Annotated in this window: 52 protein-coding genes (2 of these 52 running past the window's edge); 19 read left to right on the top strand and 33 right to left on the bottom strand. The window is 57.2% G+C overall.

Annotated elements, in window-relative coordinates:
• The 6 genes from rpsR to Absy_RS01925 form a co-directional block, all read right to left on the bottom strand.
• Positions 1-247, bottom strand: partial view of a 30S ribosomal protein S18 gene (rpsR, locus tag Absy_RS01950; protein WP_025827191.1) — the 5' portion only. Its footprint begins 29 nt before the window's first position; 247 of the gene's 276 nt are visible here — the first part of the coding sequence; its start codon is at positions 245-247; the stop codon falls past the left edge of the window.
• Between the two features lie 5 nt (positions 248-252).
• Positions 253-708 carry a 30S ribosomal protein S6 gene (rpsF, locus tag Absy_RS01945; RefSeq protein ID WP_048853024.1) on the bottom strand — a complete coding sequence of 152 codons (456 nt, stop codon included), beginning with the start codon at positions 706-708 and terminating at the stop codon, positions 253-255.
• 157 nt (positions 709-865) lie between these two features.
• Complete coding sequence (locus tag Absy_RS01940) at positions 866-1,444, bottom strand: GNAT family N-acetyltransferase (protein ID WP_048853023.1); 579 nt, start codon at positions 1,442-1,444, stop codon at positions 866-868.
• Positions 1,434-3,413, bottom strand: a complete 1,980-nt coding sequence (gene rpoD / locus Absy_RS01935) for an RNA polymerase sigma factor RpoD (protein WP_048853022.1) — start codon at positions 3,411-3,413, stop codon at positions 1,434-1,436. The genes Absy_RS01940 and rpoD overlap by 11 nt, the downstream gene beginning before the upstream one ends.
• A 153-nt stretch (positions 3,414-3,566) precedes the next feature.
• Positions 3,567-5,393, bottom strand: a complete 1,827-nt coding sequence (gene dnaG / locus Absy_RS01930) for a DNA primase (protein WP_048853021.1) — start codon at positions 5,391-5,393, stop codon at positions 3,567-3,569.
• A 24-nt stretch (positions 5,394-5,417) separates the two neighbouring features.
• Positions 5,418-5,873 (bottom strand): GatB/YqeY domain-containing protein, encoded by a 456-nt coding sequence (locus Absy_RS01925; protein ID WP_048853020.1) that lies wholly within the window; start codon positions 5,871-5,873, stop codon positions 5,418-5,420.
• A 226-nt stretch (positions 5,874-6,099) separates the two neighbouring features.
• Here Absy_RS01925 and carA point away from each other — a divergent pair, with 226 nt between their 5' ends.
• From carA to Absy_RS01880, 9 genes are all read left to right on the top strand, one after another.
• Positions 6,100-7,506, top strand: coding sequence for a glutamine-hydrolyzing carbamoyl-phosphate synthase small subunit (gene carA, locus Absy_RS01920; protein ID WP_048853019.1), 1,407 nt, complete (start codon positions 6,100-6,102; stop codon positions 7,504-7,506).
• 16 nt (positions 7,507-7,522) lie between these two features.
• The gene (gene carB, locus Absy_RS01915) at positions 7,523-10,777 is read left to right on the top strand and encodes a carbamoyl-phosphate synthase large subunit (protein WP_048853018.1); all 3,255 of its coding nucleotides are present in this window, start codon (positions 7,523-7,525) and stop codon (positions 10,775-10,777) included.
• Between the two features lie 146 nt (positions 10,778-10,923).
• On the top strand, positions 10,924-11,397 hold the full coding sequence (gene greA / locus Absy_RS01910; RefSeq protein WP_048853017.1) for a transcription elongation factor GreA: 474 nt from the start codon (positions 10,924-10,926) through the stop codon (positions 11,395-11,397).
• Between the two features lies 1 nt (position 11,398).
• On the top strand, positions 11,399-12,595 hold the full coding sequence (locus Absy_RS01905) for a threonine ammonia-lyase (protein ID WP_048853016.1): 1,197 nt from the start codon (positions 11,399-11,401) through the stop codon (positions 12,593-12,595).
• A gap of 167 nt (positions 12,596-12,762) precedes the next feature.
• Complete coding sequence (gene gpmI / locus Absy_RS01900; protein WP_048853072.1) at positions 12,763-14,301, top strand: 2,3-bisphosphoglycerate-independent phosphoglycerate mutase; 1,539 nt, start codon at positions 12,763-12,765, stop codon at positions 14,299-14,301.
• Entirely contained in the window at positions 14,302-15,741 is a 1,440-nt protein-coding gene (locus Absy_RS01895) for a murein hydrolase activator EnvC family protein (protein WP_052945679.1), read from the top strand.
• A 181-nt stretch (positions 15,742-15,922) separates the two neighbouring features.
• Positions 15,923-17,371: a S41 family peptidase gene (locus Absy_RS01890; RefSeq protein WP_048853015.1), complete on the top strand. Its 1,449-nt coding sequence runs from the start codon at positions 15,923-15,925 to the stop codon at positions 17,369-17,371.
• A 26-nt stretch (positions 17,372-17,397) separates the two neighbouring features.
• Positions 17,398-18,495, top strand: a complete 1,098-nt coding sequence (locus Absy_RS01885) for a divergent polysaccharide deacetylase family protein (RefSeq protein WP_048853014.1) — start codon at positions 17,398-17,400, stop codon at positions 18,493-18,495.
• Positions 18,495-19,001 (top strand): RNA pyrophosphohydrolase, encoded by a 507-nt coding sequence (locus Absy_RS01880; RefSeq protein ID WP_048853013.1) that lies wholly within the window; start codon positions 18,495-18,497, stop codon positions 18,999-19,001. The genes Absy_RS01885 and Absy_RS01880 overlap by 1 nt, the downstream gene beginning before the upstream one ends.
• A gap of 110 nt (positions 19,002-19,111) precedes the next feature.
• Here Absy_RS01880 and Absy_RS01875 read toward each other — a convergent pair whose 3' ends face one another.
• The 5 genes from Absy_RS01875 to Absy_RS01855 form a co-directional block, all read right to left on the bottom strand.
• Positions 19,112-20,689 carry a DHA2 family efflux MFS transporter permease subunit gene (locus tag Absy_RS01875; protein ID WP_048853012.1) on the bottom strand — a complete coding sequence of 526 codons (1,578 nt, stop codon included), beginning with the start codon at positions 20,687-20,689 and terminating at the stop codon, positions 19,112-19,114.
• Positions 20,686-21,879, bottom strand: a complete 1,194-nt coding sequence (locus Absy_RS01870) for an HlyD family secretion protein (protein WP_048853011.1) — start codon at positions 21,877-21,879, stop codon at positions 20,686-20,688. Before Absy_RS01870 ends, Absy_RS01875 begins: the two co-directional genes overlap by 4 nt.
• Positions 21,880-22,045: 166 nt before the next feature.
• Positions 22,046-23,830, bottom strand: coding sequence for an ABC transporter ATP-binding protein (locus tag Absy_RS01865; RefSeq protein WP_048853070.1), 1,785 nt, complete (start codon positions 23,828-23,830; stop codon positions 22,046-22,048).
• A gap of 47 nt (positions 23,831-23,877) precedes the next feature.
• Entirely contained in the window at positions 23,878-25,017 is a 1,140-nt protein-coding gene (locus Absy_RS01860) for a CCA tRNA nucleotidyltransferase (RefSeq protein ID WP_084596803.1), read from the bottom strand.
• An 82-nt stretch (positions 25,018-25,099) separates the two neighbouring features.
• Positions 25,100-25,597 carry a DUF1285 domain-containing protein gene (locus Absy_RS01855; protein WP_048853068.1) on the bottom strand — a complete coding sequence of 166 codons (498 nt, stop codon included), beginning with the start codon at positions 25,595-25,597 and terminating at the stop codon, positions 25,100-25,102.
• Positions 25,598-25,788: 191 nt separating this feature from the next.
• Between Absy_RS01855 and Absy_RS01850 the strand changes: the two genes are divergently transcribed.
• The 5 genes from Absy_RS01850 (at position 25,789) to Absy_RS01830 (ending at position 33,398) form a co-directional block, all read left to right on the top strand.
• A complete protein-coding gene (locus Absy_RS01850) occupies positions 25,789-26,808 on the top strand; it encodes an AAA family ATPase (RefSeq protein ID WP_048853010.1) in 1,020 nt (339 codons plus the stop codon).
• Between the two features lie 4 nt (positions 26,809-26,812).
• Complete coding sequence (locus Absy_RS01845; protein ID WP_048853009.1) at positions 26,813-27,811, top strand: DUF58 domain-containing protein; 999 nt, start codon at positions 26,813-26,815, stop codon at positions 27,809-27,811.
• Positions 27,808-30,576: a DUF4159 domain-containing protein gene (locus Absy_RS01840; protein WP_048853008.1), complete on the top strand. Its 2,769-nt coding sequence runs from the start codon at positions 27,808-27,810 to the stop codon at positions 30,574-30,576. Before Absy_RS01845 ends, Absy_RS01840 begins: the two co-directional genes overlap by 4 nt.
• On the top strand, positions 30,573-32,732 hold the full coding sequence (locus Absy_RS01835) for a hypothetical protein (protein ID WP_048853007.1): 2,160 nt from the start codon (positions 30,573-30,575) through the stop codon (positions 32,730-32,732). The genes Absy_RS01840 and Absy_RS01835 overlap by 4 nt, the downstream gene beginning before the upstream one ends.
• Before the next feature lie 69 nt (positions 32,733-32,801).
• Entirely contained in the window at positions 32,802-33,398 is a 597-nt protein-coding gene (locus Absy_RS01830; protein ID WP_371263674.1) for an ankyrin repeat domain-containing protein, read from the top strand.
• A gap of 57 nt (positions 33,399-33,455) precedes the next feature.
• Here the strand turns inward: Absy_RS01830 and Absy_RS01825 are convergent, their stop codons facing one another.
• The 3 genes from Absy_RS01825 to Absy_RS01815 form a co-directional block, all read right to left on the bottom strand.
• Positions 33,456-34,559 (bottom strand): site-specific DNA-methyltransferase, encoded by a 1,104-nt coding sequence (locus Absy_RS01825; RefSeq protein WP_048853006.1) that lies wholly within the window; start codon positions 34,557-34,559, stop codon positions 33,456-33,458.
• Positions 34,556-35,185, bottom strand: coding sequence for a ribonuclease HII (locus tag Absy_RS01820; RefSeq protein ID WP_048853005.1), 630 nt, complete (start codon positions 35,183-35,185; stop codon positions 34,556-34,558). Before Absy_RS01820 ends, Absy_RS01825 begins: the two co-directional genes overlap by 4 nt.
• 126 nt (positions 35,186-35,311) lie before the next feature.
• The gene (locus Absy_RS01815) at positions 35,312-35,617 is read right to left on the bottom strand and encodes a CsbD family protein (RefSeq protein WP_048853004.1); all 306 of its coding nucleotides are present in this window, start codon (positions 35,615-35,617) and stop codon (positions 35,312-35,314) included.
• A gap of 112 nt (positions 35,618-35,729) precedes the next feature.
• Here Absy_RS01815 and Absy_RS01810 point away from each other — a divergent pair, with 112 nt between their 5' ends.
• The 5 genes from Absy_RS01810 to Absy_RS01790 all read left to right on the top strand — a co-directional run bounded on the left by Absy_RS01810 (position 35,730) and on the right by Absy_RS01790 (position 46,543).
• Positions 35,730-37,124, top strand: a complete 1,395-nt coding sequence (locus Absy_RS01810) for an MFS transporter (RefSeq protein ID WP_048853003.1) — start codon at positions 35,730-35,732, stop codon at positions 37,122-37,124.
• Between the two features lie 181 nt (positions 37,125-37,305).
• Positions 37,306-38,514, top strand: coding sequence for an efflux RND transporter periplasmic adaptor subunit (locus Absy_RS01805; protein WP_048853002.1), 1,209 nt, complete (start codon positions 37,306-37,308; stop codon positions 38,512-38,514).
• Positions 38,511-41,690 carry an efflux RND transporter permease subunit gene (locus Absy_RS01800; RefSeq protein ID WP_048853001.1) on the top strand — a complete coding sequence of 1,060 codons (3,180 nt, stop codon included), beginning with the start codon at positions 38,511-38,513 and terminating at the stop codon, positions 41,688-41,690. Before Absy_RS01805 ends, Absy_RS01800 begins: the two co-directional genes overlap by 4 nt.
• Positions 41,687-44,989 carry an efflux RND transporter permease subunit gene (locus Absy_RS01795; RefSeq protein WP_048853000.1) on the top strand — a complete coding sequence of 1,101 codons (3,303 nt, stop codon included), beginning with the start codon at positions 41,687-41,689 and terminating at the stop codon, positions 44,987-44,989. The genes Absy_RS01800 and Absy_RS01795 overlap by 4 nt, the downstream gene beginning before the upstream one ends.
• Entirely contained in the window at positions 44,990-46,543 is a 1,554-nt protein-coding gene (locus Absy_RS01790) for an efflux transporter outer membrane subunit (protein ID WP_048852999.1), read from the top strand.
• A 90-nt stretch (positions 46,544-46,633) separates the two neighbouring features.
• Here Absy_RS01790 and Absy_RS01785 read toward each other — a convergent pair whose 3' ends face one another.
• The 19 genes from Absy_RS01785 to rplE all read right to left on the bottom strand — a co-directional run.
• Entirely contained in the window at positions 46,634-46,810 is a 177-nt protein-coding gene (locus Absy_RS01785) for a DUF1328 domain-containing protein (protein WP_048852998.1), read from the bottom strand.
• 54 nt (positions 46,811-46,864) lie between these two features.
• Positions 46,865-47,098 carry a hypothetical protein gene (locus tag Absy_RS01780; RefSeq protein WP_048852997.1) on the bottom strand — a complete coding sequence of 78 codons (234 nt, stop codon included), beginning with the start codon at positions 47,096-47,098 and terminating at the stop codon, positions 46,865-46,867.
• An 85-nt stretch (positions 47,099-47,183) separates the two neighbouring features.
• Complete coding sequence (locus tag Absy_RS01775) at positions 47,184-48,014, bottom strand: ABC transporter ATP-binding protein (protein ID WP_245614664.1); 831 nt, start codon at positions 48,012-48,014, stop codon at positions 47,184-47,186.
• Positions 47,990-48,724 (bottom strand): ABC transporter permease, encoded by a 735-nt coding sequence (locus tag Absy_RS01770; protein ID WP_048853066.1) that lies wholly within the window; start codon positions 48,722-48,724, stop codon positions 47,990-47,992. Before Absy_RS01770 ends, Absy_RS01775 begins: the two co-directional genes overlap by 25 nt.
• Positions 48,725-48,750: 26 nt before the next feature.
• Complete coding sequence (locus Absy_RS01765; RefSeq protein ID WP_052945677.1) at positions 48,751-49,791, bottom strand: ABC transporter substrate-binding protein; 1,041 nt, start codon at positions 49,789-49,791, stop codon at positions 48,751-48,753.
• Between the two features lie 196 nt (positions 49,792-49,987).
• Positions 49,988-50,413: a 50S ribosomal protein L17 gene (gene rplQ, locus Absy_RS01760; protein WP_025826922.1), complete on the bottom strand. Its 426-nt coding sequence runs from the start codon at positions 50,411-50,413 to the stop codon at positions 49,988-49,990.
• A gap of 31 nt (positions 50,414-50,444) precedes the next feature.
• Complete coding sequence (locus Absy_RS01755; RefSeq protein ID WP_025826924.1) at positions 50,445-51,464, bottom strand: DNA-directed RNA polymerase subunit alpha; 1,020 nt, start codon at positions 51,462-51,464, stop codon at positions 50,445-50,447.
• Between the two features lie 112 nt (positions 51,465-51,576).
• Positions 51,577-51,969: a 30S ribosomal protein S11 gene (rpsK, locus tag Absy_RS01750; RefSeq protein ID WP_025826926.1), complete on the bottom strand. Its 393-nt coding sequence runs from the start codon at positions 51,967-51,969 to the stop codon at positions 51,577-51,579.
• A gap of 65 nt (positions 51,970-52,034) precedes the next feature.
• Positions 52,035-52,412 (bottom strand): 30S ribosomal protein S13, encoded by a 378-nt coding sequence (gene rpsM, locus Absy_RS01745; RefSeq protein ID WP_048852995.1) that lies wholly within the window; start codon positions 52,410-52,412, stop codon positions 52,035-52,037.
• A 121-nt stretch (positions 52,413-52,533) separates the two neighbouring features.
• On the bottom strand, positions 52,534-53,202 hold the full coding sequence (locus tag Absy_RS01740; RefSeq protein WP_048852994.1) for an adenylate kinase: 669 nt from the start codon (positions 53,200-53,202) through the stop codon (positions 52,534-52,536).
• Positions 53,199-54,551, bottom strand: a complete 1,353-nt coding sequence (gene secY / locus Absy_RS01735) for a preprotein translocase subunit SecY (protein WP_048852993.1) — start codon at positions 54,549-54,551, stop codon at positions 53,199-53,201. Before secY ends, Absy_RS01740 begins: the two co-directional genes overlap by 4 nt.
• 137 nt (positions 54,552-54,688) lie before the next feature.
• Complete coding sequence (rplO, locus tag Absy_RS01730; RefSeq protein WP_048852992.1) at positions 54,689-55,177, bottom strand: 50S ribosomal protein L15; 489 nt, start codon at positions 55,175-55,177, stop codon at positions 54,689-54,691.
• Between the two features lies 1 nt (position 55,178).
• Positions 55,179-55,364 (bottom strand): 50S ribosomal protein L30, encoded by a 186-nt coding sequence (rpmD, locus tag Absy_RS01725; RefSeq protein ID WP_048852991.1) that lies wholly within the window; start codon positions 55,362-55,364, stop codon positions 55,179-55,181.
• Positions 55,357-55,932, bottom strand: coding sequence for a 30S ribosomal protein S5 (rpsE, locus tag Absy_RS01720; RefSeq protein ID WP_048852990.1), 576 nt, complete (start codon positions 55,930-55,932; stop codon positions 55,357-55,359). The genes rpmD and rpsE overlap by 8 nt, the downstream gene beginning before the upstream one ends.
• A gap of 15 nt (positions 55,933-55,947) precedes the next feature.
• The gene (gene rplR / locus Absy_RS01715) at positions 55,948-56,310 is read right to left on the bottom strand and encodes a 50S ribosomal protein L18 (protein ID WP_048852989.1); all 363 of its coding nucleotides are present in this window, start codon (positions 56,308-56,310) and stop codon (positions 55,948-55,950) included.
• Positions 56,310-56,843, bottom strand: coding sequence for a 50S ribosomal protein L6 (rplF, locus tag Absy_RS01710; RefSeq protein WP_048852988.1), 534 nt, complete (start codon positions 56,841-56,843; stop codon positions 56,310-56,312). Before rplF ends, rplR begins: the two co-directional genes overlap by 1 nt.
• 10 nt (positions 56,844-56,853) lie before the next feature.
• Complete coding sequence (gene rpsH / locus Absy_RS01705) at positions 56,854-57,252, bottom strand: 30S ribosomal protein S8 (protein ID WP_025826943.1); 399 nt, start codon at positions 57,250-57,252, stop codon at positions 56,854-56,856.
• A gap of 9 nt (positions 57,253-57,261) precedes the next feature.
• Positions 57,262-57,567 (bottom strand): 30S ribosomal protein S14, encoded by a 306-nt coding sequence (rpsN, locus tag Absy_RS01700; RefSeq protein ID WP_025826945.1) that lies wholly within the window; start codon positions 57,565-57,567, stop codon positions 57,262-57,264.
• A gap of 71 nt (positions 57,568-57,638) precedes the next feature.
• A protein-coding gene (gene rplE / locus Absy_RS01695) for a 50S ribosomal protein L5 (protein ID WP_048852987.1) crosses the window boundary here: on the bottom strand, positions 57,639-57,671 show its end. Its footprint extends 537 nt past the window's final position; 33 of the gene's 570 nt are visible here — the last part of the coding sequence; its start codon lies off the right edge, out of view; it ends in the stop codon at positions 57,639-57,641.

The following is a 57,671-nucleotide window of genomic DNA, read 5'->3' as shown; positions in this document are numbered from 1 at the left end:
GGAAGCGAGCACGCTTGATAGCCTGCGCCAGCTCACGCTGCTTTTTTGCGGAAACCGCCGTAATGCGGCTCGGTACGATCTTTCCACGTTCGGAAAGGAAGCGGCTGAGCAGACGGACGTCCTTGTAGTCGATCTTCGGCGCATTGGGGCCGGAGAACGGGCAGGACTTGCGACGGCGGTAGAACGGACGGCGAGCGCCAACAGCCGGACGACGGGCGGCGGGATTGATTTCTGTTGTTTCAGACATCTGGATTACTCCGCTGCGTTTTCGGACTGGTCAACACCACGGTCGTCGCCACCGCGACGGCCACCGCGACCGCTTTCAAAACGACCACCGGCTGGCTTGGCGCCACCACGGAAGCTGCCGCGTTCGCCACGGTCATCACCCTTGCGGGACAGAACGGGAGAAGGCGCTTCGTCAATTTCATCCACCCGCAGCGTCAACAGACGCAGGATGTCTTCATTGAGGGACAGCTGACGTTCAATTTCCTTGAGCAGCTCGGAACGCACTTCCAGACCCAGAAGAGCGTAATGGCCCTTACGGTTCTTTTTAATGCGGTAAGCAAGGCTGCGCAGACCCCAATATTCACGCTTGCGAACGGCACCGCCGTCTGCTTCAACCTGAGCGGCAATGCCGTCCAGAATGGCGTCCACCTGCTGCTGAGAAATATCATTACGTGCGATCAGCACGCTTTCATAAAGTGGCATGTTTGCTCCCTTCGGATACAATCAACCCAGCCGTGCCGAACCCTTCCGGCAGCGGTGCTTCTGAACAGGCCAGAAGCCAAGGGTATAGCCGGACCAATGCCTGAGCCCGGCAGGGAAAGGGAGTGTCAACCACACCCCACCCAGAATTGCAAGAAAATTAGCAGCGCAAATGTTCGGGAATAGTCAGGCCAAGGCGGTCTGGCACATCCCATTCCTCCTCCACGCGCCGAACAACGGTAAACCCCATCTGCTTATAAAGAGGTAACGCACGCGGATGGTCAGCCGTACAGGTGTTGACCCGAACAGTCTGCGGTCCGTAAGACCATGCCCGGCGCACTACGCCGTCCAGAAAAGACCGGCCAACCCCCTGCCCTATTGCCTCAGGCAAAAGACCAAAATATGCGATATTGATACTCTGCGGATCAGTCAGATTCAGTTCGTAAAATCCGCGGACCTGCCCCTGCTCGCGTAAAAGGCCAACTTTTATGGGAGCCGTTGCCAGCAGGCGCTCCAATGCCTTGTCGGGCAGAACCTGCCGCATCCACCAGCAACACGAGCGCCCAACACCAAAATGCAGGGTGCGGTACTGGGCAACAGAAAGCTGAACATCATCCTCAAGCACCCATCCGGGTGGCAAGGCCAGCGGTGCGTTTACGGGAGGATGGTCCATACGCATGAAGGTGACAGTCACCTTCATGCGCGTTACTGGCTGAAGAAAATTCAGATCAGTTATCATCCAGGAAGGAACGCAGCTTGCGGCTCCGGCTTGGGTGCTTGAGCTTACGCAGCGCCTTGGCTTCGATCTGACGAATACGCTCGCGGGTCACATTAAACTGCTGCCCCACTTCTTCCAGCGTATGGTCGGTATTCATACCAATACCAAACCGCATACGCAGCACACGCTCCTCACGCGGGGTCAGGGATGCCAGAACCCGTGTTGTGGCCTCGCGCAGATTGGTCTGGATTGCGGCATCCAGCGGAATAACAGCCGACTTGTCTTCAATAAAGTCACCAAGATGGCTGTCTTCCTCATCCCCGATGGGGGTTTCAAGAGAAATCGGCTCTTTGGCGATTTTGAGTACTTTGCGCACTTTTTCAAGCGGCATACCCAGTTTTTCGGCCAGTTCTTCCGGTGCCGGTTCCCGCCCGATCTCATGCAACATCTGGCGGGACGTGCGCACCAGTTTGTTGATGGTCTCGATCATATGCACAGGAATACGAATGGTGCGCGCCTGATCCGCAATAGAGCGGGTAATAGCCTGCCGGATCCACCATGTGGCATAAGTGGAGAACTTGTAGCCACGACGGTATTCAAACTTATCCACGGCCTTCATCAGGCCAATATTGCCTTCCTGAATAAGGTCGAGGAACTGAAGACCGCGGTTGGTATATTTTTTGGCAATGGAAATAACCAGCCGCAGATTGGCTTCGATCATTTCCTTTTTGGCACGGGCGGAATCACGCTCGCCGCGGGCAACGGTTGCATACACGCGCCGGAATTCCCCAATAGGCAAACCCGTTTCCTGCGCCAGAGCTGCTACGTTATTACGCAGGTCCACAACGGTCGTGGCGTGCTTGGCCACAAAATTCTTCCACGACCGGCCTGGCAGGGCAGAGGCCATATCCATCCAGCCCGGATCCAGCTCTCGACCACGGTATTTGAGCAAAAAGTCATCACGAGAGACGCGGCAGCTTTCCGCCAGACGCAGCATCCGGCCTTCCAGCACGTTCAGCCGCTGGAACATCTGCTTGAGCTGGGCAACCAGATCTTCAATCCGGTTGTTGTGCAGGTGCACCTGCTCAACCTTGCTGACCAACTGGTCACGGAGCGAGATGTAGGCGTCCTCAAACGCGCCATCCACATCCTCGCCAGAGGTCAGGGCTTCAATCCGCTGGACCTGCAATTTGCGCAGGGCTTCGTACAGCGGTTCAATCTCAGCAAAATGGGCAAGGATTTCTGGCTTCAGCTTTTCTTCCAGCGCAGAAAGGGACAGGCCACTGCCTTCTCCTTCCATATCACCTTCGGATTCGGAATCGGGCTCTTCCGTTTCTTCCGTCTCGGATTCGGCAAAGCCTTCGCCTTCGCTGCCTTCAGCCCCTTCTTCCATGGGGCCGCCGCTCTGCATGGCTTCCAGATCCACAATGTCACGCAGCAGCATTTCATTGTTACGGATTTTTTCGTGCCAGGAGATAATGGCGCGGAAGGTCAGCGGGCTTTCGCACAGGCCGCCGATCATTTCATCCCGGCCAGCCTCAATCCGCTTTGCAATGGCGATTTCGCCCTCGCGGGAAAGCAGCTCGACTGTCCCCATCTCGCGCAGGTACATGCGCACGGGGTCATCGGTACGACCGGCACTCTCGTTTACATTGCCTGCAACGGGGCCGTCTGCATCGGCCTCGGCTTCTGCTTCTTCCTCATCCGAGTCTTCATCATCCTCGGCGGGTTTCTGCGCTTCGCCTTCTTCGCTCTCTTCGCTTTCGACCACCTGAATGCCCATTTCGGACAGGACGGCCATAATGTCCTCGATCTGTTCGGAGGACATTTTATCCTGCGGCAGAACGGCATTCAGCTCATCAAACGTGATGCATCCCCGCTCGCGCCCTTTTGCGATCAGCTTTTTGACCGCGGATGACTGAGTATCCAACAGGTTGGCATCACCATCCTGTTCCTGCGCTGCGTTCGTTGATGCCGTTTTTGTCGCCATGCCAGACCTGCTCCTCCCCCCATCTGTATCCTGACGGGATACAGAACGACCAGTTACCACACTACACTGTTCACGTTATTCGGGGCGGGCAGGACGTGGGATATACTGAGCCGGAAGTCAAGAGGAACACCCTCAGGAACATTCAGCCACCACTCAGATATCCGCATCATCCAGACCGCCACGGCGCAGGCGCTCCATGGCCTCCAGCCGCGCCTGTAATCTCTGCCACTGGCCGATATCTCCCGTTTTTTCCGAAAAAAAACGGGCCACATCATCCGTAACCTCACGCACAAACTGGTCACGGTACAATAAGCCATAAAAATGCCACCATCGTGTTCTGGCGGCAACAGTTTCCACGTCTCCGTGGCTCAGGCCCGTACCTTCAACACGCATGAGCGGCGCCAGAGTTGCTTCCTGCCCGTGCTCACTCAGCCATGCACGCAGGTCATCCCCCGTCTGGGGCAACCGACCCTCGGCCGACAAATCCAGCAGCACACCCCGCAATGGCGCAAAATCCACTGGCAAGTCAAGGCGGCACAGGGCTTCTTCCATCTCCGCAACCAGTTTTGGGTGATCTATGAGCAGCAGCAGCATAAGCCGCTGCAATTCACGCGCGTTATCCAGCTCTACGGTATGCGTGTCCCGCACGGCACCTGCGGCAAAACCGGCGGGGCTTCCCTTGGCACGCCCCCGCCCCTGTGGACGAAATGTTGCAAAAAAACGATCCAGCAGTGTCGCACGGTATTCCGAGGCAAGGGTCTTGTCCGGAATAAGGGCTGCAACCTCGGTCAACCGGCGCCGCAGAGCAGCCCGTTCCTCCGGCCCCGGATTTGCAACCCCACCCACCAGCAGGTCGAACAGAACGCTGGACAGCGGAGAAGCCGCAGCAAAAAACTCCGCAACAAACTGCGCACCACGCTGGCGCACCAGACTGTCCGGGTCCTCACCATCAGGCAGGAGGCATATGCGCAATGTGTGATCGGGCGCCAGCAGGGGCAGACCGGTCTCCGCCGCCTTGACTGCGGCACGCCTGCCCGCACCATCACCATCGAAACACAGAATAGGAGCCCGATCGACCTGCCAGAGCACATCCAGCTGCTCCGGGGTCAACGCCGTACCCAAAGGGGCTACAGCCCCGGTAAATCCCGCCTGATGCAGAGCTATGACATCCATATACCCTTCAACCACAACCAAATCCGGGGCTGCCACTCCCTTTGGCCTTGGCGCCCGCACGGCAGCACGGGCGCGGTCCAGACCAAACAGCAGCCTGCGCTTGGAAAAAAGAGCTGTCTCCGGGCCATTGAGGTATTTGGGCTGACCATCCCCCAGAATACGCCCACCGAATGAAACAAGCCGCCCCTTGCGGTCACGGATTGGAAAAGTCACACGACCCCAGAACAACTCACCTTTGGGCCGACCGTCCTCGTCCACCCGCATCAGACCTGCCTGTGCCATCTGCTCAGGGGTAATACCAAGTGGTGCCAGTGCTTCCACCAGATGACCGCGTCCGGCACTGGCCCAACCCAACCCGAACGCTGCAATAGTCTCCCGGCTTAAACCCCGGCCGAGCAGATACTCCAGCCCTGCACGCCCTTCCGGCCTGTAAAGCGCGGCGGACCATACGGCCTGAGCGGCCTCCAGCACATCCCCCAACGAGCGGACATGCGCCACCTCCTCCTGCGTTACGCGGGTATCTCGGGGCACCTCCATACCTGCCGCGGACGAGAGTTCCTCTACCGCCTCGGGGAAGTTCTTGCCCTCCATCTGCATGACAAAGGAAATAACATCCCCATGCACACCGCAGCCAAAACAATGAAAGTGGTCGTCGTACACATAGAACGAAGGGGTTTTTTCGCCGTGGAAGGGGCAGCACCCCTTCCAGTTCCGGCCAGATCGGGCGAGCTTGACCCTCCGCCCGATCACAGACGTTATGGGCGTACGCGCCCTCAGCTCATCCAGAAAATTGGAATCAATGGCCATGTAGCGCCAATACCGCCCTGAACCTTAACCCAGCAGCGCCTTTACGGCGGCACTGGCGCGCCCCATATCCAGCGCCGCACCAAACCTGGCTTTGAGCACACCCATGACCTTGCCCATATCCTTCATGGAGGCAGCGCCAGTGGATGCAATGGCTTCTTCCACTGCCCCCTTCAGGGTTGCCTCATCCAGTTCCGGTGGCAGGTAGCCACGGATAACAGCAATTTCAGCCTCTTCCTTGTCTGCCAGTTCCGGGCGTCCGGCATCGCGGTACAAGGTCGCGGATTCCGTGCGGGATTTGATCATCCCACGCAGAGCGGAAATACCTTCCTCCTCGCTCAACCCTTCATTCCCCTTCGCACGACCGGCAATTTCCACGTCCTTGAGCTTGGCCGTGACCATGCGAATGGTGGCAACGCGCGCGCTCTCGCCTGCCTTCATTGCGGTTTTCAGGTCTGCCATCAGGCTTTCACGAAGGGTCATAATTATCCTATGCTCCACATCTGCTATTTTTGTCGGTCAGCATCATATCATCCACCAAGGCAAAAAGCGCCACGGCAAAAACAGGAGCTGCCTGTGTGGTGATAAATCCCCACTATGGGAAAAAACTTCCCACCCCGCACGCATCGCCCCATCGCGTGATGGGAAATTTCTTCCCACCCCTGCAACATGCTGCTAAAAGAATACGTGGGGAGGAACCATTTTGCACATGCCCATGTCAATCGACTCCATTATAGCCCGCATTGGCGGGCCGGATGCCACAGCGCAACTGACCGGCGTTGGCACCGAGGCCATTCGCAAATGGCGGCAGGCTCAGGCCATTCCCTCCCGCCACTGGCCTGCCATTGCTCAGGCCACGGGGCTTTCCCTTCAGGACCTTCAGCCCACACCCGCAGTTACAGACAGACCCTCCCCCACAGCGGGAGGCAGCCAGACAGGATCATCCATGCCTCAAGCCCGCCCGGATGGCGCGACCGCCGCTCTTGTTCTCGCAGATGGCAGCGTTTTGTGGGGGAAAGGCTTTGGCGCCTTCACACCCAAACCTGCCATTGGGGAAATCTGCTTTTCCACCGGCATGACCGGGTATCAGGAAACCCTGACCGACCCATCCTTTGCCGGGCAGATCATTACCTTTACCTTCCCGCATGTTGGTAATGTTGGCACCAATGCCGCGGATGATGAAGCCGCACGCCCTGCAGCTCTTGGTCTGGTCGTCAAGGAAGACCCCACAGAGCAGGCCAACTGGCGCGCAACCAGCAGCCTGGACGCATGGCTTAAACAGCACAACATGCCCGGCATTGCCGGTGTGGACACCCGCAGCCTGACCCTGAAAATCCGCGATGGTGGTGCACAGACCGCAGCCCTTGTGTTCCCCGCCGATGGCAGGTTCGATCTGGACGCCATTGCCGCAGAGGTAACCGCATGGCCGGGACTGGAAGGCATGGATCTGGCAAAAGAAGTCACCTGTGCAGCCCCGTATGACTGGTCGGAAGGGGTCTGGTCGTGGCCCGACAGAAATGCAGCCCCAACGGGCAGACGCCGCAAGGTTGTTGCCGTCGATTACGGTGCAAAACGCAACATTCTGCGCTGCCTTGTCAGTGCTGGGTGTGATGTGACCGTTGTGCCCGCCACAACCACGGGCGAGCAAATTCTGGCCCTTAAGCCCGAAGGCGTTTTTCTCTCCAACGGGCCGGGTGACCCGGCCGCGACCGCGACCTACGCCGTACCCGCCATCCGCACTGTGCTAGAAGCTGGCATTCCCCTGTTTGGCATCTGCCTTGGGCACCAGTTGCTGGCACAGGCCCTTGGTGCAAAAACCTACAAAATGGAGCGCGGCCACCGGGGTGCCAACCAGCCCGTGCAGGACCTTGCAACCGGCAAAGTGGAAATTACCAGCCAGAACCACGGCTTTGCCGTAGATGCAAAAACCCTGCCTGACGATGCCCACGTAACCCACGTAAGCCTGTTTGACGGCTCGAACGAAGGGCTGGCATCCGACAAATACGCGGCCTTTTCCGTACAGTACCACCCCGAGGCAAGCCCCGGCCCGTCTGACAGCTTTTATCTGTTTGAACGGTTTGTCACCCTGATCGACACCAACGGCGTCAAGCACTAACAGGACCGAACGTACCATGCCCAAACGGACAGACATCCGCTCCATCCTCATCATCGGCGCCGGTCCTATTGTTATCGGTCAGGCGTGTGAGTTCGACTATTCCGGCGCACAGGCCTGTAAGGCGCTGCGCGAGGAAGGCTACCGGGTCATTCTGGTCAACTCCAACCCGGCAACAATCATGACCGACCCCGGCCTTGCGGACGCCACCTATGTGGAACCCATTACGCCAGAAGTCGTGGAACGCATTATCCTCAAGGAAAAGCCCGACGCGGTTCTGCCAACCATGGGGGGGCAGACGGCCCTCAACACGGCCATGGCGCTCCATGCCTCCGGCTTTTTGGAAAAGCATAATGTTGAGCTGATCGGCGCCAAGGCCGACGTGATCGACCGCGCGGAAGACCGCCAGAAATTCCGCGAAGCCATGGACGCCATTGGCATTGAAAGCCCGCGCAGCTTTATTGCCCACACACTGGCCGAAGCCCACGAAGCGCTCAAACAGATTGGCTTCCCCACCATTATCCGCCCCTCCTTTACCATGGGTGGTTCTGGCGGTGGTATTGCTTACAACCGTGAAGAGTTCGAACGGATCGTACTCTCTGGTCTGGATGCCTCCCCCACCACGGAAGTGCTGGTTGAGGAATCGGTGCTGGGCTGGAAAGAATATGAAATGGAAGTTGTGCGCGACACGGCGGACAACTGCATTATCATCTGCTCGATCGAAAACATCGACCCTATGGGCATCCACACGGGTGACTCCATTACCGTGGCCCCCGCCCTTACGCTGACCGACAAGGAATACCAGCGTATGCGCGATGCCTCTTTGGCCTGCCTGCGGGCCATTGGGGTGGAAACCGGTGGCTCCAACGTGCAGTTCGGCATCAACCCGGTTGATGGACGCATGGTGGTCATTGAGATGAACCCCCGCGTTTCCCGCTCTTCCGCGCTGGCATCCAAGGCTACGGGCTTCCCCATTGCCAAGGTCGCAGCCAAGCTGGCTGTCGGTTACACGCTTGATGAGCTGAAAAACGATATTACGCGTACAACGCCTGCCTCCTTTGAGCCGACCATTGACTACGTTGTGGTCAAAATTCCACGCTTTACGTTTGAAAAATTCCCCGGCGCGCCTGCTCTGCTTTCCACCTCCATGAAGTCGGTTGGCGAAGCCATGGCTATTGGCCGCTCCTTCCCTGAGGCGCTCCAGAAGGGGCTGCGCTCGATGGAAACGGGCCTGCACGGGCTGGACCCGGTGGAAGTGCCCGGAGATGGGGGAGAAGATGCGTTCCGCGCGGCACTCTCCCAGCCCCGGCCAGAGCGTATTCTCATGGCGGCTCAGGCTCTGCGCTGCGGCCTGTCGGTCGAGGATATTCACGAAGCCTGCAAGTTTGAACCGTGGTTCCTGCGCGAGATGGAAAAAATCATCCGTGCCGAACGGGACGTGGAACACAACGGCCTGCCCAAAGATGCGCAGAGCCTGCGCCGCCTTAAAGCCCTTGGTTTTTCGGATGTGCAGCTCTCTCGCCTTTCCGGCACACAGCCGGAAGAAGTAGCCCTGCTCCGTGCAGAAGCAGGCGTGACCCCGGTTTACCGCCGGATTGACACATGCGCTGGCGAATTTGCGTCCGCCACCCCCTATATGTATTCCAGCTACGAAGGGCATTTTGCCCCACCGCAGTGTGAATCCGACCCAACCGACCGCGAAAAAATTGTTATCCTCGGGGGTGGCCCCAACCGTATTGGTCAGGGCATTGAATTTGACTATTGCTGCGTCCATGCTGCCTACGCCCTGCGTGAGGCTGGCTATGAGACCATTATGGTCAACTGCAACCCCGAGACCGTTTCGACCGACTACGACACATCCGACCGTCTGTACTTTGAGCCGCTAACGGCAGAGGATGTTATTGCCCTCATCCGTTGCGAGCAGCGCAAAGGCACGGTCAAGGGCTGCATTGTGCAGTATGGTGGGCAAACACCTCTCAAGCTCTCCCGCGCGCTTGAGGCAGCGGGCATTCCCCTGCTGGGCACTCCGGCAGATGCCATTGACCGGGCGGAAGACCGTGAGCGCTTCCAGGCTATGCTGCACAAGCTGGGCCTCCGCCAGCCTGAAAATGGCATTGCCCGCAGCCCGGAAGAGGCCGAAGCCGTGGCCGAACGTGTCGGCTATCCTGTGGTTGTGCGCCCGTCCTACGTGTTGGGTGGCCGGGCAATGGAAATCGTGTACGACCGCGCCTCCCTCCAGCGTTACATGCGTGACGTGCTGCGGGTAGCCGGGCATGAAATTTCCTCCGGTCCAATTCTGCTTGACCGCTACCTGAACGAAGCGATTGAAGCAGACGTGGACTGCATTGCTGACGGCACGGACGTCTATGTGGCTGGCGTCATGGAGCACATTGAAGAAGCGGGTATTCACTCGGGCGATAGCGCCTGCGCCCTGCCGCCCTATACCCTGTCCCCCGCCATTGTGACCGAACTCAAGGCCCAGACCGAAGCCATGGCGCGCGAGTTGGGCATTGTGGGGCTGATGAACGTCCAGTACGCCATTAAGGATCAGGAGATCTTTGTGCTGGAAGTTAATCCTCGCGCCTCGCGCACCGTGCCGTTTGTGGCCAAGGCCACAGGCGTGCCGGTAGCCAAAATTGGTGCGCGGGTTATGGCGGGCAGCAAGCTGAGCGGCTTTAATCTGGACGACCGGGCCGTAGTACCGCACGTTGCGGTTAAGGAAGCCGTGTTCCCCTTCAACCGCTTTGCGGAAGTCGATACCATTCTGGGGCCGGAAATGCGCTCCACGGGTGAGGTCATGGGGCTGGATACATCCTTTGAGCGGGCTTTTGCCAAATCCCAGCTTGGGGCTGGTGTACGCCTACCCATGAGAGGGACCGTGTTCCTGTCCGTGCGTGAGAGCGACAAGCCGCAACTGCCCCCTCTGGGTCGCCTGCTGGCATCCATGGGCTTTAAAATTGTGGCAACCCGCGGCACGGCCCGCAAGCTGCGTGACTCCGGGATTGAGGTCAGCGTAGTCAACAAGGTGCTCGAAGGTCGCCCGCACTGTGTGGATGCCATTCGCTCCGGCGAGGTGCAGATGGTCATTAACACGGCACAGGGTGCACAGTCCGTGGCGGACAGTTTTGACATCCGCCGTTCCGCCCTTGTGCTGGGTGTTCCCCACTACACCACAATGGCGGGTGCGCGCGCTGCAATCCACGCTATTGCGGCAATGCGTGAAGGACCGCTTGATGTTGCGCCACTTCAGTCATACTTTAGTGGTTCGTTCTAAGCGTACGGGGGGAGCCTGACCGGCTGCCCCCATGCGTTCCATGCCGGGCCAAACCCCACATATGTGTGGCGTCACCCGACGCGACTTTTGATGTAACTACTGCGCCGGGCCTACAGGTCCGGCAGCTTTTATTCTGGGGACACGTCTTGCAGAAAACTCCAATGACGGGCAAGGGCCTACAGCAGCTTGAAGATGAACTGCGCAAGCTCAGGTCTGAAGAACGTCCGGCTGTTATCCGCGCCATTGCGGAAGCCCGCAGCCACGGCGACCTTTCGGAAAATGCTGAATACCATGCAGCGCGTGAACGTCAGTCCTTTATTGAAGGGCGCATTCAGGAACTGGAAGAGCTGATCTCCACAGCGGAAGTCATCGAGCCTTCCTCCCTGTCTGGCAGCCATGTCAAATTTGGCGCAACCGTATGCCTTGTGGACGAGGATACGGACAAGGAAATTACCTACCAGATTGTTGGCCTGCACGAAGCAGACATCAAACAGAGCAAAATTTCCATTTCCTCCCCGCTCGCCAAAGCCCTTATTGGCAAGCAGGAAGGTGACACCGTGTCTGTTCCCGCCCCAGGTGGAGACAGAACTTACGAAATCCTGTCCGTCAAATTCATCTGACATGATCTCGTTCGAAGATGTGACCGCCGCAGCCGAGCGTATTCGTGGCAAGGTAATCCGCACACCCACACTGCCCTCCCACGCTCTCTCCCGCGCAACGGGGGCAGAAATTACGCTCAAGCTGGAAAATCTGCAGGCTGTCGGCTCCTTCAAGGAACGCGGGGCGGCCAACAAGCTGGCCCTGCTGACCCCGGAGGAACGCGCACGCGGTGTGATTGCCGTCTCTGCTGGCAACCATGCACAGGGTGTTGCCCGCCATGCCAGCCTGCTGGGTATTGATGCCGTTATTGTCATGCCCAAGTTCACGCCTGCTGGCAAAGTGGTACGGACCCGCAACTGGGGTGCGCGCGTGGTGCTGGAAGGCGAGAGCTTTGCAGAAGCCCTGATGTTCGCCCAAGACCTGCAGGCGCGTGAGGGACGGACCTTTGTGCACCCGTATGATGATGCGGCGGTTATGGCCGGTCAGGGAACCTGCGCACTGGAACTGCTCGAAGATGCAGGGGACCTGAACATGCTGGTCGCCCCCATTGGTGGTGGTGGCCTGCTGGCTGGCTGCTCCGTGGCGGCCCGGGCCATGCGCCCGAACATGGAGCTGATTGGCGTACAGGTCGAATCCTACGATTCTCTTGCGGCTTTTCCCGGCCCTGCAACGCACCCCAATGGCGGCTCCACCATTGCCGAAGGCATTGCCGTACTCCAGATTGGCAAGCAGACGGACGAGGTCATTCGCAAACTGGTGGACAAGGTTCTGGTTGTCTCCGAATGTGCGATTGAAAATGCCATTACCCTGCTGGCCGAGGGGGCCAAGCAGGTTAGTGAAGGGGCTGGTGCCACAGCGCTTGCTGCCGTGCTGACCTACCCGGATCTGTTCCGTGGTAAAAAGGTGGCATTACCCATTTCCGGTGGCAATATCGACAGCCGCATTCTGGCCAATACCCTTTTGCGGGCCATGCTGCGGGACGGACGCATTCTGCGGCTGGTCATGGAAATTCCTGATCGGCCGGGTGTTCTGGCCGATATTTCCAAAACCATTGGGGAAGCAGGCGGCAATATTATAGAAGTTTCGCACCAGCGGCTGTTTGCGGCCCCCTCCGTACAGGCCGCCCAGCTTGAAGTAATGATTGAGGCGCGTGACCCTGAACATGCCGCACTGATTACCAAAGCGCTGGGGTTATCCTACATTGTACGCAGGGCCTGAGCGGCTTTTTACGCTCTGTGCCCACTATGTCAGCCGGGGTGGTGGAACTGTTCCACCACCCCGGTTTTGTATCGACCACACGGCTGTTCTGTGGCCTCTTTATCTTCCCTGCATTTTGGTGGCATTATTCGGCCATAACCAAAAAACATAAGAAGAGGCCCAACTCCATGACATCCACCCGCCCCCCACAAAAGCGCACTGCCATGCTTGTCATTCTGGACGGGTTTGGCTGGCGCGAAGACTCGTCGGACAATGCGGTGCATCTGGCAAGAACACCCAACTTTGACCGACTCTGGCAGAACAACCCCCACAGTTTCCTCCGCACCAGCGGGGAAGATGTGGGCCTGCCGGAAGGGCAGATGGGCAATTCGGAAGTTGGGCATCTGAACATTGGTGCCGGGCGCGTGGTCATGCAGGAGCTGCCCCGCATTTTTACCGCCATTGCGGATGGCAGCTTGGCCCGCAACACGGCCCTGACCGATTTTATTGCAACGCTCAAAAAAAACGGCGGAACGTGCCACCTTATGGGGCTGATCTCGACCGGGGGTGTACATTCCCATCAGGACCACGCAGCAGCACTTGCCCGGATTGTTAGCGATGCTGGTGTTCCTGTTTCACTCCATCTTTTTACCGATGGACGAGATACCGCTCCCCGGTCTGCGCAAACCTACCTGCAACAGCTCCGTGCCACCCTGCCCTCCACGGTACAGCTTGCCACCATCTCTGGCCGTTATTACGCCATGGACCGCGACAAACGCTGGGACCGGATGGAAAAAGCCTATAACGCCATGGTCAGTGCTATTGGCCCCCAGGCCCAAACGCCTGAAGAGGTTGTAAGCCACGCCTACGCGCAGGATATCTCGGACGAATTCATTCTTCCCACCGTGCTCCCCGGCTACACGGGCATGAAGGATGGAGATGGCATTCTGTCCTTTAACTTCCGTGCGGACCGTATTCGCCAGCTTATGGATGCGCTGCTGGTACCCGGCTTTGACGGGTTTGCCCGTAGCAAGGTTGTGCAGTTTTCCGCCGCTCTTGCCATGACCCATTATAGCGACGCGCTGGCAGACTATACGACCGTCCTGTTCCCGCCCGAAGAACTGACCAATCTGCTGGGCGAGGTTATTGCGCAAGCTGGCCTGCGCCAGCTCCGTATGGCGGAAACCGAAAAATACCCACACGTCACCTACTTCATGAATGGTGGGCGGGAAAAACTGTTTGAAGGGGAAGACCGTATTCTGGTGCCCTCCCCCAAAGTAGCGACCTATGACCTCCAGCCCGAAATGTCCGCACCGGAACTGACCGACAAGGCCGTTGCCGCTATTAAAAGCGGGGAATACGACCTGATTGTTCTGAATTTTGCCAACCCGGACATGGTCGGCCATACCGGCGTGCTGGCAGCCGCCATTAAGGCCGTAGAAACGGTAGATACCGGTCTGGGCCGCATTGCTCAGGCGCTGGAAGAGCAGCATGGCGTGCTGCTTGTAACAGCAGACCATGGCAACTGCGAAACCATGAAAGACCCACAGACTGGCGGCCCACACACCGCCCATACGCTTAATCTGGTCCCTTTTATTGTCGCCGGTGCCACTACAGACAAGCTGCATGATGGGGGTAAGCTGGCTGATCTTGCTCCAACCCTGCTTGATGTTTTGAACCTGCCCAAACCAGCCGAAATGACAGGCTCTTCCCTGCTTGCGCACTAAATGACCTTCCCCCGGCCACCCCGTTACACCACAAGCCAAACCGCTGCTGGTACAACGCTGGTCGGGGCTATGCTGTTACTGGCATCTGCCCTGCCGCCCCATTCTGCTGCATGGGGGGCCGAACACAAAACCACCTCCTTACACAGCAAAAACCACACGGCAGGGACATCTCCCCACAAGCGGCGCCATGCCAAAACGTCAGGTGCTCAAACCCAGCCCCTCTCCCCCAGCCAGAGCCGGGGAACAGGGAGTGCCGTGCAGCAGGCGCAGGCCGCGGTGGAAGCCGCACGCGCCCAGCACATGGCCATGGAAAAGGAAAAAGCCCAGCAGGCCGCAACCATTGAGGCATCCCGCGTTAAAAACGAGGCGGCTCAGGCTGCTGCCATACAGGCCAAAAATCAGGCGTTAGCCCTCTCCGCAGCCACAGTCGCCGCAACCAGTCAGCTGCATGATACAGAGCAGCAGATATCTGACCTGAGCGAGCGTATTGGTACAATCAGGCAGGAACAAACAACGCTTCAGGCCACGCTGCGTGACAATGCCCGTGCGCTTACCCCCATTCTTCCACTCGCAGAACGTCTCTCCCTTTACCCATCGGACACACTTCTGGCGGCTCCCGTGCCACAAGGAGATGCCGTAACAGGCTTTTTGGTCCTGCGGGGGTTATCACGGCAGATGGAAGTGCAGGCACAGGCCATGCGGGCCCAGCAGACCCGGCTGAGCGCGGTGGATGCAGACCTTTCCGCACAATATGCGGCATTGGCCAGGCTCAAACAGAACCAGAGCCAGCAGCGCGATACCGTGCGCCAGCAGGCCGCGCAGGCGCGCCTTGCCCAACAGCAGGCCAACCGGGCTGCGCTGGGCACGGCCCAGCAACTACAGGCCGCCACACAGCGCGCATCCAGCCTGCAAGATGCCATTGCCCGGTTGGACGCGCTGGAAGACAAGGCGCGGAATGCCCTCCAGCAGGAAATTGCCGCCGCCGAACGCGCTCATCAGGCAGAACGCATACGTGCCGCCCGCCAGCAGGAAGCCAGCCTGAACAAAAGCGAAGGCCCCGGACTGGCCGAGCACAGTACCTCCAGCGGTACGCAACCTGTTGCGGGCAAGCTGATTAGTGGATGGGGTGTTGCCAGCGATTCCGGCCCCACCACAGGTATGACCTACCGGACCCCACCCGGGGCCAGCGTGCGGGCACCCTGCTCTGGCAGTGTGGATTTTGCCGGTGCTTTCCGCAGTTATGGACAGATGGTGATTGTAAACTGCGGGCGGCACTATCGTTTTGTTCTTGCTGGACTTTCGGAACTCAGTGTGGATACCGCACAGAGTTTGACAAAAGGCGCTCCACTGGGACACATGAGTTCAACAGGTGGTTCCGCCACACTTTTCATTCAGTTACGCAATGGGCAACAAACCATAAACCCCGCACCATTCCTGTAATGAGTGAGGCGGGTTGCACGCTCTGGCTGTTTCCCTCCGTTGCGGAACACGCTAGTCTTGCGCAATATGCCGTATGCGCCAGCACGGCTTTGCGCGTTCCGGCACACGCTGGTACGTGCATGTGAAAAGACAGGAAGAACAAGCGCACGGCCCCAAGCCCTGCGACAGGAGACAAGATCGCATGAAGTTCCGCACAGGTCTGATGCTCGGCGCCGCAGCCATGACCGGCCTTGCCCTGACTTTTCATCCCGGACACAATAATGGTGTGGGGTTTGTGGCCACTCCAGCTCTGGCGGAAAATGCTGCCCCGGATGCCTCCCCCACGAGCAACCATGCCGAAACCTACCGCCTGCTAACCCTGTTTGGCACGGTACTGGATCTGGTTCGGGCAGACTATGTTGAGCCTGTTTCCGACCGGGATCTGATTACCAACGCCCTGAACGGAATGCTCAGCGGTCTGGACCCCCATAGCTCATACATGACCCAAAAGCAGTATGATGACATGATGGTCCAGATGAAAGGCGAATTTGGCGGCCTTGGACTGGAGTTGCAACAGCAGGATGGACACATCCGCGTTGTCTCCCCCATTGATGGCACGCCGGGTTTTCGCGCCGGGATCAAGCCGGGCGATTACATTATTGCCGTGGATGGCCATACAATAGATGGCACCCCGCTTGATGAAGCGGTCAAAAAAATGCGTGGCAAGGCCAATACCAAAATTACCCTCACCCTTGTGCGCGAAAAAACACCCAAGCCCATTACGGTCACCCTCACGCGGGAGATCATCCATATCGATGTCGTCAAATCCGCCCTGTACGACCGGATTGGCTATCTGCGGATTGCGCAGTTTAACGAAACCACGGAAAAAGAACTGCTTAAAGGCTACAACAGCCTTAAGCAGCAGGCCGGTGGCAAACTGGGGGGGCTGGTGCTTGACCTGCGCAACGACCCCGGTGGGCTACTTGATCAGGCTGTGGAGGTTTCCTCCAGCTTTATCCGCACGGGCGAGATTGTTTCCACCCGTGCGCGCCACCCCAAGGACAGCCAGCGCTGGGATGCCCACGGGACAGATATTACAGATGGCCTGCCAATGGTGGTGCTGATCAATGGTGGCTCCGCCTCCGCATCGGAAATCGTGTCTGGCGCATTGCAAGACCACCACCGTGCGGTGCTGATTGGCACACGCACGTTTGGCAAAGGGTCCGTGCAGTCCATTATTCCCATTCCGGGCAATGGTGCAGTCCGCCTGACCACCGCACGCTACTACACACCATCGGGCCGTTCCATTCAGGCCCTTGGGATTACGCCCGATATTGTAGTCAAGGAAACGCGGGAAGATCCTGCCTTCAGCCTGCGCGAAGCTGATCTGGAGCATATTCTTAAAAATCAGGGTGGGAACCAGACCAAGGCGCAGCCGCGCACGGACCTGCCTGCCATTGCCAAAATTATTCCTGATCAGCCTCCCGCCAACTGGCCGGAGTTTGAATATAACAAGCCCAATACCGACTTCCAGCTCCAGGAAGGGTTGCGGGTTGTCCGCTCCATGGCGGGCCTGCCTGCGCCTGACCCCACGGCTACGCTGCCGCCGGTCAAACCCGCCGCCAAAACAGATTGTCCGGCGCATAACTAACGCATAGCAGGTAAAAGGCAGTGGTCATGCATACTCCCTCCCTTTGGCAGCAGCTTCCGGCCAATGGCCGGTTGTTCATCCGCTTCTGGGGGGGCTGCCTTACGGTAACCGCGGCAATCGCTCTGACCTTGCAGGTTATGGGGCCACCCCACCTGATTGCCGGGGGGGATGATATTGATGCCGTAGCGACAAACGGCAACAAATCCGTTGCTGCTGCGGGGCATCTGGTCAACATTCCCCCACCCCAAGCCAGCCTTTTGGAAAAAAGCAACGGACCGGGTGGTTTCCCGCTTCCCATTCGCGGCCAGCATGGTGCGCTTGCCCGGCAGGTCTATGCAGCGCCAGCGGTAGACGTGCCGCCCGGTTCCCCCATGGTGGCACTGCTCATAGACGGGCTTGGTCAATCCGAAGACCTGACCAAAGAGGCCATATCTTCCCTGCCCGGGCAGATCTCCCTTGCTGTGTCTCCGTATGTGACCAACCCCGATGCACTGATGGAAGCCGCGCGCCAGCACCAGCATGAACTGCTCCTGTCCCTGCCTATGCAAGGTGGGGGAGACAAAGCGGCATCAACCGATAGCGAAGGCCCAAAAGCCTTGGGAGCGCAGCTTTCCGCCCAGCAGAATATGGATAATCTGAACTGGTCTCTCTCCCATCTCGCTGGGTATGTTGGGGTTACCAATGCTTTTGATGGGCAGAATGGAGGAGATTTTTCCTCCGCAGCAGGCTTCAAACCCATTCTGAGCGCTCTGGACCAACGCGGTCTGCTGTACCTGAATGCAACACCTGGTGCACAGATTGCAAACAGCGCTGCCGTTGGTTCGGCTGATGTTGCAATCAACACAGATGAAGACATCGTTAATATCGATATCCAGCTTCTCAAGCTCCAGCAGCTTGCGCGCCAGAATGGCCGTGCCATTGGGGTGCTGGGTCCACTCCGTCCGGTTGCGTTGGCCTGCCTGCGTGCATGGCTCCCCCACCTTAAAGACGTGGGCATAACACTGGTGCCAGTTAGCCAGATTATTCTGCCACCCGATCCATCCACCCTGCCTGCACCAGCCAGCAACGGTCAGATGCACGTTAATGTTTCCAACTCCATGTTGAACATGGGGGCTCGCCACTAATGCCAGTTGACCTTTCCACCCTGCCTTACCGCCCTAATGTGGGTGCCCTGATTTTTAATACTCACGGGCAGGTTCTCATTGCCCGTCGCACGGACATGCCAGGAGCCGGTGGCCCCTTAACGGAAGGGACATGGCAATGCCCACAGGGCGGCATTGATGAGGGAGAAGACCCCCATACAGCCGTACTCCGTGAGGTGGGGGAAGAAATTGGCACGGACCACGTTGCCATTCTGGCAGAATACCCTCAGTGGATTCAATACGACCTGCCCAGTGCGCTCATTGGCCATGCCCTTGGCGGGCGTTACCGTGGCCAAACGCAAAAATGGTTTGCCCTGCGCTTTACCGGCGCAGACACAGACATACGGCTTGACCGGCATTTACCTGCCGAATTTGATGCGTGGATGTGGGTTGATCTTGCATCTTTGCCGCATTGTTCTGTTGGTTTTAAAAAACCAATCTATGAACAGCTGGTCAAGGAATTCACCCGATTTGCCATACCGATCTGAACTGCAAAATCAGTACCGATCATGTAAAACTGCTGAACTACACAACAGAACGGCGGTGGGGAGCACATCCCACCGCCGTTTTTTTTGACCATAATCCATACGCTCTTTATTTAATGAGCACCTTTGGACTTGCCGTCCCCACGAATGGGCGAAAGCAGGAAACACAAGGGCACGCACAAAAATGCACCAATACCCAAAATCATAAAAACCTCATTGTAAGACAACATGGCCACCTGACGGGAAAATTCCTTGAACAGGGTATGCTGCGCCACGGAATCTGCCAGTGCCTCGGGTGCGCCGCGTGCTGTTGCAACCTGCCTTACCTGATCCTGATAGGCGTTAAAAGGCTGATGGAATGGTGTCATCCAGTGCACCATATAGGCTTGGTGGGCCTGTTTACGCTCGGTCAGCAGCGCCGTTGCACCAGAAATAGCCAAAGACCCCAGAACGTTACGGGCCATACTGAACAGGGCTGAAGCATCCGGATTCAACCGTTCGGGGATGGTGGAATAGGCTATGGTGGAAAGAGGCACAAACAGGAAGGCCAGACAGGCGGTCTGGCTCATGCGGTAGAGCATAAGATGCCGGAAATCCAGCAAAGGCAGCAACTGAGCAGAGTAAAACAGCGCCAGCCCCATAAGCGCAAACCCTATGGCAATCACATTGCGCACGCTGGTCAGCGTCATAAGCTTACCCACAACGGGGATCAGCACAATAACCGCTATACCACCGGGGGAAAGCAGCAGGCCGGAAAGCGTTGCCGTATACCCCATAACCTGCTGGGCAAACTGCGGCACCACAATGGCCGAAGCATACAGCAAAGCCCCCATAGCCCCCATAAGGGCCGTACCAACCGCAAAGTTACGATCCTTGAAAACCCGCAAATCCACTGCGGGCCTGTCCGTATGGAGCAGCCAGAACACAGCGCCTGTCAGGCCCAGAAAAGCCAGCACACCCATAATGCGGATAAAGGTGGAACCAAACCAGTCTGCATCCTCCCCACGATCAACCATGACCTCAAGGCAGCTAAAGCCAAGGGTAATCAGGCTAATGCCGATAACATCCACCGGGGCCTTCTGCTTTTGTGCCCACGGTGGGTCTTCCACAACAGCCATAACACCTACGGTGGTTAAAAACCCGAACGGCACGTTAATGAAAAATATCCACCGCCATGAGAAATTATCGGTAATCCACCCCCCCAAAGTTGGGCCAATAACCGGCCCAACCACAGCGGCGATGGCGGTCAACCCAAAGGCGGCGGCACGTTTGGCGGGAGGAAAGCTGTCCAGAATAATTGATTGCTGATTGGGCTGGAGCCCACCACCAAAAAAACCCTGCATTAACCGAAAAACAACCAGTTCGCCCAAACTGGTCGCCATACCGCACAAAAAGGACGATACGGTGAACATGGTAATACAGATCAGAAAATAGCGTTTGCGGCCAAAGACTTTTCCCAACCAGCCAGAAATGGTGAGCACAATGCCGTTTGCCACCAGATAGGCTGTCAGGGTCCAGGTCGAATCATCATACGTGCTGGAAAGACTGCCAGCGATATGCGGCAGGGATACGTTAACAATTGTGGTATCCAGAATTTCCATGAACGCAGCCATGGTCACCACAAAAGCCACGGTCCATGGATTGTACTTTGGCTTCCACCCTGCTGGCGCAGCGCCAGCCTGTGTGCTCATGGAGCCGCCTGCCCGCCGTTATCCACGCCACCACGCGGCGGCGCATCGGAATGGCCCTGCGTATCCACATGAACAGTCGGTTCAACAGACAGGCCAAGAGCGAGTGGCTGGTCGGGGTTCAGCCCTTCATCAATCAGGATCTTAACAGGAACGCGCTGGACGATCTTGACGTAGTTGCCCGTCGCATTCTCGGGCGGGAAGGCGCTGAATGTTGCTCCCGTGCCTTTTTGCAACGAATCAATATGCCCGTGCAGTTTAAGGCTTGGGTATGCATCCACCCGGATATCCACCTTCTGGCCGGGGCGCATTCTGGTTATCTGCGTTTCCTTGTAGTTGGCAACAACCCAGACCTCTGGCTCAACAATGGCGAACAGGCTCTGGCCCTGGCGCACATAGTTACCCTGCTCAATATTACGCTGCGAAATCCAACCATCGTGCGGTGCGCGGATAACCGTCCATTCCACATTCAGTGCGGCGGAAACCAGACCGGCCTGTGCCGCCTTGACCTGCGCTTCCTGCTGCGAAATCTGTACGGCGGCATTTTCAATATTCGGCTGGACGGGCTGCGCCATCTGCACCGCCCCTTCGGATGCCATGACCCGTGCCTTGGCTGCCTCCAGTGCTGCCTTGGCGTAATCTATATCCTGCTGCGATGTTGCTGCACGCTCCACACCATGCTGGCGGCGATAATCTGTTTCCGCCTTGAACAGCTGGGCCTTGGCATCCGCCAGTTGCCCCTGTGCCTGCAACAGCTTACCGGGGAATTCCAGCAAAGCCACGCGGTGCATCATATCGCTCGCCTGCGCGGCAGCCTGCGCATTCGCCAACTGGGCAGCAGCCTTATCCCTTTCTGCCTCCCAGTCCCGGGGGTCTATGCGGGCCAGAACCTGCCCTTTGCGAACAAACTGGTTATCATTGACCAGCAGTTCGGTCACATACCCCCCTACATGCGGCGCTATGGTAATGGAGCGGCCCGCAGTAAAGGCATCGTCCGTTTCCACCTCGTTACGGGTCATAAACCAGTACACGCCACCAACAATGACAAGACAGCCGATTACACCTGTTAGAATAACCTTGCCCCGACCGCTTTTTTTGGTCTGTGGCGGCGCAGCCTGTTCCGGCTTTTGGGGAGTGTTTTGTGCCTCCGTGCCGGATGATGAAAAAGACTGCTCGTTATGGTCGTCGGCCATTCTGTTCCTTGCCCTCTCAAACTCATCCTGCGCGGCATTTTTTCGGCCAGCTCCGCTGACCGACCAGTTCGGTCAGTATGTGGCACGTTCATACCCCTGCATCAAGCGCCACATGCGACCTGTGCCTATAATTTCCCTTCAGGGGTACAAAACCGCGTCTATCAGGCTAGCGCTCCAGCCCCTGCGTTCTTACCAGACGGGCATACAACCCGTTCTGACTCATCAACCCATCATGCGTGCCACATTCCACGGCACGTCCATCCTTCATCACCACAACCATATCCGCCGAGCGAACGGTGGACAGGCGATGGGCCACAACAAGAGTCGTGCGGCCCCGCCTTAACGTTGCCAGCGCATCCTGCACCTGTGCCTCGTTCTCACTATCCAGAGCACTTGTGGCCTCATCCAGCAGCAGCAATCGGGGATTGCGCAATAAAGCGCGGGCCAAAGCAACACGTTGCCGCTGCCCTCCGGACAGGCGCTGCCCCCCCGGCCCCACAACCGTATTGTACCCATCTGGTAAAGCCAGAATAAACCGCTCGGCCGCAGCTGCACGGGCTGCCTGCTCCACCTCTGCCTGCGATGCATCGGGGCGGCCGATCAAAATATTTTCCCGTACCGAGAGGTCGAACAGCAAGGGGTCCTGACTAACGTAAGCCATGCTTGCGCGCAGGCTTTCAAGCTGTGCGTCACGCAGGTCCATGCCATCGAGCAGAATACGGCCAGATGTTACGTCATGCAGGCGCGGTACAAGGGAAAGCGCTGTAGATTTGCCTGCACCAGATGGACCAACCAGCGCCACCGTACAGCCCGGCTGCGCATCAAAGCTCAAATCATTCAGGCCCACACGCCCATCGGCATAAACAAAACTGACACCTTCAAATACAAGGTGCCCTTTCCCCTGGGGCAGTGGGCGGGCCTGCGGGCTGTCGGTCACGGCTGGCGGGTCATCCACCACGGCAAAAACGCGCACAAGCCCTGCCAACCCCTCCTGCAAGGCAGCGTTCAGCGCCCCAAGGGCGCGCAGCGGGCGCGATGCCAGCAGCAGTGCCGCCACAAAGCCGGAAAAATCTCCCAGCGTTGCGCCCCCCATGGCCGCGCGCCAACCAGCAAAACCCAGAACAGCTGCAACGGCAGCCCCCCCTAGAGCTTCCAGCAATGGGTCCACCCGCGCCCGACCACGGGTAATACGCAACATGGCCTGATAAAGATGGTCAAAAGATAACGCAGCCCTTGCCCGCTCGCGCTCTTCCAGCCTGTAAACCCGGACGGTACGGGCCTGCGCAAAACTTTCGGTCAGAAAGGCAGCCGTCTCCCCCACCCGTTCCTGCATTCCACCCGAAGCACGGCGGACACGCTTGCCAAGCCGCTGAATGGGCACAGCCGCAACCGGGTACAACACAGCGGCGATCAGGCTCAGTTCCCAGTCCATATAAAACATGGAAATAATCAGCCCCAGAACTGTCACCACATCGCCCAGAGAATTAACGGCACGGATCATGGCCTCGCGGATGGAGACCGCATCCGTGGTAAAACGTGCAGCAAGCTTGGCCGGGGCTTCGCGCTCCACGTAGGCAATGTCGGTCCCGATCAGGTGGTCAAACATCTGCTCCTGCAAGCCCCGGATAACCAGCAGCACCAGCCCCTGAGTGGCAAGGGTCTGCCCATACTGGGACAACGCCTTGGCAAGGGTAATCACCACAACCAGCAATGGAACCTGATACAGAATACGGGGGTCACGTGTTGCAAACATGTCCAGCGCGCGCTGAATAACCAACGGATAAAGAGCCGTAAGCAGCGCCGTAAGCACGGTAACAGCAATAACCGCAGCAATACGCCCCGGGTACTGGCGTACCTGCGTATGCCACAGCCTTGTCAGCAAGGCTCGGGTATCGTCTGGCAGGAGTTTACTGGCGGAAAGGGATTTGGCTACATGCGGCACGGACGTCATACGCATTCTCTAACAGCCTCCCCCCCTCCCATGTAAGGGGGGATGGATCAGCTTTGTACCGCTTTTACACCCAGCTGCTGTTTTATCTGCGCACGGCAGGCCTCTGCCCCAGCACGGCAACCACCCGCCAGCCACCATTGCCGGACCTGCCCCATAATACGCCCGACTTCTGGCCCAGCGGGTACTCCCATGGCCACGACATCGCGCCCTGCAATGGGAAAAACCGGGCGTTCCAAGCCATGCAACCGCTGCCTGAGTTGTGCAAATGCCTGATTTTGAGCATCCGTGCGTATCTGTTCGGCCTGATGCAGCCATATGCGCCCTGCCAGCACATCGTACGATTCTTCAGCCAGCAGGCGGCGTAGCCCATCATCCGTCATACCCACCTCTGGAATGGGTGCAGGTTTGCTCAGTGCATCGACCACTCCCACGTCGGCGCGGGAACACTTCAGACGGCGGACAACCACGGGGGCATTGCAGCTCAGCCCGGCCAGACGCAACAGGGCGCAGGCGGGCGCTCCATATTCCAGCAGCCGCGCGCAGCGGGGCAAGGTGGTGCCTTCTGGCAGAATATGGGCCAGCACGCCGGTCTGCTCCATATAGGGCAACAGAACCGCCACATTGGGGCCAGTTAAAATCCGCCGCAGTTCCATCCATACCCGTTCGACCGACAGGCCATCCAGCAAAGCGGCACCACTGGTTATGGCCTGCATAGCCTGCTGGTCCGGCTGCCCCTGCCCATAGCGCCCGTAAAAACGGAAAAAGCGCAGAATACGCAGTGCATCCTCTTCTATGCGTCGGGCTGCATGGCCCACAAAGCGCACATGCCCTGCGGCCAGATCGGCCTGCCCTGCAAAATAATCGTACAGAATGCCCGCCTGATCGACCGACATGGCGTTTATTGTAAAGTCACGCCGCTGCGCATCCTGCTGCCAGTCCTGCGTCCACCGCACAACGGCATGTCGCCCATCAGTTTCAACATCACGCCTGAGTGTGGTGATCTCGTAAGATGCACCATCCAGCACGGCTGTTACGGTACCATGCTGCAACCCCGTAGCCACCACATGAACCCCATGTGTGCGTAAACGCTCCATCACCTCTTCGGGTGGTTCGGGGGTCGCCAGATCAATATCCGCAATGGTCCGCCCGGCCAGCAGGTCACGCACAACGCCGCCAACAAGGCGCATGGCGGGCAAAATCCGCCACAACTGTGCCAGCGCGGCCTGCTGCTGCACCTCCAGCCTGCCTATCAGCGCGTTCTGTTCCACCTTATTCAACCGCCGTGCGTGCAATGGGGAAAAAACAGCCACAGCTCCAGACCCCCATGCAAGGTACGCCCTGACATGCCCCCGGCTCAGCCAGTGCTGCCAGTTCGTACCACACTGCGCGGGACAGGCGTGCTTCCAGCGGGTAGCTTCCCTCCCCCTGCCGCACGATCAGGTAGGGGGGGCACCCTTCCGGGCAGGCTTCTGGTGGAACATCCCATAACGTCCGAATCGGATGTTCGGCATTGGCAACCACCACTTCATCCATATTGGTGCGAAAACTCAGGCGCTGCATCCGGCCAATGCCGCTCCAGTCCAGCTCCACGGCCAAAAAAGGCACATCCTCTACCTCTATAAGGCCGCTTTCAAACGGGGTGCGCAGCAGATATGCCCCCTGCTTGTCCCGCGTGAGCAGGGAACCAAACAGGCAGGACATGGCCTTCCGCTTGATTTCGGAGCCACGGTAAAGCCACACGCCATCCCGCCTGACCAGAAAAGGCAAACGCCTGTTTTCTGCCGTATCCGGGGTCTCTGTTCCGTGCTGTTCATGGCACGAAAGGGCCTGTGCGCTGCCCGGCTGTTCACCTTTCACTGACTCACCATCCTGTTAATGCGTGTCCTTGTGTTATGCACAATGATATAGGGAGCTTACCCCGCTTGATGTAAGCCCTGCATGTAATTCAGACTGGATCCATGACCACATCAGACGCACCGTTCCCGGCACAACAGCCTTCCTCCCCGCCAGAAGTACGGGAGGCAGATCGTATCTGTGAACGGCTTGCCGCCGTCCAGCAGGAAATTTCAACTGTCATTTTTGGCCAGGACCAGATTATCCGCCAGACACTGACCACCGTACTGGCAGGGGGCCATGCCCTGCTGGTAGGCGCGCCGGGTCTGGGTAAAACCTTGCTGGTTACCACCCTTGGCACAGTGCTTGGGCTCAATGCCCGCCGGGTCCAGTTTACCCCGGACCTTATGCCATCGGACATTACCGGCAGCGAAATTCTGGATGAAGATGCCGCCGGCCACCGCAGCTTCCGCTTTGTGCAGGGGCCGGTGTTCAGCCAGTTACTCATGGCGGACGAAATCAACCGCGCCAGCCCGCGTACCCAGTCCGCCCTGTTGCAGGCCATGCAGGAGCACCACGTAACAGTTGCAGGGGTCGAATACCCACTCCCCCGCCCCTTCCACGTTCTGGCCACACAGAACCCCATGGAGCAGGAAGGAACTTACCCGCTCCCCGAAGCCCAGTTGGACCGCTTTATGCTCCAGATCGGGCTGACCTTCCCCGATGCCGAGGCCGAACGGGCCATGCTGCTGGCAACAACTGGCGCACAGAGCAAACAGGTCCGGCAGGTCATGGATGCCGCAACACTCATGCAGGCGCAGGACCTTGTCCGCCGTATGCCAGTGGGCGAAAAAATACTGGACGCTATTGTGCACCTTGTTCGCTCGGCCCGCCCCCAAAGCACAACCAATCCAACGTTCCGTGACCTGATTGCATGGGGCCCCGGCCCACGAGCGGCACAAACGCTTATGCTGGCAACCCGCGCCCGCGCCCTACTGGATGGCAGGCTATCCCCCAGTCTGGAAGATGTCGCGGCTCTGGCCCGCCCCGTACTGGCCCACCGCATGGCGCTTACCTTTGCTGCCCGGGCGGAAGGCGTAACCACAGACGATCTTGTGGCCCAACTGGTCAAGACTCTGGGTTGACCCGGTGAATCCCGGCAGACTGTTACCCTCCCCCCTACGGCGCTGGTTTGTAGCCAGCCCGCGCAATGGTGCTGCGGACAAGGCCGCCAAAGGTCCAGCCCACGCAGCAGAACCCGCGGCCACGGCGGACATGGCCTGCGCGGCCCAGACGCTGGCCAGCCGTATGCCAGACCTGCTGCTCCATGCCAGCCAGATCGCCACAACGCTGGCGTCTGGCCTGCACCCACAACGCCGCACCGGGTGGGGGGATACATTCTGGCAATACCGCCCGGCCCAGCCGGGTGAGCCTGTCAACCGGATTGACTGGCGCCAGTCTGCCCGCACGACTCACGCCCATGTCCGTGAAAACGAAGCCGAGGCCGCGCAGACCATTTTATTATGGTGCGATTTTTCCGGCTCCATGCAATGGCGCTCCAGCAGCGATCTTCCCGCCAAGCTGGACCGTGCCATAGTCTTGCTGCTGAGCATGGCCGCCCTGCTGCTCCGCAATGGTGAGCGGGTTCATCTTCTTTCCCCTTCCGGGGTTGTGCCACTCCCTCCGGCATCTTCCGGGCTGGAACGGCTGGCTCTGGGGCTTTGCTCCCTGGCAGCCCATGCCAGTCATCTGGCCCCGGCGCTGCCTGCCCCGGCACTAGTTCCCCGCCATGCCCGGCTACTGCTTGCCAGCGACCTGCTCTGCCCCGAAGAGGCATTGCGCGATTGCCTGCGTCAACTGGCAGCGCAGCCCGTACGGGCCACGGTGCTCCATGTGACTGACCCGGCAGAAGCAACACTACCCTATTCCGGCCGCACCGAATTTTGTGGCCTTGAGGGGGAAGCCCCACTGGAATTACCGCACGTTCAAAGCCTGCAAGACGATTATAAAACCCTTGTCGCAGCCCGTACCCAATGGCTTGACCAGCATACTGCCCTCTCTGGCCACATTATTGCGCACCATCAGACCGATGCAGCACCGCTCCCCACTCTGCTGGCACTCCATGCCCAGATGAGCCAACGCGTATGATCTTCCAGTTCCCTGCTCTCCTCTCCGCCCTGATCTGCCTGCCTCTGGTGTGGTGGCTCCTCCGCGCCACGCCGCCGCGCCCACGCACACAGAGCTTTCCCCCCATTGCGTTTTTGCGCCGGTTAAAACCCAGACAGACCGAAGCCGCACGCTCCCCCTTATGGCTGCTGCTCCTGCGCCTGCTTGCCGCGGGTCTGCTGATCGTAGGATTTGCGCGCCCGTTTATTCCGGGTAGCCGCGAACAGGCCCGGACCGCTGGTCCGGTACTGCTGGTTATGGATGACGGCATGTTCAGCGCCGCAGACTGGACAGAGCGTCTGGCAACCGCACAAACAATTGTGGACGATGCGGAGCACAGCAAATCGGAATTGCTGTTACTGGGTACGGCCCCTCAGGCAGATGCCCCCCCAACGGCCACCTTACAACCGGCAGCAATCGTGCGGCAGATGCTGAATAGCCGCCACCCTGCCCCCTGGCCTGCCAACCGGGCACAAACTGCCAGCCAACTGCGGCAATTACCCGCCATACACTTTGCCCGTATTGTGTATCTGGCCGATGCAATAGCCCAGAGTGGTGACACTGCATTTGCACAAGCCCTGCATGAACGCGGGACCGTGCAGGAAATCCGGTTTGCCCCGCAGGCCAGCATAGCACTTGTGCCCGTTCCCCCGACTGGCAATGGCGTTATGGCACGGCTGATTGCCCTGCAAATGCCGCAGCCACGCCTTGTGCATGTTGCTGCACGCGCAACAGATGGCGGCACACTTGCCGTAATACCCGTAACCATACCCGTCAATGCGACACAGGCAGATGTTCGGGTTGATCTGCCCATAACCGTACGGAACCGGGTTGATACGCTGAGTGTTCAGGGTGTTGCGAGTGCCGCCACAACTGTGCTGCTGGATGAAAACACCCGCCTGCGTCCTGTTGGCCTACTTTCCAATGGTGGAGCGGACACACCACTGATCGGCTCCATTTTTTACCTGCGCCGTGCACTGGCCCCTCTTTCCGACCTGCATGAAGGACCATTGGATGCGTTGCTCAACCACCCGCTATCCGTCCTGATCGCCCCGGATGGTACGCTTGCCAGCGCTCAAAACCAGAAGAGTGTTCTGGATTGGGTTAAAAATGGCGGCACGCTCATTCGCTTTGCAGGCCCAGCACTCGCAGGCAGCCAGCATGATGCGGACAGCCCCGCCAGCATGGCAGAAGCAACCCCGAGCCTTCTGCCCGTCCCGCTACTGGATGGCGCACGCCAGCTTGGTGGGTCCATGACATGGGGTACACCGCAGCACCTGGCCCCATTTGACCAGACATCTCCGTTCCGTGGCTTGACTATTCCGCCCGATGTTACGGTTTCCCGTCAGGTACTGGCCAGCCCATCCGCCAATCTGGGCGCGCATGTCTGGGCACGACTGGCCGATGGCACACCGCTGGTAACCCATGCCGAGCTGGGCAAAGGTGAGGTTATTCTATTCCATGTCAGCAGTACGGCTGACTGGTCCAATCTGCCTTTATCCGGTCTGTTTGTCGCTATGCTGCAACGGTTGAGTGACCATGCCAACGGACTGAACATTCCTGCCAGCCACATGCTGCTCTCCCCCGCCATAACACTGGATGGCGAGGGCATAGCCGGGCCTCCCCCTCCCACAGCCAGAGGCATAGAGGGAGAAGCATTTGCCACAACCGCCGTCTCGCCCGAGCATCCACCGGGCCTGTATGGCCCCACAGATGGGCGTAAAGCCCTGAATGCCGCCACAGGGCTGGGCAACCTGCAACCCGCAGCAGCCGTAGGTACACTGACAAATGCCGCAGGGCAGCGGCCCGATGTACCTCTGGGGCGGTATTGCCTGCTGGGGGCCCTACTTCTGCTGCTGCTTGATGGGCTGTCCGTGGGACTGATGCGCACAGGCAAACTGCCAATCCGTAGTAGCATTCAGCACCAGAAGGGTGCCCCCCTGCTTGTGCTGCTGGCCACGCTGTTTGCCACAGTTCTGCCAGCCCATGCACAAGCACCATCCGGGGATAGTCCGGCCCCTGCCGCAGCACTGGAAACCCGGCTGGGCTATATTGTTACCGGGCATGATGATGTGGACGAGGCATCCCGCCTGGGGCTGCAAGGTCTATCCGATTTTGTAAATGCCCGGACATCTGCCGTTATGGGGCACCCGGATGCAGTTCACCCCGCTACGGATGACCTGAGCTACTACCCTTTGCTGTACTGGCCCATTACCGCAGACGCCACCACAACCCCTGCCATGACAGCAGCCCTGAACAGTTTTATGGCCCATGGTGGAATACTGCTGATTGACACTCAGGGGCAGGATGGCAGCACCGGCCCATCGGATACCGCATTTACAGCTGATGCACCGGGCACCAGCGCCGCCCTGCGCCGGGTTACGGCGGGTCTGGTTGTGCCCCCTCTGGTGGTCATGACCGACCACCACTTACTTGCGCACACATTTTACCTTCTGCACGACTTTCCGGGCCGGTATGCGGGCCAGCCCATATGGGTGGCAAAAGAAGGAGATGCAGAAAATGATGACGTAAGCCCCGTTATTATTGGCGGGGCAGATTGGGCGCACGCATGGGCCGTGGATAGTGCGGGCAATACGCCTTTTGCCGTTATTCCCGGAGGGAGCGACCAGCGTTTGCAAGCGTACCGGTTTGGACTGAACACCGTCATCTACGCCCTGACTGGCAGTTACAAGGCTGATCAGGTCCATGTTCCCATGCTGCTCAAACGGCTGGAGGACAAACCATGAGCGCCGTTTTTGCCTCCATAGGTTTTGCCCCGCTACTGCCTCTATGGCTACTGGCCATACTAGGGCTGGCAGCCTTGGTGCTATGTGGATGGAGCCTGTTCAACCGGAGTAAAGGGGCCATTTTCCGTTTGGCCGCTCTGGCCGTTGTGCTGCTCTGGCTGGCTGGGCCACAGCGTTACCATGAACAGCGGCGAACCCTCCCCCAGACCGCCCTGCTGGTGGTTGACCAGTCTCCTTCCATGGCGCTTGGCCAACGCGCTGCCATTGCACGGCAGGCGGCAGATGCTCTGGCCCACGCCAAAGTGCCGGGGCTGAACATTCGCACCGTAACCGTGCGCGGCAACGGGCATGAGGGCACCAGATTATTTGATGCACTGGAGCAGGCCGCAGCAGACATTCCGGCCGCACAGTTTGCTGGCACCATGATGATAACTGATGGCGAGATTGCCGATGTGCCATCCGTCCTACCCGACCGCCTGCACCCCACACAGGAAAATGGCAGACACACTACGCTGCCCCTGCACGTCCTGCTCACTGCCAGCGGGGAAGAAAAGGACCGTAAACTCAGTATTCTGGAAGCGCCCCCCTATGCCATTGCAGGCCAGACAGCCAAACTGCGTGTGCAGGTGGATGATATGGGACCGGGCACACACCCCGGCACACCCGCAGACCTGACTGTTCGGATCAATGGGGAAGCGCCCCGGCAAATTCAGGTACTCAGCGGCACACCACAGGACATTACGGTCCCTGTTACCCAGCCGGGCCCACTGCTTGTCAGCCTTTCCGTTTCGGCTCTGGAGGGGGAAGCATCCCAGCTCAACAACCAGACCGTGGCCCATATTACCGGTATTCGGGACCGGCTGAAGGTCCTGCTGATTTCTGGCACACCCAATCAGGGAGAGCGGGTCTGGCGTCGGCTGCTCAAGGCCGACCCCTCTGTTGACCTGATCCACTTCACCATTCTTCGTCCGCCGGAAAAAGATGATGGCACCCCCCTGTCCGATCTGGCTTTGATCGCTTTTCCCGTGCGGGAATTATTTCAGGAAAAAATCAACCAGTTTGACCTGATCATTCTGGATGGGTTTGAAAACAGGCATATTCTGCCCCACAGCTATCTGGAAAACATTGCCAGTTTTGTCCGGCGTGGCGGCGGGCTGCTCCTGACCGCAGGACCTGAATTTATTGGCCCCGGCTCCTTGCAGGATACCCCTGTGGGCGATGTGCTCCCCGCGCACGTGCCTCCTGACCAGAGCAACATGCTCATCAGCCGTTTCCGCCCGACCTTGACCGATACCGGGCGCAGGCACCCTGTTACGGCCTCCCTCCCCGGTGCGCCAAAAACTGCCACCGAAGCTGATGCCCTGAACAGTTCAAGCGCAATTCCCGGCATGTGGGGGCCATGGTACCGCGCCCTGCGCCCAGACAGCACACATGGCGAAGTTCTGATGAGCGGCCCGCAGAACAGCCCGCTGCTGGTGCTGGACCGGGTGGAACAGGGGCGCATAGCACTGCTCCTATCCGATCAGATATGGCTCTGGTCCCGCGGGGAAGATGGTGGCGGCCCGCAAGCCGAACTGCTCAGGCGCATTTCGCACTGGTTAATGAAGGAACCGGAACTGGAGGAGGAGCAGCTCTCTGCCAACATTGCTGCCAACACGCTTGAGGTCTCCCGCCGCAGCATTGGCACCCCGGCGGCAACATCCATTACGCTCACCGCCCCCTCCGGGCAGGAGCAGACCGTTGCCCTGCATACAACCGACCAGGAAGGTACGCAGGTTGCCCATATTCCCGTTACGGAATCCGGCATCTGGCGCGTCTCAGACGGAACGCACACAACCTACGCCGCCCCCGAGCAGGATAACACGCGCGAACTGGCTGATCTGCGCACTACGGCAACCCGTGTTGCCGATATGGTTAAAATGACGGGTGGAGGCATTTTCTGGCTGGGCGATGCCCCTTCAACGGCACGCATCCCCACGCCGCGCATGGCAACATCTGGCGCATTATCCGGAACTGACTGGCTGGCTTTTGCCCAACGGAATGCTCATGTGGTTACCGGCAGAACGCCCATACCACTCCTCCCTGCCCCCCTTGCCATGCTGCTCGCATTGGCCCTGCTGTTTGCCGCATGGTGGCGGGAGGGTCGGGCCGGATAATACCGGGCCGTCTTTTCCGCTCCCATGCGGTGTGATACGCTAAAGGTTACCTGTATTGATGGACAGACAATGACCCGTTTTCCACGCCTTGCTTCATCCGCTCTGCTTTTCAGCAGCCTTGCCATGTTTGTGGCGGTTCCGGCATTTGCTGATGATGCTGAAGATCAGGCTGCCGCGGCAGAAGCTTCCGAAAAAGCGGAAAGTGCAAAGGCCGCCAAACGGGCAGCACCACCTGCCAGTATTCCCGGTGCAGAAGGCGGGGATGATGAAGCAGGAGAAGGCGGCGGCCACCCCAACAAGGACGTGGAACCTACGGTCGCGCTGTTTGAAGCCATTAACCGCGGAAGTGTTTCCGCCGCGCGTGAAGCCATTAACCGTGGTGCAGACCTGAACGGACACAACATTCTGGGGCAGACCCCGCTGGATATGTCCATCGACCTGAACCGTAACCCCATTACCTTTCTGCTACTCTCCCTGCGCAATTCCAGCAGCATTCAGAGCGGTGACAGCGCAGGCACAGTCACCACCTCCAACCTGCATGTCGGTGGTGGTGGGAGCGCTGATGTGGGAGCGGACGTGGAAGAAAAAGCACATGACCCACGATATGACCGTACGGGCGGCGCGGCACAGCCATCCATTGGCTTTCTGGGCTTTGGCGGCAGCTAAGCCGCCCTTACTGCTTTTTAAAAGGGCGAAGAAAACGCCCCATTTTTTGGCTGCCCGTTAATGGGCAGCCGTTGCGGCCAGATGCTCCTGCCGCAGCACATCAAGCGGCAGCCATACGCCCTCGCGCTCAAAGTGCCAGAATGTCCAGCCATTGCAGGATGGTGCGTTGGTCAACATGGCACCCATTTTATGGATTGAGCCACGTTTGGCACCGCTGACCAGCGTACCATCCGCCGCAACAACGGCCTGAATACGCTGCTTTTTATCGCTCAGTACCGTACCGGCAACCAGCGCCCCCTGCTCTACCAGGCTCCCAAAAGGTACCTTGGGCGCTTCGCGCTTGTCCTGCGTGGTCTGTATGGCGTCATCATCCAACGGAACTTCACGGGCTACGCGGGCCTTGGCGGCTTCCACATAATCCGGATGCCGCTCAATACCAACAAAGTGGCGGCGCAGACGCCGGGCCATGGCCGCCGTAGTGCCGGAGCCCGAGAACGGGTCGAGCACCACATCATTCACCGTAGTGGAGGCCAGCAGCACACGATGCAGCAGGCTTTCTGGCTTTTGGGTCGGGTGCAGCTTTAGCCCGTGCTCGTTCCGCAGCCGCTCATTGCCTGTGCACAGGGGCAGATACCAGTCCGAGCGCATCTGAACATCATCATTCAGAGCTTTCATGGCCTGATAATTAAAGCGGTAGCGGCTATCCTGACTACGGGCCGCCCAAATAAGCGTTTCGTGCGCATTGGTAAAACGACGACCACGGAAGTTGGGCATGGGGTTAGATTTGCGCCACACCACATCATTCAGGATCCAGAAGCCCAGATCCTGCAAAATGGCGCCAAGGCGGAAGATGTTATGGTACGAACCAATAACCCAGATCGTGCCATCCTTATGCAGCAGGCGACGGGCCTCGCTCAGCCATTCCCGCGTAAAACGGTCATATTCCTGCAGGTCGGAAAATTTATCCCAGTCATCATCCACACCATCCACCACACTGTCGTCCGGGCGGCGCAGTTCCCCCCGAAGCTGAAGATTGTACGGTGGGTCGGCAAAAATGCAGTCCACTGACCCGGACGGCAGGGTGCGCATGGTCTCCACGCACTCGCCCCGCAGGATCTGATCTAGAGGGAGGTCCATGGAAACTGCTTTTGCGCCGCTCATGCCCGGGTCTCCGTTTTTAAATGTTCCATTTGCCGACGTACGGTGCCGAATGTTTTTCTGTGATGTGGGGTCACACCAACCTGCAGGAGCGCCTGACGGTGAACCGCCGTGCCATAACCTGCGTTTTTTTCCCATCCATAATCGGGCCAGCGCACATCCAGCCGCGCCATAATGCGGTCGCGCACCACTTTTGCGACAATAGAAGCCGCAGCAATGGACAGGCTAAGCCCATCCCCGCCCACAATGGCCTCTGCACTGCACCCAAAATCCGGAATTTTGTTCCCATCAACCAGCACATGGTCCGGTTTGACCGGCAGACGGGCAACAGCACGCTGCATGGCAAGGTGGGACGCATGGTAAATGTTGATACGGTCGATCTCCGCCGTGGAGGCGGCACCCACACCAATAGCCACGCCGGGCACATGGGGCAGACGCTCCGCAATGGCCTCACGCACGGCAGGTTTTAATTTTTTGGAATCATCAATAACAGCGGCAAGGTCATCCGGCACACCGGCAGCAAACACCACGGCGGCGGCAATAACCGGACCGGCAAGCGGGCCACGACCCACCTCATCCACTCCGGCAACCAAACCGCCATGCTGTTGTTCGTGCCTGAAATCCGGCATTGCTTCCCTTCCCCATCCGCTTGAAACGACTCGGTTAAAATTACCGAGTCGCACCAATCGCGACTCCGTAGGGAAGGAGAAGCATTTTTTTACCCGGGAGCGCAAGAGTCCCGGTCAAATGATTTTTCAGGAACGGTTACGACGGGGGAAGAAAAGCCAGCCGAGAAGGATGCCCACAACAGACACAATTCCCAATGAAAGCAATGGTTTATCCCGCACAAAGGTCACTGCTTTTTCTACTGCACTTTCGCCTTCTTCATACAGGTCTGCAAAATCTTCCTGCACATGTCCGGCAAACTGATCGAACTTCCCTTCGGCCTGAAGACCGATGTCACCCGTCAGGCCACCTGCGGCATCCTTGACATGTCCCTTGGCGTCCCGGACCTTGGCTTCGATCTTGTTTTCGATAGTGTCGATTTTGTCTTTAGCCATGACGACTTTCTCCTTTTCTGAACCGCTGTGTAACGGCCCGCGCATGAGAGCGACCGGAGATCTGCACGATCGCCTGTTGCATCAGACCGCAAAAACGCGTCTCTGACTAGGCATGCCTTCTCCGACCTCCACACAACTGACAGCACTCATCGTTGGTTCCATGTTTTTTATGGAGCAGCTTGATGGCACCATTTTGGCAACTGCCCTGCCCGCCATTGCCCACAGCCTGCATGTGGACACAGTGGCCACATCCGTTGCCCTGACCTCCTATATTATCGGGCTGGCCATTTTTATTCCCGCCTCCGGCGCACTGGCAGACCGGCTGGGTAGCCGCACAATCCTTATGCTGGCGATCTGCATTTTTGTTGGCAGCTCAATTTTTTGCGGGCGGGCACATTCCCTGCTGTTTTTGGCAGCCATGCGCACAATACAGGGCATTGGCGGAGCCTTAATGGTGCCTGTGGGGCGTCTGGCGGTCATTCGCAGTACGCCACGCGACCAGCTTGTCCGCACCATGACATGGATGATGCTGCCAGCAACCCTTGGCCCACTCCTGGGGCCGGTGGTTGGGGGGTATATTACAACGTGGCTCTCCTGGCGGTGGAATTTTTACCTCAACATCCCCGTTGGTGTTATCGGGCTGTTCCTGACCTACCGATATATTCCTGAAGTGCGCGAGCCAACACCACCACCCTTTGATGTAAAGGGCCTGTTCCTGGCTGGTGGGGGATTAGCCATTCTATCCGTTTTTGCTGAACTTTTCAGCCATGGCAGCGGCTCCCCTCTGCTGGTTTCCTGCTTTCTGGGGGTGGGGCTGGTTCTGCTAGGTATTTACGCCTACCACGCGGGGCGGACATCTTTCCCGTTACTCGACCTGCGGCTCATGCGTGTACAAACATTCCGCATTTCCGTTTTTGGGGGGGCTGCCTCGCGCATTGCCGTCGGGTCCCTGCCCTTTTTGCTTCCCTCTTTTTTGCAGATCGGAGCAGGGTTGAGCGCTGCCCAGAGCGGACTGGTCACATTTGTAGCCCCCATTGGGGCCATTGCCATGCGTCCCTTTGTGCCTGCGTTGCTCAAACGCTGGGGCTTCCGCACCATTCTTATGGCTAATGGGTCATCCGCAGCACTGGTATTTGCTTTGATTGCGGCTTTCCGCCCATCCTACCCGCTATGGCTGCTCTCTGTTGTGCTTATGCTGGCAGGGGCCGCACAGTCGCTCCAGTTTTCAGCCTATAACACGGTTGCCTATGCGGATATTCCCGCAGACCGCATGAGTGCGGCTACCAGCCTGTATTCCACCATGCAGCAGATCATGCTTTCGGCTGGCATTTGCATTGCTGCTGGCACCCTGACCATTCTGAGCAAGCTGCACCACAATACGCCAGCCAACATGACAGACTATGCACTGGGGTTTGTGGTTACGGGGGCCATATCTCTTTTTGCAGTCCCGTTGTGTGCCACACTTTCGCCTTCTGCTGGGGCGAGTATGAGCGGAAACCACCGTTAAGAGCGGTTTTTTAACACACAGCTTACATACAGAAATGTTATTTTATACAGAGTTTCAATGACGAGCCTTGCGCTTGGGCAAAGAGTTCAGCACACTTCCTCCCATTAACAGGGTGCCCCCCCTATGCACAGCGTTCCCCTGCATTTTCTGACGCAACTTAGGTTAACGAACAGCGCACCTCATGGACGATAATTCTACGGCTTCCACCGCTCCCTCCAAACCGCGTTCACGCAAAAAACGCCTGCTCCTGACTGGTGGCGTAGTGCTTGGGGCCTGTATTCTGGGTTTTGCTTTTTTGCGCCCGCACACAGGCCACAAAACACGCCACAGCACCTTTGACTCCAGTCAGAGCCAGCCCGTAGCCGTACAGACGGTCCATGCAGGCAGTATGCCTGTGGAACTGACGGAACTGGGTACGGTTGTGCCGATTACCAACGTAACCGTGCAAACCCGTGTGGAAGGCTACCTGACACAGGTGCTGTTTACAGAAGGCCAGCACGTGCACAAAGGCGACCTGCTGGCCCTGATCGACCCCCGCCCCTATCAGGTTCAGCTTGAACAGTACGAAGGTCAACTGGCGCAGGACAAAGCCCAGCTTGAACAGGCCAGAGTGGATAGCGCCCGCTACCAGCGCCTGATCAAGCAGGATAGTATTGATGCCAAAACTGCCCGCGACCAGCAGTTTACGGTCCAGCAACTGGAAGGCACGGTCAAAGCGGATCAAGCGCTGGTGGATAACCAGAAGCTGCAATTGATCTACTGCCACATCATTGCCCCGGTGGATGGCCGCATTGGCATTCGCGCCGTGGATCAGGGCAACTATGTTGCTGCTGGCCAGTCTGGCGGTCTGGCGGTACTGACCCAGATGCAGCCCATATCGGTCATTTTTACCCTACCGCAAGACCAGTTGCCCGAAGTGTTTGAACAGTTGCAGGCCCATAAGTCCCTGCCGGTTTCCGCATGGAACAGTTCCAACACACAAAAAATTGCCGATGGCACCGTAAGCGCACTGGACAGCCAGATTGATACGGCAACCGGCACAGTCCGCCTGCGTGCCATTTTTACCAATGAAGACGAGCACCTGTTCCCCAACCAGTTTGTTAACGCGCGTCTGCTGGTCAAAACGCTGGACCACGTTCTGCTCCTCCCCACAACTGCGGTACAGACCGGCCCCTCCGGGCTGTTTGTTTATGTGGTCAAGGACGACGACACGGTTAGTGTACAGCCTGTTACAACCGGCATTTCCAACGGAACGCTCAGCGTTGTCAGCTCCGGCCTGAAGGATGGCGACCGGGTGGTAACCGATGGTACCGACCATTTGCGCGCAGGCATTAAAGTCACCATTCCCGCCGCGGCACCCACCCCAGCACCGGACCATGCCACGCCGTGAACCCCTCTGCCATTTTTATCCGCAGGCCTGTTGCAACCACGCTGCTGATGCTTGCCATTTTTATGGCCGGGTTGCTGGGCTACCATTTTTTACCTATTTCCGCGCTGCCACAGGTTGATTACCCCACCATTACGGTAGAAACCTTCTACCCCGGTGCCGGGCCGGATGTAATGGCGACCTCGGTCACCGCCCCACTGGAAACCCAACTGGGCCAGATGCCGGGTCTTGACCAGATGACCTCCCGCTCGTCGGGTGGGGCGTCGGTCATTACCTTGCGGTTTGACCTGTCCATGTCCATGGATGTGGCGGAACAGGAAGTACAGGCGGCCATTAACCAGGCCAATTCGCTCCTGCCGACCGATCTGCCCGCGCCGCCGGTTTACGCCAAGGTCAACCCGGCCGATACACCGGTGCTTACGCTGGGCATTACATCCTCCACCATTCCCCTGCCGGAAGTGGAAGATTATGTGGATACGCGACTGGCGCAGAAGATCAGCCAGATTTCGGGCGTGGGGCTTGTCACACTCTCGGGCGGGAACCGCAAGGCTTACCGGGTGCGGGTCAATATTCCCAAGCTGACATCCTACGGTATTGACCTGGATACGCTGCGTACCACCATTGGCAATGTTAACGTTAACTCCCCCACGGGTACGTTCGATGGCGCACAACGCTCGGCCACGCTGCGCGTAGATGGCCAGATTACCAGCCCGGAAATGCTGCTCAACCAGATTATTGCCTACCAGAGCAGCGGGCCGGTCCGTATCCGCGATGTGGCTACAGTTGTCATCGGGCCAGAAAACACCCAGCTTGCCGCATGGTCTAACCAGACCCCTGCCCTGATCATGAATGTGCAGCGGCAGCCCGGCGCCAATGTGATTGCCGTGGTGGACAATATTAAGGCCACCTTGCCCACACTCCGCCAGACGCTGCCACCGGGCATTGATATTGTGCCCCTTACAGACCGCACCACCACCATCCGCTCCTCTGTTGCGGATGTGCAGTTTGAACTTTTTCTGGCTCTGGTTCTGGTTGTGGCGGTTATTTTTGTCTTCCTCCGCAATATCCCCGCCACCATAATTCCCAGCCTGTCGGTGCCACTGTCCATTATTGGCACGCTGGCAATCATGTATCTGCTCGACTTTTCGCTGGACAACCTCTCCCTCATGGCTCTGACCATCGCCACTGGCTTTGTGGTGGATGATGCCATTGTGATGATTGAAAACATCTCCCGTTATGTGGAAGCGGGTGAAGACCGCATGACGGCCGCTCTCAAAGGTGCCGGGGAGATCGGCTTTACCATTATCTCCCTGACCATTTCGCTCATAGCCGTGCTCATTCCCCTGCTGTTCATGAGCGATGTGGTCGGGCGTCTGTTCCATGAATTTGCGCTGACGCTGGCAACCACCATTATTCTCTCGGCCGTTGTGTCGCTGACCCTTGTCCCCATGATGTGCGCGCGCATTCTGTCCGAACGTCCGCACGATGCCCAGACCGCGGCAACCCCGTTCCTGCGCTGGTCCGCCCGCATGGAAACCGCGACCGAAAGGCTGATTGCCGCCTATGACCGTATGCTGGATGTCGTGCTGGAATGGCGTAAGCTGACGCTGGCTGTTGCTGCTGGCACGCTGGTGCTGACTGGCGTTCTGGGCTGGTATATTCCCAAGGGCTTTTTCCCTGTGCAGGACACGGGGGTTATACAGGGCATTTCAGTTGCCGCGCAGTCCATCTCGTTCGAGAACATGAAGGCCCACCAGCAGGAACTGGCCAGCGTTATTCTCAAAGACCCGGATGTGGCCTCGCTGTCCTCCTTTGTGGGGGTGGACGGGCAGAATGCAACACTTAATCAGGGGCGCTTTCTGATCAACCTCAGGGAGCATGATAGCCGCTCCTCATCCGCAACCCAGATTGCCGCCCGGCTGGAGCAGGAAACCGCGCAGGTTGCTGGCATAAAGCTCTACCTCCAGCCCGTGCAGGACCTCTCGCTTGATACCACGGTATCTGCCACCCAATACCAATTCCTGCTGGAAAACCCCGATTACAACGCCTTTAAGGTCTGGGTTCCCAAGCTGATCGAACGATTGCAGCAGGAACCCTCTCTGGCTGATGTGACCTCCGACCTACAGGCCGAAGGGCTGGTTGCCCGCGTAACGCTCGACCGTGCCACTGGCGCGCGTTATTCGGTAACACCGCAAACAGTCGATAACGTGCTGTATGACAGCTTTGGACAGCGCCAGATTTCCACAATCTATACCCAGTCCAACCAGTACCGCGTTATTCTGGAAGCAGATCCGCGTTTCCAGACCAATCTGTCCTCCCTGAACCAACTTTACCTGCCCGGTATTAGCGGCAGCTCGGGCGAGAGTTCATCTGGCCCCACGCGTTCGCCTACCTCCGGTCTGGTCCCGCTCCCTGCGGTGACCAAGGTTACGCAGGAAACGGCTCCTTTGCTGCTGACCCATTTTGGGCAGTTCCCGGCCACGACCATCTCCTTCAATCTGGCCCCCGGTTATGCTCTGGGGGATGCCACAGCCGCCATCCGGCAGGCAGAGCAGGATATTCACCTCCCCTCTGCTTTCCAGACCTCTTTTCAGGGCACGGCGGCCGCGTTTGAAGGCTCACTCAGCAACGAACTGTTTCTGGTCGCAGCGGCCATTATTGCCGTCTATATTGTGCTGGGTATTCTATACGAAAGCTTTATTCACCCCATTACCATCCTCTCCACCCTGCCATCAGCCGCCATTGGCGCGCTACTGACCCTTATTGTGGCAGGCGTGAACCTCGACATCATGGGGATTATTGGCATTGTGCTGCTGATTGGCATTGTCAAGAAAAACGCCATCATGATGATCGACTTCGCACTGGAAGCAGAGCGCGAACATGGCATGGACAGCCTGCGCTCCATCCGTGCTGCGGCCACCCTGCGTTTTCGCCCCATTCTCATGACCACACTGGCAGCCATGCTGGGGGCTGTTCCCATGGTTCTCTCCCATGGGACCGGGTCTGAACTGCGCTATCCACTGGGACTGGCCATTATTGGCGGACTGGCCCTTTCGCAGCTTCTTACATTGTTTACCACGCCCGTTATCTACCTGACGCTGGACACATGGGCGCACAAATGGAGTAAACTTCGCCACAGCCGCACTCCCACCCCTCCAGATGGGCAGGCCGTGCTGTGAACATCAGCCGGATTTTTATTGACCGGCCTGTTGCCACCATTCTGTTAACCGTTGCCCTGTTCCTTGGAGGGCTGCTTGGCTACCGCGGCCTGCCGGTCGCAGACCTGCCCAATGTGGATTTTCCGGTCATTCAGGTGCAGGCCCGTCAGGCGGGTGGCTCCCCGGAAGAAATAGCCAGTGCGGTCGCTGCACCGCTGGAGCGGCATCTGGGCCAGATTGCGGATGTTACGGAAATGACATCCCAATCAACGGAAAACAGCACGCGCATTACGCTGCAATTCGCCCTCTCGCGCGATATTAACGGCGCTGCACGCGACGTGGAAGCCGCGTTACAGGCGGCCCATGCGGACATGCCCTCCTCCCTGCGGCAAAATCCGAGCTACCGCAAAGCCAACCCCAATGGCGCGCCAATACTGGTCCTAACCCTAACATCGGACACGCACACGCGCCCCCAACTGTACGATTATGCAACCAACGTACTGGTGCAGCATCTGTCCGCTATACAGGGAGTGGGCCAGGTCGAAATCAGCGGGAGCGCGCTACCCGCTATCCGGGCAGAAATTAACCCCCTGCCCCTGTTCAAATACGGAATTGGGTTTGAAGACGTAAGAGCAGCCCTTGCCTCCGCCAATGCCCACACTCCCAAAGGCATTATTGACCAGAATGGCACCCGCTATACGCTGGATACAAACGATCAGGTTCGCACGGCGCAGGATTACCGCGATCTGATTATTGCATGGCGCAGCAACCGCCCCGTACGACTGGCTGATGTAGCCAATGTGCAGGATAGCGTGGAAGACCTGCGGAATGCAGGTTATTACAATGGTCAGGCATCCGTTATTGCCGTTGTTTTTCCGCAGGCCGGGGCCAACGTGATCCACACAGTGGACCAGATCAACGCGGAAATGCCTTTGCTCAAATCCGCACTCCCTGGAGGTGTACAACTGCATGTTGGACTGGACCGTTCGCTAACCATCCGCGCAGCCCTTGTGGATACGCAGCTTACGCTCCTGATCTCGGTCGTGCTGGTTGTACTGGTTGTGCTGCTCTTCCTGCATTCGCTCCGTATGACGCTTATTCCCGCTGTGGTGGTGCCCACATCCATTGTGGCTACTTTTGGCGTTATGCGTCTGCTCGGCTTTTCGCTGGATAATATGTCTCTTATGGCGCTTACGGTTTCCACCGGCTTTGTGGTGGATGATGCCATTGTGGTGATGGAAAACATTGCCCGTTACATAGAGCAGGGTCTGCACCCGCGGGATGCGGCCATAAAAGGCAGTAGCGAGGTTGCCTTTACAGTTATTTCCATCTCCATTTCCCTTATTGCGGTCTTTTTGCCCATCCTGCTCATGGGGGGGCTAGCTGGCAGACTGTTCCATGAATTTGCCATGACAGTCTCGATCACCATTCTCATTTCCATGGTGCTCTCCCTCACGCTTACCCCCATGATGGCGGCCTATCTGCTGGTACCGCACACAGCAGGCGCAGCACCTGCGGGTTCGGGCAGCCTTATGCGTCATGCCATTGCCGCCATGACCCGTTTTTTGGACCGGATGCAGGCAGGCTACGCCCGCTCGCTGGATGTAGCCCTGCGCTACCACAAGACCGTACTGCTCAGCCTGCCGTTTACACTGGTTCTGACCGCGGCTCTGTTCATGCTCATGCCCAAGGGCTTTTTTCCGGTGGAAGATACGGGAATGCTCATGGGCCACCTGCAGGGGGATCAGTCCATATCCTTCGGAGCTTTGGCCAAAAAGCTGACCGATGTGCAAAAAGTGCTTATGCATGACCGGGATGTGGAGAGTGTTTCGTCTTTTATCGGGGGGCGCGGCTCCTCCAACGAAGCCGGGATGTTCTTGCAACTCAAGGACAAAACTCTCCGCAATGACACGCCAACAGAGCTGATTGCCCGCGTTAACCGCAAACTTCGCAATCTGGTCGGCGCCAGCTTTTTTCTGATGCAGCCCGGTGCCGTCCGCTCTGGTGCGCGGCAAAGCAACGCAGCCTACCAATATACGCTGGAAGGCGAGAATTCCTCCGAACTTTACGAATGGACCAGCCGCCTGCTGGCGGAACTGCGCCGCCACCCCGAACTGACCTCCCTCTCTTCCGATGTGCAGATGGGCGGATCGGCCATTAGCACCAACATCGACCGCGACACTTCCGCGCGGGTCAACATTACGCCACAGCTTTTGTCCAACACATTGTACGATGCATTTGGCCAGCGTGCGGCGTCCGTTATTTACAACCGCCTGAACCAGTACCGCGTGATTATGGAAGCAGACCCCAAAAACTGGTCTGGACCAGAAAGTCTGATGCAGGTGTGGGTGAGTGTTGCCGGTGGGTCCGCCGGAGGCGGAACCAAGTCCAATACCATCCGCGTCCGCAATACTTCCGCGGCTTCCACCACCAGCACACAGGCCAGCCAAAGTTCCCTGTCCTTTAAAAACCAGATTGCCAATGCACTGGCTGGTGGGGCCGGGGCGTCCAACGGGTCTGCGGTCAGCACCTCGTCCGAAGCGATGGTGCCGCTTACGCTGGTAACGCATCTGGTGCCCAGCCGTACCCCCCTTTCGGTCAACCATCAGGGGTTGGCGGTTGCTGCCACGCTCTCGTTCAATCTGGCCAGTGGGGTCTCTCTTGGTACCGCTACGCAGATTATCAACACCGCGCAGGTGGCCCTGCATATGCCCAACACCATTCATGGTAGTTTTGCGGGCAATGCCGCACAGTTCCAAAAAGCTGTCAGTGATGAACCCCTGCTTATTCTTGCAGCTCTTGTGGCCGTCTATATTACGCTTGGGGTTCTGTACGAGAGTTACGTACACCCGCTGACCATTCTCTCCACCCTGCCTTCTGCCGGTGTTGGCGCGCTGCTTGCCCTGCAACTTGCGGGGGAGGAATTTTCGCTCATCGCCATGATCGGCGTTATCCTGCTGATTGGCATTGTTAAAAAAAATGCCATCATGCTGGTCGATTTTGCCATTATGGCCGAACGGGAACAAGGCATGTCCCCTTACGATGCCATTCGCACCGCCTGCCTGCTCCGCTTCCGCCCGATTATGATGACATCGGTTGCAGCCGCCCTAGGGGCCGCTCCGCTTATGGTCGCCAACGGTTATGGTGCAGAGTTGCGGCACCCGCTGGGGATTGCCATTGTTGGCGGGCTTATCGTCAGTCAGGCCCTAACACTTTATACAACACCCGTCATTTATCTGATGTTTGATACATGGCGGTTGCATACGCACTCTTTGGTTCGCTCTTTTTCGTTTTCCCGCAGTTTCAGGCAGGATAGCTGAATGCCTTTTTTCCGTCCTTTCCGTTCCCTTCGCCTGTCCCTGCTGCTGGCTCCAATGGTGCTTGCCGGCTGTATGGTTGGGCCAGACTACAAACGCCCCACTCCCATTATTTCGCCTGCATTCAAGGAACTGCGCCCGGCTCCGGGGTGGAATTATGCAAGTCCCAATCTGGCCACCCTGCCCAAAGGAACCTGGTGGACAATCTACAACGATCCATTGCTGAACGCGCTTGAAGCGCAGGTCGATATTAACAACCAGAATATCATTCAGTACGAGGCGCGCTACCGTAACGCCCGTGCGACCATTAACGCCGTCCGTGCCCAGCTTTACCCAACGCTGAGTGGTGCGCTCTCCTTTAACCGCCAGAGTTCAGGCCGTGGGTCGCGTTCCAGCGGCACCATCATCAACTATGGATCGGATGGCAGCACATCAACAGGCTATACACCTTCCAACACAACCGAAAACACCTATGCCATGGGGCCTACCGTCTCGTGGGATCTGGATTTATGGGGTAAAATCCGGCGGCAGATACAGGCTCAGGTAACAGAAGCGCAAGCAACGGCAGCCGATCTGGCCAATGCACGCCTGTCCTATCAGGCGCAGTTGGCAACGGCTTATTTCAATCTGCGGTATCAGGATAGCCTGTATGACCTGCTGACCAAAAACGTCGCGTTTTATGAGCGATCCTACCAGATTACCAAAAACCAGTACGATGCAGGTACAACAGACCCGACCACATTGCTCCAGGCCCAGACCCAGCTTGAACAAACACGCGCGCAGGCTACGGCAACAGGCGTTGCCCGCGCACAATATGAACATGCCATTGCCGTGCTTATGGGTAAGGCTCCCGCCGAACTTTCGATCCCGCATGGCGCACTTCCACAGGCTATTCCAGCTATTCCGGTTATGCTGCCAGCCAGCCTGCTCCAGCGCCGCCCAGACATTGCCGCCGCCGAACGCCGGATGGAGGAATACAATGCCCAGATTGGGGCGGCCATGGCTGCCTTCTACCCGGATGTTAAGCTAACCGCGACATACTCCTACAGTGGAGATCCGGTTGGCTCGCTCGTGCAGGTTGCAAACCGTATTTGGACCCTTGGTGCTTCAGCTACAGAAACCCTGTTTGAAGGGGGAGCACGTACTGCCGCAGTCAGGGAAGCGGATACCAATTATGATGCCTACGTAGCCACCTATCGCCAAACCGTGCTCACAGCCCTGCAAGGGGTGGAAGATCAGCTCTCCAACCTGCGTATTCTGGCAGATCAGGCCGATCAGCAGCACGTAGCACTGGAAGCCGCCAACAGGGCCGTTACGGTTGCCATGAACCAGTATATGGCTGGCACCCAGATTTATACGACTGTCATTACCGCCGAAGTAACGGCCCTGTCCAACGCGCAAACTGCACTGCAAATCCAGCAAAGCCGTATTCTGGACTCTGTCAGTCTGGTCGAAGCTCTCGGTGGTGGGTGGGATGCCTCCTCCCTGCCCAGTAAGAATTCCATGCAGCAGGACAACCCGTTCCTGCCCTCTTTCATTCAAAAAGACAAAAACTAATCTTTTGGCTTAAAAAAAAGCCTCCAACAAAAAACCTCCGGTGCAGAAACACCGGAGGTTTTTTTATATGCGGTCTTGGTAATCTGGTGGTTACTTCAGAACCGCCCGGCCTGCCAAAAGGGCCACGACCAAAAACACCACAAACAGAACAATAGCGATAAAGAAGAGAATTTTAGCCATTCCAGCCGAGGCAGAGGCAATTCCGCCAAAACCAAACAGCCCTGCAACAAGAGAAATAACCAGAAAAAACAGTGCCAGTTTTAGCATAATGAACTCCCTTGCATTCTTAATTCCGACTGGGACCAGAACACCCCGGCCGCCTTACGCCCTGCGACGCAAAAAAATACCAATAATCAGACCAGCAAAACCAGCCACAGCTACAGTCAGCAAAGGCTGGTCAATAACAACATCCCGCAATGCCTCGGCAGCAGCACTCCGCTGCCCGGGATTCAGGGCATCATAACTGGGCAGTTTGCCAAACAGACCATCAGCACCGTCCTGTAGGGTGCCAATGCCATCTTCAAGACCATAATCTGCCTTGCTCTCATCACTCATAAGAGGATGTCCTCCATACTGGATTAAGGGATAACGCGCACCGCACCCCTAAAGATGCTTATGTGAACGATTTTTTCGTTCAAGACTAGATTTCAGCCGAACGCCAGTAGGCTTCCCCACCCGGATCGGGTTCACCCGCAATCATGGCGCGCAGGCGGGCGGCATAAGTCCTGAAGGCAGATGAATCCGGGTCGCGCTCAGGCATATCCAACACAATCTCGCCCGTAATGCCTGCGGGTGGACCGCCTGCCAGCACCACAATCCGGGTCGCCAAACGCAACGCTTCTTCAATATCATGCGTCACAAAGAGAACCGTTTTATGCGTTTGCTGCCATATCCGCTGCAGTTCCTCCTGCAGGCTTGTCCGCGTAATTGGGTCCAGAGCACCAAAGGGTTCATCCATAAGCAGCAGATCAGGGTTAACGGTCAGGGCACGTGCAACCCCTACCCGCTGCCTCTGACCGCCAGAAAGACGGCGGGGCAGCCGGTCTGCGGCCTCTTCCAGCCCCACTAGACGCAGCGCCTCCTGCGCCCGTGCTTTTTTTTCGCTTTTGTTCAGGTGGAGGCCTTCCAGCCCAAACATGACATTGCGCAAAACAGAACGCCACGGCAGCAAACGCGCATCTTGAAAAACCATGGCCCGGCTACGCTCCATAGCCTGCGCACGATGAGCTCCAGCCATACAGGCAGCTCCGCCAATCTGCCCTTCGGTTGGTTGCATAAGCCCCATCAACACGCGCAGTAAGGTTGACTTGCCCACGCCCGATGGTCCCAGAAGAGCCACAAACTCTCCGCGCTCAAGGGTCAGGCTGACGTGGCGCAGCACAAAATGCCCGCCTCCATCGTGCGAGAGGCCAACATCATTCAAAGAGGCAACCACATCCGCCTGCCTTATGGCTGCCATCTGAGAACCCATTTGCGCACAAATCCAAAAAGAAAATCCGTAACCGCATACAGCATGGCCATGGTCAGCATGTAAACCACCACAACATCTGTCGCCAGCAGGCTGGAGGCCTGCATCATGCGGGCACCAATACCCGGCACGCCAAACAGTTCCGCCGCAACAACAGACATCCAGCCCTGCCCTAGCCCCGTTCTTAACCCTGCCATAATACCGGGAGCCGATGCCGGGAGCACAATCTTGCACAGACGCCCCACAAAACTGCCATGACCAAAAGCTGAAGCCAGTTCATACAGTTCAGGGTCAACTCCGCGCACGGCGCTATGAGCCGCGTAAAAATTGATCCAGAATACCGATATGGCAATAACAAATGTTGCCCCGGCGGTGCTCAGCCCAAACCATAAAATAGCAAACGGCACCCAAGCCAAACCGGGGACTGGCCGCAACAGGCGGACAATCCCCTCCAGCAGGCCATCCAGCAGGCCAAGCATACCGCACAGCACGCCCAACCCAGCCCCCAGAACGGAGCCAATGAGCAAACCCAGCAGATAATGATTAAGGCTGTCCAGAATAGCCTGCTGCCAAAAACCACCACGCACCTCGTCCAGCCAAGCTGGACCAAGCGAAGAGGGTGCGGGCACCATGCCGGATGGCAGCAGTCCGGTGCGGACCGCGCCTTCCCACAAGCCAAAGAACAAAACAAGTCCTAGTAGCCCCAGCCCCATACGGGCAGAACCAGACAGCTTTTTAATCACGGTCTGGCCTGCTGCCACAAAGCTGTATCAAACAGGTCTCCCACAGGTTCTGCCTTACGCAGCAGACCTTCGGACACTTCAAAATCCTGCAACTGTTTAACACTTTCCACAATACGTGCTGGATCGCTTACAAAACGGGAAGCTGACTGCTCCAGCGCTTTTTTCATGACATCGTCATTGAGCATACCACCCCCCAGTGCTTTTTGCACGAATGGTACGGCCTCGTCCGGGTGTTGTGCCAGCAGGGTTGTTGCGCGCACAAACAGGCTGGTCAGTGTGCCTGCCCATGCCTTATGTTCGGCAGCATCCGGCTTAACAATAGCCAGCACCGAACCAGGCTGATCCGGCATCATGTTATGCCCAGAAGCCAGAATACGGGCATCCGGCAGACGGGTCTTAACAACGGTCAAAGCGGGTTCACGCAGGACCGCGCCATCTACCGCCCCTGCCAGAAATGCCTGCTGTGCCGCATCAATATCAACACCAACAATAGACGCCACAGTGTTAACCTGCGCAAAACCCAGTTGCTTTTGCAACCAGTAACGCAGGAGCGTATCCGGCACAGATCCTGCTGGTTGAGCCGCAAGGCGTGGCAGACGTTTTTGGTCCTGCTTAAAACGGGCAAAAATCTCTTTAACCGCATCCGGGGTCAGACCGGCTTCCTGCTCGGGTTTAATACCCTCAGCCAAAGCACCACGCGCAATAACGGACAATTCCTCAATGGAGGCCGTTGCCACAACCTTAACATCCACCCCATGAGCGCGCGCTTGCAACAGGGGCAACACACCCGCCACATACCCATCGATCCGCCCGGACACCAAAGCCTGAATAGCCTGCGGCCCCGATGTAAAACGCACAAGCTGCACGTCCAGACCAGCCTGCTTGGCCCAGCCTTCGCCATCGATCACAAACAATGCCGAAGAGCCAAGTACCGGAATATAACCAATACGGATGCTTTCAGCCGCCTGTACGGGATTTGCAACCCAGCCAAATGCCACAGTGGCCAACGCTAGCATTTTTAGCAACACGCGCTTCATGCTGTTATCTCTCTTCTGCTAATATTTAATCAAAATAAAAAGTGAATATATCCGCATTTTTGTCAATCAGTCACGCGGAACAATGCGTAAATTTATTCCACGCCATGTTATCTTACATATCAGGTGTGAAAAAATGGCATAAAAAAAGCTGGCCAAGACCGGCCAGCTTTCCTTATTCGGCATAAAAGCAGAAAAATTAAGCAGCAAGATCCTGCTTATCTTCCACTTCCGGGCGCGGACCGCTGTCCTGCCCTTTTGCGCTTACATCGCGGTCGATCAGTTCGATCACTGCCATCTGGGCGGCATCACCATAACGAACGCCAGCGCGCAGAACACGGGTGTAACCACCGTTGCGAGCTTTGTAGCGTTCTGCCACAGCAGCAAAAAGCTTTTTGACAATCACATCGTCACGCAGCACAGCAAATGCCTGCCGACGTGCATGCAGATCGCCACGCTTGCCAAGAGTGATCAGCTTTTCAACAAACGGACGCAGTTCCTTCGCTTTGGGAAGCGTTGTTGTGATCTGCTCGTGTTTGATCAAAGCCACAGCCATGTTGCGGAACATGGCTGCACGGTGAGAAGAGGTAACGCCGAGCTTTCGGCCGGCAATCCGGTGACGCATGGTTCAGTTCCTAGTATCGGGAAAAGTCAGATCAAAACGGCTCATCAAGCCGCTTTGCCAACTCTTCAATATTTTCCGGCGGCCACGCCGGGACATTCATACCCAAGGACAGCCCCATAGAAGTCAGGACTTCCTTAATTTCATTCAGGGATTTACGGCCAAAGTTCGGTGTGCGCAGCATTTCCTGCTCACTCTTCTGAACCAGATCCCCGATGTAGATGATATTGTCGTTCTTCAGGCAATTTGCACTACGAACAGACAATTCAAGCTCATCCACCTTGCGCAGCAGATTGCGGTTGAACGGCAGATCGTCTTCAGGCTCTTCAGCCTGCACAGGGCGCGGCTCATCAAAGTTGATGAAGAGCTGCAGCTGATCCTGCAGAATCCGGGCAGCAAGGGCTACCGCGTCTTCTGGGGTAACAGCACCATTTGTTTCGACCGTCAGCAGCAGCTTGTCATAATCGGTGACCTGACCAACGCGGGTCGGTTCCACCTTGTAAGACACGCGCTTTACAGGGGAATAAATTGCATCAACCGGGATCAGACCGATCGGCGCATCTTCCGGACGGTTAGCCGCCGCAGGAACATAGCCTTTTCCGGTGTTAACAATAAATTCCATGCCCAGCTTAACGCCGTCATCAAGCGTGCAGATAACCAGATCCGGGTTCATGATTTCAATATCATGGCCAGTCTGGATCTGGCTTGCGCGCACTTCGCCGGGGCCAGTGGCCGTCAGCACCATACGCTTCGGCCCTTCACCGTGCATGCGCAACGCCAACTGCTTAATGTTGAGGACGATGTCAGTCACATCTTCCCGAACACCTGCAACAGACGAAAACTCGTGCAGAACGCCGTCAATCTGAACCGCCGTGACCGCCGCGCCTTGAAGTGAAGACAGCAGAACCCGACGCAGGGCGTTACCGAGCGTCATACCAAAACCGCGTTCCAGTGGCTCGGCCACTACGGTTGCGATACGAGCGGGCTCCACTCCGGATTCAACTTCAAGCTTTTCAGGCTTGATCAGAGATTGCCAGTTTTTCTGAAGGACCAATGGACCGGCCTTTCAATACGAAAAACCACTGCTTACGCAGCGATTTCTCTGAAGTGGACACAACAAATGGAAAGACAGCTGACAATATCAGGCTATCTTTCCGCTCGTAAGCTCAGACGCGGCGACGCTTGCGCGGGCGGCAGCCATTGTGCGGGACAGGTGTCATATCACGAATAGAGGTGATGGTGAAACCAACAGCCTGCAGAGCACGCAGTGCGCTTTCACGCCCCGACCCAGGACCGGAAACTTCGATTTCCAGCGTTTCCATGCCGTGTTCACGGGCCTTGCGACCTGCATCCTCAGCCGCAACCTGCGCCGCATAAGGCGTAGACTTCCGCGAACCTTTAAAGCCCTGCGCACCAGCAGAAGACCAGGAGATTGCATTCCCCTGAGCATCAGAAATGGTGATCATGGTGTTGTTGAACGTGGAGAGCACATGCGCCACGCCAGAAATAATGTTCTTACGCTCTTTTTTACGAACACGCGGTGTTGCGGCTTTCGCCATGTCTTTTCTACCTCAGTCCCTGTCCAGCCCACATATTTGCAGGCTGGTCGCCCTAGCGAATTGGATTAACGCGTTGCTTTCTTCTTACCGGCAATCGCCACTGCCTTACCCTTACGGGTACGGGCATTGGTGTGCGTCCGCTGGCCACGAACTGGCAGCCCACGACGATGACGCAGGCCGCGGTAGCAACCAAGATCCATCAGGCGCTTAATGTTCATCGCAATTTCACGACGCAGATCGCCTTCAACGCGATATGTACCATCAATCAGCTCACGGAGCTTCATGATTTCATCGTCGCTGAGTTCGTTAACCCGCTTTGCTTCCGGAATCTCCAAGGTTTTGCAGATTTCTGCAGCCTTAGATGCGCCAATTCCATAAATATACTGAAGCCCGATCACAACCCGCTTGTTCGTCGGGACATTCACGCCGGCAATACGTGCCACGCCTTATACTCCTGTTCGCCCGCTTTTATAGCGAACGGCTCATAGCCCTGTTTGACTGGGGCAGATTTCACTTGGTGGCCGCGAAATATACCGACCACCGTTACAAGTCAACGAAAACTGATCACTTCTTCGTGATCGCACCGCTATCTTCAAGCGCTGCTTCAATTTCTGCCGTCACTTCAGCAGTCGCAAGCATACCGTTTACCTTCCGCAAACGCCCCGTTTTTTCATAAAACGGCAGAATCGGCGCAGTCAGATTCCGGTACTCTTTCAAACGTTCAACAACTGTTTCACGCTTATCATCAGCACGACGCTTAAACTCATGACTGCCACAGGCATCGCACACACCATCCTTTGCAGGAGGGTTGGATGCCTCGTTATAGGTCTGTCCGCACTGCGCACAGGTATAACGTCCGGATATACGGTCAGCCAGAATCTCTTCATCCACATCCAAGAAGAGCACAACATCAATGCTCTTCTTGTCTGCTGCAAGCATGGTATCCAGTTCTTCAGCTTGCGCCAAGGTCCGTGGGAAACCATCCAGAATAAATCCGTTCTGACAATCCGGTTGCGCAATCCGATCCTTAAGCATGGCAATAATCAAAGCATCTGGCACAAGTTTCCCTGCCACCATCAAGGCTTTGGCCTGATTGCCAACTTCAGAACCACGAGCGACTTCCGCGCGGAGCATGTCCCCGGTAGAAATCTGCACCAGCCCATGCCGCTCTTCGAGAATCTTGGATTGGGTGCCTTTTCCTGCCCCTGGTGGGCCCAGAAAAATAATGTTCATCGTCTGATGATCCTCTGCTTCCTGCCGCCGCGGGATTTACGCATCAGGCCCTGATACTGATGTGCGACCAGATGAGACTGGATCTGCGTTACCGTATCGATTGTAACGGACACAATAATGATCAGACTCGTTCCGCCAAAATAGAAAGGCACATTGTAACGACTGATCAAAATCTGCGGCAGCAGACAGACAGCCACCATGTATGCCGCGCCAATCGTCGTCAAACGCGTCAGGATCTTATCAAAGTAAGATGCAGTCGCTCCACCCGGGCGTACACCAGGTATAAAACCTCCCTGCTTGCGCAGGTTGTCAGCGGTTTCAGCAGGATTAAATGTCACGGCCGCATAGAAGTAAGAAAAGAATACAATCATCAATGCGTAAAAGAGCAAATACAGAGGTTGCCCCTGCCCAAGCTCCTCACCCAGAAATGAAAGCCATCCAGGCAATGATTTCCCATTCATGAACCCTGCAAGGGTTACAGGAATCAACAGAACAGATGACGCAAAAATAGGTGGGATAACCCCTGCGGTGTTTACCTTCAGCGGCATGTGGGTTGTGTCACCACCAAACATCCGTTGCCCCATCTGGCGCTTGGGATATTGAATGACCACACGTCTTTGAGCCTGCTCCATAAACACGATGAACATGATGGTCAGACCAGCAAGCACAAGGAACAGCAACACAAAGAAAGAAGACAAGGCTCCAGTATAACCCAGCTGAAAAAGGCTCACCAAGGCATGAGGCAGGTTAGCAACGATACCTGCAAAGATAATGAGTGAAATCCCATTACCCACCCCTCGGGAAGTAATCTGCTCACCCAGCCACATCAAAAACATGGTTCCGCCCACCAGCGCCGTAACACAGGTGATCAAAAACAGCGGTCCGGGATTAACAACAGCCGCACCGCTCTGAACATTCTCCAACCCTATAGCAATGCCATAAGCCTGAAAAACAGCAATCAGCACGGTCAGGTAACGCGTATACTGGTTAAGTTTTTTACGCCCTTGCTCACCTTCCTTCTTGAGCGCCTCAAGAGAAGGTACAGCCGTAGACATCAACTGCACAATAATCGACGCAGAGATATAGGGCATAATATTCAACGCAAACACGGTCATGCGCCCAAGAGCGCCGCCCGAGAACATGTTGAACATCCCAAGAATGCCGCCCTGATGCTGCGCCAGAAGCTGCCCCATAACCGTAGCGTCCACACCAGGCACGGGAATGTACGTTCCCAACCGGTAGACAATCAGCGCGCCCAGCGTAAACCAGATCCGCTTCTTGAGTTCCGTTGCCTTGGCAAAAGAGCCTACGTTAAAATTGGCAGCCAGTTGTTCGGCCGCGGAAGCCATGCATCCGTCCTTTCACACAAACAGCGCCGCCACGCAAAGTGGAGACGCTGCCATGATTGCCTGAAAAATTTCAGGCAGCTTTTCTGATTTAAACGAAGAAGAGAGAACAGGGTCAACCACTGCTCTCTCCTTCATAATCAGGAGGCGCTAGCTTCCACAGGCGCAGCTGCCAGCAGCTTAATGCTACCACCAACTTTTTCAATCGCGGCCTTGGCAGAAGCGGAAACGCCAGACACTTCAAAAGAAACGCCTTTGGTCAGTTCACCTTCGCCAAGAATGCGAACGCCAGCGTACTTACCAGTCCCGACCAGACCAGCTTTCTTCAGCGCTTCTTCCGTAATAGTCACGCCGTTTGCCAGCTTACCATCAGCCAAAGCCTGTTCTACTGCACCAAGGTTAACTGGTGCATAGACCTTGCGGAAGATATTTTTAAAGCCCCGTTTCGGCAGACGACGGTAAATTGGGAGCTGACCACCTTCAAACCCGTTAAGGGAAACACCCTCACGTGCCTTCTGGCCTTTAACACCCTTACCGGAAGTCTTGCCTTTACCGGAACCAATACCGCGCCCAAGCCGCTTTTTGCGGTAGCGAGCGCCTTCGTTATCACGAAGCTCGTTAAGTCTCATTTCAGTCCTCCACCTTCACCAGGTGGGCCACCTTGCGGACCATACCCCGAGTAGAAGGAGTATCTTCCAGAACCTTTTCGCGCCCGATCTTGTTCAGACCAAGCCCGATCAGAGTTTCCTGCTGACCAGGCTTGCGTCCGTTACCGGACGCCACCTGAATCACCTTGAAGGTTTTCTTATCAGACATCTGCAGCCTCCGCACCAGCAGCCTGGTCGCGCTTGCCAAAGATTTCCGCCACTTTTTTACCACGGCGGTTTGCCACGGCACGTGGGCTTGCACAACGCGTCAGAGCGTCAAACGTCGCTTTAACCATGTTGTGCGGGTTTCTGGTCCCCAAGGACTTAGCGACAACGTCGTTAATGCCTAGGCTTTCAAAAACTGCACGCATAGGGCCACCAGCAATAATTCCGGTCCCGGCTTCTGCCGAGCGCAGAACAACCTTACCAGCCCCAAAGTGACCGGCAACGTCGTGATGCAAGGTACGACCTTCTTTCATGGGAACGCGAATCATCCCACGTTTTGCACGTTCAGTTGCCTTGCGAATGGCTTCGGGCACTTCACGGGCTTTACCAGCACCGTAGCCCACACGACCTTTCTGATCGCCAACCACAACAAGAGCGGCAAACGCAAAGCGCCGACCACCTTTTACAACTTTTGCAACGCGGTTAATGGTAACCAGTTTATCAACCAGTTCATCACCTTCGCGTTCGCGCTCACGGCCGCCTCGACCGCCTTCTCTTGGTTCACGAGCCATTCCGCGATCCTTTCCTCAGAAGGAGAGACCGCCCTCACGGGCCGCCTCCGCCAGGGCTTTGACGCGCCCGTGATAAAGATAAGACCCCCGATCGAAAACGACCTGAGACACACCGGCTGCAACAGCGCGCTGGGCAACCAGCTTGCCAACTGCACCAGCACTATCCTGCGTGGCACCATTTTTCAGGGTTTCACGCAGTTCTTTATCCAGCGTTGATGCAGCAGCAAGAGTAACCCCCTGCGCATCATCAATCACCTGAGCATAGATGTTTTTACCAGACCGGAAAACCGATAGACGAGGACGGCCACCAGCCTTGCGGCGAAGCTGAAAACGGAGACGCGCACGCCGCCGATTCCGCAATTCCTGCTGAGTGCTCATTATTTCTTCTTGCCTTCCTTACGGCGGATAGTTTCCGTATCGTAACGCACACCCTTACCTTTATAAGGTTCTGGTTTACGATAACTACGGATATCCAGAGCCACCTGGCCAACACGCTGCTTATCAATCCCTTCCACCACAATCGCAGTCGGACGCGGGGTAGAAATTTTAATGCCAGCCGGAATCGGATAGATCACGTCGTGAGAGAAACCAAGGTTCATAACCAGATTAGAACCCTGCACTGCTGCACGATAACCTGTCCCGGTAATTTCCAGAGTTTTTGAAAACCCATCAGAAACACCCTTAACGGCACAAGCAATAAGTGCGCGCGTTGTTCCCCACATCATGCGAGCCTGAGATTCGGTACCATTCGGCTGTACAACAACCGAACCATCCTTCACTTCAGCCGTAACATGACTGGAAATAGGAAGAGAAAGCTCACCCAGCTTGCCCTTAGCCTTAAAAACACCGTCCGCGATGGAAACTGTGACCCCTGCCGGCACTTCGACGGGATACTTGCCTACTCGTGACATTTATCCCTCCTCAGAATACGCGGCAAAGGACTTCACCACCAACATTGGCGGCGCGGGCCTCTACATCGGACAGAACACCACGCGGCGTGGACAGGATAGACACACCCAGACCAGCACAAACACGCGGCAGTTCTTTAATTTTGGAATACACGCGACGACCAGGGCGGGAAACACGCTGGATTTCACGAATAACCGGTTCACCTTCCGCGTACTTCAGCTCGATATGCAGCTGGGCAATACCCTTCCGCACTTCTTCACGCTTGTAACCGCGGATGTAACCTTCGCGCTGCAGAGCTTCAAGCACGTTCACACGCAGATTGGATGCCGGAGCAACACAAGAGTTGTGACGCGCACGCTGAGCATTGCGAATACGGGTGAGCATATCACCCAAAGGATCTGAAAGCGACATCTCGAGCCCTTACCAGCTAGCTTTTACCACTCCCGGAATCTGACCATCAGAAGCCAGATCACGGAAAGCGATACGACACAGCTCAAACTTGCGATAATTACCGCGAGAACGACCTGTTAGCTTGCAACGCAGACGCACGCGCACACGGGAACCGTTGCGCGGCAGCTCTGCCAGCTTAAGAGACGCATCAAACCGATCTTCCACGGGCAAAGAACGGTCCATAACAATATTTTTGAGAGCAGTACGCTTCTCATTATCCCGTGCCGCCATGCGCTTGCGTTTCGCATTACGCAGGATGGCAGATGTTTTAGCCATACAACATTACCTCCGGAACCCTTCGAAAACCTTCGACGGTTTTCCAAGATCACACAATAAAGCAGCCTGTATCATCCCAAGAAGGGAAGATCAAACGCCTTCAG

It is taken from the genome of Acetobacter syzygii (genome assembly GCF_000964225.1).
GTDB classification, from domain to species: domain Bacteria; phylum Pseudomonadota; class Alphaproteobacteria; order Acetobacterales; family Acetobacteraceae; genus Acetobacter; species Acetobacter syzygii.
The sequence above is the reverse complement of the archived record's forward strand: the minus strand, read 5'-3'. Positions and strand labels throughout refer to the sequence as shown.

What these genes read in the sequence shown, in the direction of transcription:
- rpsF (WP_048853024.1), bottom strand. Translation starts at nt 708, where the DNA reads ATGCCACTTTATGAAAGCGTGCTGATCGCACGTAATGATATTTCTCAG.
- Absy_RS01940 (WP_048853023.1), bottom strand. Translation starts at nt 1,444, where the DNA reads ATGATAACTGATCTGAATTTTCTTCAGCCAGTAACGCGCATGAAGGTG.
- rpoD (WP_048853022.1), bottom strand. Translation starts at nt 3,413, where the DNA reads ATGGCGACAAAAACGGCATCAACGAACGCAGCGCAGGAACAGGATGGT.
- dnaG (WP_048853021.1), bottom strand. Translation starts at nt 5,393, where the DNA reads ATGGCCATTGATTCCAATTTTCTGGATGAGCTGAGGGCGCGTACGCCC.
- Absy_RS01925 (WP_048853020.1), bottom strand. Translation starts at nt 5,873, where the DNA reads ATGACCCTTCGTGAAAGCCTGATGGCAGACCTGAAAACCGCAATGAAG.
- carA (WP_048853019.1), top strand. Translation starts at nt 6,100, where the DNA reads ATGCCCATGTCAATCGACTCCATTATAGCCCGCATTGGCGGGCCGGAT.
- carB (WP_048853018.1), top strand. Translation starts at nt 7,523, where the DNA reads ATGCCCAAACGGACAGACATCCGCTCCATCCTCATCATCGGCGCCGGT.
- Absy_RS01905 (WP_048853016.1), top strand. Translation starts at nt 11,399, where the DNA reads ATGATCTCGTTCGAAGATGTGACCGCCGCAGCCGAGCGTATTCGTGGC.
- gpmI (WP_048853072.1), top strand. Translation starts at nt 12,763, where the DNA reads ATGACATCCACCCGCCCCCCACAAAAGCGCACTGCCATGCTTGTCATT.
- Absy_RS01895 (WP_052945679.1), top strand. Translation starts at nt 14,302, where the DNA reads ATGACCTTCCCCCGGCCACCCCGTTACACCACAAGCCAAACCGCTGCT.
- Absy_RS01890 (WP_048853015.1), top strand. Translation starts at nt 15,923, where the DNA reads ATGAAGTTCCGCACAGGTCTGATGCTCGGCGCCGCAGCCATGACCGGC.
- Absy_RS01885 (WP_048853014.1), top strand. Translation starts at nt 17,398, where the DNA reads ATGCATACTCCCTCCCTTTGGCAGCAGCTTCCGGCCAATGGCCGGTTG.
- Absy_RS01880 (WP_048853013.1), top strand. Translation starts at nt 18,495, where the DNA reads ATGCCAGTTGACCTTTCCACCCTGCCTTACCGCCCTAATGTGGGTGCC.
- Absy_RS01875 (WP_048853012.1), bottom strand. Translation starts at nt 20,689, where the DNA reads ATGAGCACACAGGCTGGCGCTGCGCCAGCAGGGTGGAAGCCAAAGTAC.
- Absy_RS01870 (WP_048853011.1), bottom strand. Translation starts at nt 21,879, where the DNA reads ATGGCCGACGACCATAACGAGCAGTCTTTTTCATCATCCGGCACGGAG.
- Absy_RS01865 (WP_048853070.1), bottom strand. Translation starts at nt 23,830, where the DNA reads ATGACGTCCGTGCCGCATGTAGCCAAATCCCTTTCCGCCAGTAAACTC.
- Absy_RS01860 (WP_084596803.1), bottom strand. Translation starts at nt 25,017, where the DNA reads ATGCGCCTTGTTGGCGGCGTTGTGCGTGACCTGCTGGCCGGGCGGACC.
- Absy_RS01850 (WP_048853010.1), top strand. Translation starts at nt 25,789, where the DNA reads ATGACCACATCAGACGCACCGTTCCCGGCACAACAGCCTTCCTCCCCG.
- Absy_RS01840 (WP_048853008.1), top strand. Translation starts at nt 27,808, where the DNA reads ATGATCTTCCAGTTCCCTGCTCTCCTCTCCGCCCTGATCTGCCTGCCT.
- Absy_RS01835 (WP_048853007.1), top strand. Translation starts at nt 30,573, where the DNA reads ATGAGCGCCGTTTTTGCCTCCATAGGTTTTGCCCCGCTACTGCCTCTA.
- Absy_RS01830 (WP_371263674.1), top strand. Translation starts at nt 32,802, where the DNA reads ATGACCCGTTTTCCACGCCTTGCTTCATCCGCTCTGCTTTTCAGCAGC.
- Absy_RS01825 (WP_048853006.1), bottom strand. Translation starts at nt 34,559, where the DNA reads ATGAGCGGCGCAAAAGCAGTTTCCATGGACCTCCCTCTAGATCAGATC.
- Absy_RS01820 (WP_048853005.1), bottom strand. Translation starts at nt 35,185, where the DNA reads ATGCCGGATTTCAGGCACGAACAACAGCATGGCGGTTTGGTTGCCGGA.
- Absy_RS01815 (WP_048853004.1), bottom strand. Translation starts at nt 35,617, where the DNA reads ATGGCTAAAGACAAAATCGACACTATCGAAAACAAGATCGAAGCCAAG.
- Absy_RS01810 (WP_048853003.1), top strand. Translation starts at nt 35,730, where the DNA reads ATGCCTTCTCCGACCTCCACACAACTGACAGCACTCATCGTTGGTTCC.
- Absy_RS01805 (WP_048853002.1), top strand. Translation starts at nt 37,306, where the DNA reads ATGGACGATAATTCTACGGCTTCCACCGCTCCCTCCAAACCGCGTTCA.
- Absy_RS01790 (WP_048852999.1), top strand. Translation starts at nt 44,990, where the DNA reads ATGCCTTTTTTCCGTCCTTTCCGTTCCCTTCGCCTGTCCCTGCTGCTG.
- Absy_RS01785 (WP_048852998.1), bottom strand. Translation starts at nt 46,810, where the DNA reads ATGCTAAAACTGGCACTGTTTTTTCTGGTTATTTCTCTTGTTGCAGGG.
- Absy_RS01780 (WP_048852997.1), bottom strand. Translation starts at nt 47,098, where the DNA reads ATGAGTGATGAGAGCAAGGCAGATTATGGTCTTGAAGATGGCATTGGC.
- Absy_RS01775 (WP_245614664.1), bottom strand. Translation starts at nt 48,014, where the DNA reads ATGGGTTCTCAGATGGCAGCCATAAGGCAGGCGGATGTGGTTGCCTCT.
- Absy_RS01770 (WP_048853066.1), bottom strand. Translation starts at nt 48,724, where the DNA reads ATGGGGCTGGGGCTACTAGGACTTGTTTTGTTCTTTGGCTTGTGGGAA.
- Absy_RS01765 (WP_052945677.1), bottom strand. Translation starts at nt 49,791, where the DNA reads ATGAAGCGCGTGTTGCTAAAAATGCTAGCGTTGGCCACTGTGGCATTT.
- rplQ (WP_025826922.1), bottom strand. Translation starts at nt 50,413, where the DNA reads ATGCGTCACCGGATTGCCGGCCGAAAGCTCGGCGTTACCTCTTCTCAC.
- rpsK (WP_025826926.1), bottom strand. Translation starts at nt 51,969, where the DNA reads ATGGCGAAAGCCGCAACACCGCGTGTTCGTAAAAAAGAGCGTAAGAAC.
- Absy_RS01740 (WP_048852994.1), bottom strand. Translation starts at nt 53,202, where the DNA reads ATGAACATTATTTTTCTGGGCCCACCAGGGGCAGGAAAAGGCACCCAA.
- secY (WP_048852993.1), bottom strand. Translation starts at nt 54,551, where the DNA reads ATGGCTTCCGCGGCCGAACAACTGGCTGCCAATTTTAACGTAGGCTCT.
- rplO (WP_048852992.1), bottom strand. Translation starts at nt 55,177, where the DNA reads ATGAGACTTAACGAGCTTCGTGATAACGAAGGCGCTCGCTACCGCAAA.
- rpmD (WP_048852991.1), bottom strand. Translation starts at nt 55,364, where the DNA reads ATGTCTGATAAGAAAACCTTCAAGGTGATTCAGGTGGCGTCCGGTAAC.
- rpsE (WP_048852990.1), bottom strand. Translation starts at nt 55,932, where the DNA reads ATGGCTCGTGAACCAAGAGAAGGCGGTCGAGGCGGCCGTGAGCGCGAA.
- rplR (WP_048852989.1), bottom strand. Translation starts at nt 56,310, where the DNA reads ATGAGCACTCAGCAGGAATTGCGGAATCGGCGGCGTGCGCGTCTCCGT.
- rplF (WP_048852988.1), bottom strand. Translation starts at nt 56,843, where the DNA reads ATGTCACGAGTAGGCAAGTATCCCGTCGAAGTGCCGGCAGGGGTCACA.
- rpsH (WP_025826943.1), bottom strand. Translation starts at nt 57,252, where the DNA reads ATGTCGCTTTCAGATCCTTTGGGTGATATGCTCACCCGTATTCGCAAT.
- rpsN (WP_025826945.1), bottom strand. Translation starts at nt 57,567, where the DNA reads ATGGCTAAAACATCTGCCATCCTGCGTAATGCGAAACGCAAGCGCATG.